Raw genomic sequence first — 55891 nt, 5'->3', positions numbered from 1 at the left:
ATGTGGCCCGCGCTGTCGCTGCCGCGGATGGACACCATTTCGGTGTCGTAGGGCTCGCCCAACTCTTCGAGCAGCCAGAGTATCCGGAACGACCGCGAGCGCGGCGCATGATAAAGCGTAAGCATGGTCGGTCTCCATGGAAGTCCGACCATTTTGCTCCGCTGGCTTTACGCCGCCAAGGCCAGCAACACCCCGTATCCCGCCATGCCCAGCAGCACCGCGACGCCGGCATTGCTGACCAGGCGCGCCGCCACGGCGGTCACGACCAGGCCGCCTACGTAGGGGCCGAGGTTCGCCGCCTGGTCGCCGGCGGCCAGCAGGTCGGGCACGATCACCGCTGCGGCGATCCCGGCCAGCAGCGACGGCCCCAGCGCGGCCAGCGCCGAGCCTTCGCGCGACAGATGGCGCAGCAGGCGGCTGCGCTCGGAAAGCATGAAGGGCAAGGCGCGGGTCAGATAGGTGATGGCCGCCATGGCGATCACCGCGCCCCAGAAACCCAGTCCGTCGGCATTCATGCGGACCTCCTCAGGCGATAGGCGGCACAGCCGATCACGGCGCCGGCCAGGATGGCCAGGCTGGTATGGCCCAGCGCGGCCACGGCAGCGGCGCCAGCCACCGCCACCACGATGGGCAGGCCCATGCCCCGCTTGGCGCTCTGGCACACCAGGGCCATGAACAGCGCGGGCAGCGCAAAGCGCATCACCTGGGACAGCATGGGGTAATGGCGCTCCAGTCCGTCACCCGCATAGACGCCGACGGCGGTGCCGGCGATCCAGGTCAGCCAGGCTCCCAGCCCCAGCGCAATCATCCAGCGCTGGCGGCCCGCGGGCTCCACGGCCTGCAGGCGGTTGAAAGCGGTGGCGAAGACTTCATCGGTAAGCAGGAACGCGACCTTCAGGCGGTCGCGCAGCGCTGCGGGCAGGAAACGCGACAACAGCGGGCCGTACAGCAGATGCCGGGCATTGAGCAGCGAACACAGCGCCACCACCCACAGCCACGGCGTACCGGCCTTGATCGAGGCAAGCAGCAGGAACTGGCTGGCGCCGGCGTAGACCAGCACGGAGATCAGCACCACTTGCAGGGGTGACAGGCCTGCCGCCACGCCGGCGATGCCAAACGTCACGGCCACTGGAAAGTAGCCGATCATGACGGGCAGGCAGGACTTCAGGCCATCGATACGGGCGCTGCCCGCAAGAGCGGGCGCGGAAGCGGAGGGAGTCTCCAAGGTATTTTCGCTTGTACGGTTCCACGACCAGCTAGTTTACCCATTGCCCCCTACTTCTCGTCGCCCCCCAGCGCACGCAGCTGCTTTTTCAGACGACGTACCTCTTGGCTCAGGTCCAGGATCAGCGCAGCCGCGTCCAAGCCGGCGCCGAAGTCCCGCACCAGGCGGCGGGCATCCAGCGCGCGTTGCAGGTCGGTGCTGTAGAAGCGCCATTCGGCGGGCCTGGGACCGCTGGCGTTGACGATGCCGACCTCGACCAGCCGGACGACCCATTCGACTTCCTCGCCGCAGGCGCGGGCCAGGTCGTCCGCGGACAGAGGCCGGGACTTGCCCACGATCGTGGCGGTGGTGACGACTATTTTTTTCATGGTCATACCCCCAGGTGGCGCCGCGGATTGAAGGGCAGGTTCTGCTGCAACTTGCGATAGGCCTCCTTGGCCGCCTCGCTGTCAGCGGGCGGCAACACCAGGTCCAGCACCAGGTAGAGATCTCCGGGAGGATCGCCCGGAATGCCGCGGCCGCGCAGGCGCAGCTTGCGGCCGTTGGCGGATCCCGGCGGAATCGAGACCTCGACCGTGCCGCCCGGGGTGGGCGCGTGCACGCTGGCGCCCAGCGCGGCTTCCCACGGCGCCACCGGCAGCGTCATGTAGAGATCGCGGCCGTCGGCGCGGTAGCGCGGATGCGGCTTGAAGCGGACTTCCAGATAGAGGTCGCCATTCTCGCCGCCGCCGTAACCGGGCATGCCCTGGCCGGCCAGCCGGATGTACTGGCCTTCGCGCACGCCTGGCGGAATGCGCACGCTGAGCGTGCGGGTCTGCATGTGGGGGCGGCCCTGATCGTCCATCTGCATGGAACGCAGGCTGATGTCGCGCGTGGCGCCCTTGAGCGCGTCTTCGAGGTCCACCTCGATCGCGGCGTGGTGGTCCTCGCCGCGCGCGCGGAACTCCTGTTGCTGCTGCGCGCCGCCGCGCCGGTTGCGGCCGCCGAACAGCGAAGAAAAGAATTCGCTGAACTGGGCCTCGTCGCCGGACGCGGCGCCGCGGTGGAACTCGAAGCCCTCGTCCCAGCCGGGCGGCGGCTGGAAGCTGCCCTCGGGCGATACGCCCGCGGCGAGATTGTCGTAGGCCAGGCGCTTTTCCTTGTCGCGCAGGACGTCATAGGCTTCATTGACGTCGCGCATGCGCGTTTCGGCGTCGCTTTCCTTGCTGACGTCGGGATGATATTTGCGGGCGAGCTTGCGGTAGGCGCGCCGGATGTCGTCTTCGGAGGCCTCCCGCTCCACCCCTAGAATGCTGTAGTAGTCCTTGAACTCCATGTGCAGCCCTTGGCAAAGCGTTGCGGCCGCCTCCGGTTGCGCCGGGTTCGGCCTGGGATATCAAGAAGATAGGGGTTATGGGACGATTTTTCAATGCGCCTTGTCAGGCTTTTGGCATCGCGCATAATGTCCGGTTGGCGCCCGCATGCGCCAGCCCCGACCACGGCAAGCCCACAGGAACAGATCGTGCTGGAAATCATCGACGTAGACTTCAACGACCCCGAACACGGCCGCCAGGTGCTGGCCATGCTGAACGAATACGCCAGCGGCCCCATGGGCGGCAATGCTCCCCTGCCCGCCTACGCGCAGCAGAACCTGATCGCCGAGCTGGCCCGCCGCCCCACCGCGCGCGCGCTGCTGGCCCGCATCGACAACGAAGCCGCCGGCGTCGCGGTCTACCTTGAAGGCTTCTCCACATTCTCCTGCCGCCCGCTGCTCAATCTGCACGACCTGGGGGTAGCGGAAAAATTCCAGGGCCGCGGGGTGGGCAAGGCGCTGCTGTCGGCGCTGGAAGAGCGGGCGCGTGATCTGGGCTGCTGCAAGATCACCCTGGAAGTGCTGGAAGGCAACGCGGTCGCCCAGGGGCTGTACCGCAAGCTCGGTTTCGAAGGCTATGCCCTGGACGAAACCACCGGCCGCGCCATGTTCTGGCATAAGAAGCTGCCCGCGCTGGCGTAGTATCCATTCCATGCCGGACGCCGTAGCGTCCGGACCACGACGCAGGAATCACCATGAAGATGAGCAACATCCCCTTCGGCACCACCGACTGGTCCGAGGTGGAACCCACCGAGCACGCCGGCGACACCGGCATGGCCTATTGGCGCACCCGGCAGTTCGGCGACCTGCGCGTGCGCATGGTCGAATACACGCCGGGCTACCTGGCCGACCACTGGTGCAGCAAGGGCCACATTCTGTTCTGCCTGGAAGGCGAACTGCACACGGAACTGGAAGACGGCCGGCAGTTCGTGCTGACGCCCGGCATGAGCTACCAGGTCGCCGACCAAGCCGAGCCGCACCGCTCGTCGACCGCCGTCGGCGCCAAGCTCTTCATCGTCGACTGAGGCCCCGGCGCGACACGCCGGCCGCAGTTGCGTTACGCTTTGAAGTATCCGCGGCCTGCTGCCGCGGCGCATGCCGTTACCCGTCTGACCGGAGACTAGATTTTGGGCGCCCCGCTTACGCTATTCGTCGATTCCCTGTTCCTCAGCCCTTATGCCATGTCGGCCTATGTGGCGCTGACTGAAAAACAGCTGCCGTTCGAGGTGCGCCCCATCGACCTGGAAGCGGGCGAGCAACGCATGCAGCCCTATCAGAGCCGCGCGCTGACCTCCCGCGTGCCGGCCTTGACGCATGCGGATTTCAGCCTGACCGAATCCAGCGCCATCGCCGAGTACCTGGAAGACGCCTTCCCCGCCCCCGCGCATGCCGCGCTGTATCCGCGCGACCTGCGCCAACGCGCCCGCGCCCGCCAGGTGCAGGCGTGGCTGCGCAGCGATCTGGGCGCGCTGCGCCAGGAACGGCCCACCGAAACCGTGTTCTACGGCGCCACCGGCCTGCCGCTGTCCGATGCCGCCCACGCCGCCGCGGCCAAGCTCATCCACGTCGCCGGCACCTTGGTGGGCGCGGACCGGACCTCGCTGTTCGACGACTGGTGCCTTGCCGACACGGACCTCGCCGTGATGCTCAAGCGCCTGTTCCAGGACGATCTGCCCGACGCCCTGCGCGCCTATGCCGACGCCCAGTGGCAGCGCCCCTCCGTCCAGAAATGGCTGGAGCACAACGCCGCCGCCCGCAACTGAGCCGCCACGGAGCCGCGATGCAATTGCTGGATCACGTCTCCATCGCCGTTTCCCGCCTGGACGCCGCCCGGCCCTTCTACGACGCCGTCATGCAGGCGCTGGGCGCCGCCAAGGTCTATGACCGCCCCGACGCGCTAGGCTATGGCGAACGCTGCCGCGCCGATAGCAGCCAGCACAGCTACCTCTCCGTGTTCGCCGACGACGATGCCGGCGCCCCTGCCGCTCGCCGCCACTGGTGCTTCAAGGCGTCCAGCCGCGCCGCCGTCGACGCCTTCCATGCCGCCGGCCTGGCCCACGGAGGGCGCGACGACGGCTCCCCGGGCTTGCGCGAGCACTACCACCCGCAGTATTACGCCGCGTTCCTGCTGGACCCTTCGGGCAACCGCATCGAAGCGGTCTGCCACGACGCGGTTTGAACCGCCGCCCGGCTGGCCTGTCCTAAAGGGGACAGGTAAATCGACCAGCGCTTGACTTGTATCAAAACCTTCGATGTTGCACCGCAACATCAGTTGCGGTGTAATGGAGAGGTCAACTCGGCCGGTTCCACTCGGAATCGGCGCGGCGGTCCGCCGCCGCAAGCAACCTACAGGAGATCGCCATGGCCGGATCCGGCAACGATCGCGTACCCGCCCCGCCCTTCAACCCCTGGACGGCCGCCTACGAATACGCAGTCGACGCTTGGCAGCGCGGCGTGCTTTACGCTGACGTAATGCGCCAACGCGGCAACCAGTACCACGAGCACATGGCCAAGCGCGCGCCCAATGTGCTGAGCATGGAATCCGAACTGGTGATGGACGGCCGCTGTCTGCCGCGCCCCGTCAACTACGGCCTGCTGCGCATCACGCCGCCGGAAGGCGTGGAAACGGATCCGATCAAGCGCCCCTTCCTGGTGGTCGACCCGCGCGCCGGACACGGTCCCGGCATCGGCGGCTTCAAACCCGAAAGCGAGATCGGCGTGGCGCTGCGCGCGGGCCACCCCTGCTACTTCGCCACCTTCCTGCCGCAGCCCATGCCCACCCAGACCGTCGAGGACGTGATGATGGCCGAGGCGCGCTTCCTGGAAGAAATCATCGCGCTGCACCCCAACGCCGAGGGTAAGCCGGTGGTGGTGGCCAATTGCCAGGCGGGCTGGCAGATCATGATGACCGCCGCGGTGCGTCCCGAACTGTTCGGCCCCATCATCGTGGCCGGCGCGCCGCTGTCGTACTGGGCCGGCTGGCGCGGCATGAACCCCATGCGCTACGCTGGCGGCCTCTTGGGCGGCAGTTGGCTCACCGCCATGACCAGCGACCTGGGCGACGGCAAATTCGACGGCGCCTGGCTGGTGCAGAACTTCGAGAACCTGAATCCGGCCAACACCCTGTGGTCCAAGCAGTACAACCTGTACTCCAACGTCGACACCGAGGCCAAGCGCTACCTGAGCTTCGAGAAATGGTGGGGCGGCCACGTCTTCCTGAACGGCCCGGAAATCCAGTACATCGTCGACAACCTGTTCGTCGGCAACCGCCTGGCCACCGCCGGCCTGGTGACCTCGGACGGCATCCGCATCGACCTGCGCAACATCCGTTCACCCATCGTGGTGTTCTGCTCCAAGGGCGACAACATCACGCCCCCGCCGCAGGCGCTGGGCTGGATCCCCGACCTGTACCAGAACGAATCCGAAGTGCTGGCGCATGGCCAGACCATCGTCTATGCGGTGCACGAAAGCATCGGCCACCTGGGCATCTTCGTGTCCGGCAGCGTGGCGCGCAAAGAGCACCAGGAATTCACGTCCAACATCGACATGATCGACGTGCTGCCGCCGGGCATCTATCAGGCCGAGATCGCCGACAAGACGCCGGACACGCTCAACGCCGACCTGGCCCAAGGCAACTACGTGCTGTCGTTCGAACAACGCAGCCTGGACGACGTGCGCGCCATCGTCGAGCGCAATGAAGAGGACGACCGCCGCTTCGCCGCCGTCGCCCGCATTTCCGACATCAACCTGGGCATGTACCGCAGCTTCGTGCAGCCCTGGCTGCGCGCCCTGGTGACGCCGCAGTCGGCGGAATGGTCGCAGCGCCTGCATCCGCTGCGCCTGCCCTACGAACTGATCTCCGACCGCAACCCGCTGATCGCGCCCATCGCGCAGGTCGCCGAGCAGGTGCGCGAGCAGCGCCAGCCGGCCTCGCCCGCAAACCCCTTCCTGATGGCCCAGGAAATGTTCTCGAACCTGATCGAGACCAGCCTGAACATCTGGCAGGAACTGCGCGATTCCGCCGACGAGCGCACCTTCATGGGCGTGTATGGCTCGCCGCTGGTGCAGGACCTGGCCGGCCTGGGCGCGCGTTCCGGCCCGCCGCGCAAGCATCCGGGCGTATCGCCCGAACACCGCCGCTTCATGGAAGAGCGCGCCGCCGAGCTGCGCTCATTGATGCTGGAAGGCGGCCTGCGCGTCGCCGCGATCCGCATGCTGCTGTATGTGTCGGGAGCCGAAGGCGGCCTGGACGAACGCAGCTACGCGCTGATCCGCAAGATGCGCGCCGAATCCGACACCGCGCTGTCGCTGCAGGAATTCAAGGACATCATCCGCGATCAGGCCTTGATGATGACCCTGGACGCGGCCGGCGCCATCCAGGCCATCCCGCACCTGCTGGACAACGCGCCCGCCCCCGCGATCCGTGAAACGCTGAACACCATGAAGCATGTGCTGGAAGCCGCCGAACCCTTGAGCGAGGCCGCCCGCATCAGCCTGGACGAGATGGAACGGATCTTCGAGTACGCCGAGCGCCGTGCGCAGAAGCGCGAAGAAGCGCTGCAACCGGCTCCCGCGCCCAAGAAGGCGCCGGCTGCGGCGCGCAAATCCGTGCGCGCTGCGGCTGAGGCTGCCGCTCCCAAGCTGGCCGCGCCCAAGCCGGCCGCGCCGCTGCGCGCCAAGCGCGGCGCCTCCGCCAAACCCGCCGCGCGTCCCGCGCGCAAATCCGCCAAGGCGAAATCCGCATGACGCTGCCCCCTTCGACCCATTACGACAAGCTCATCGCGCGCGCGCAGACGCTAGCGCCGGCGCATTGCGCCATCGCCCACCCCTGCGACGAACCCTCGCTGTCGGCCGCGCTCGAAGCGCGCGACCTGGGCCTGCTCAAGCCCATCCTGGTGGGCCCGGAGCAGAAGATCCGCGCCGTCGCCGCCGAGCACAAGCTGAACCTGGGCGATGCCCGCATCGTCGATGCGCCGCACAGCCACGCGGCGGCCGAATGCGCCGTCGCCCTGGTGCGCAGCGGCGAAGCCGAACTGCTGATGAAGGGCAGCCTGCACACGGACGAACTGATGCACGAAGTGGTGGCGCGCAGCACCGGGCTGCGCAGCAGCCGGCGCATCAGCCACGTCTTCATCATGGAAGTGCCGACCTACGCGGAGCCGCTCTTCATCACCGACGCCGCCATCAACATCTTCCCGGACCTGGAAACCAAGGCCGACATCATCCGCAACGTGATCGACCTGCACCACGGCCTGGGCCTGGGCGAGCCGCGCGTGGCGATCCTGTCGGCGGTCGAGCAGGTCAATCCCAGCATCCCCAGCACCATCGAGGCCGCCGCGCTGTGCAAGATGGCCGACCGCGGCCAGATCGCGGGCGGCCTGCTGGACGGCCCGCTGGCGCTGGACAACGCCATCAGCCCCGAGGCCGCCCGCATCAAGGGCATACGCTCGCCGGTGGCCGGCGTGGCCCAGGTGCTGGTGGTGCCCGACCTGGAGGCCGGCAACATGTTGGCCAAGAACCTGACCTTCCTGGCCAACGCCGAGGCGGCCGGCATCGTGCTGGGCGCGCGCGTGCCCATCATCCTGACCAGCCGCGCCGACAGCCCGCGCTCGCGCCTTGCGTCCTGCGCGGTCGCCGCCATCTACGCCCACCACCTGGCCCAGCAACAGGCCCGCCCGCTCGCCTGAAGCGCCCCTCAGAATCCGGAATCACAGCGCCATGACCGATACCATCCTCGTCATCAACGCCGGCAGTTCCAGCATCAAGTTCTACCTGTACGACATCGACGGCGCGCAGGAGCTGGCGCCGCGCCTGGGCGGCCAGCTCGAAGGCATAGGCACCTCGCACCCGAAGCTGAAGGTGCGCGACGCCGCCGGCCAGACCCTGGTCGAACGCGAGATCGCGCCCAGCCACGCGCCCGACGTGCCCAATGGCCAGGAGGTCGTCGGCACCTGGCTCAGCGGCCACCTGGGCGGCGCGCCGCTGGCGGTGGGCCACCGGGTGGTGCACGGCGGCCCCGAGTTGTCCGAACCGGTACTGATCGACGACGCCATCCTGGCCAAGCTCGACACGTTCACGCCGCTGGCGCCGCTGCACCAGCCGAACAACCTGGCGCCCATCCGCGTGATCCGCGAGCGCCGTCCCTGGATTCCGCAGGTCGCCTGCTTCGACACCGCGTTCCACCGCAGCCACTCCGACGTGGCCGACCGCTACGCCCTGCCGGAGCGGCTGTACCAGGAGGGCGTGCGCCGCTACGGCTTCCATGGCCTGTCCTACGAATACATCGCGCAGCGCCTGAAGAAGGCGTTGCCGGACATCGCCGGCGGCAAGATCATCGCGGCCCATCTGGGCTCGGGCGTTTCCGCCTGCGCCATGCATCACGGCAAGAGCGTGGACAGCACCATGGGCTTCACCGCGCTGGAAGGCCTGCCCATGGGCACCCGCCCCGGCCGCCTGGACCCGGGCGTGGTGCTGTGGATGATGGAACGCGGCATGACCCACGACGAGATCGAGCACCTGCTCTATCACGATTGCGGCATGAAGGGCCTCTCCGGCATCAGCAACGACATGCGCGAACTGCTGGCCAGCGACGCGCCCTCGGCCAAGTTGGCGCTGCAGTACTTCGCCTGGCGCGTGGCCGAAGGCATGATAGGCCTGGCCTGCGCCATGAACGGCGTGGACGGCATCGTGTTCACCGCGGGCGTGGGCGAGAACTCCGCCGAGATCCGCCAGGCGATCAGCGAGCACTGGGGCTGGCTGGGCATCAAGCTGGACCCGGAACGCAACGCCCGCCACGGCCCCCGCATTTCCACCGACGACAGCCGCATCGGCGTCTACGTGGTGCGCACCAACGAGGAACTGATCATCGCCCAGCACACACTTGCACTGGTGAAGCAGCGATGAGCGCGGCCTTGCCGCTGGCGGGCAAGCGCGGCCTGGTGACGGGCATTGCCAATGCCGACTCGATCGCCTGGGGCTGCGCCAAGGCCTTCCGCGCCCTGGGCGCGGAGCTGGCCGTGACCTACCTGAACGACAAGGCCCTGCGCCACGTGGAGCCGCTGGCCCGCCAGGTGGAGGCGCCGCTGCTGCTGCCGCTGGACCTGATGCGCGAAGGCCAGCTGGAGGCCGTGTTCGACAGCGTCGCCGCCGAATGGGGCCAGCTGGATTTCGTGCTGCACTCCATCGCCTTTGCCCCGCGCGACGATCTGCACGGCCGCGTGACCGATTGCTCGCGCGAGGGCTTCCTGCAGGCCATGGACGTGTCCTGCTGGTCCTTCATCCGCATGGCCAAGCTGGCCGAGCCGCTGATGCGCAACGGCGGCACGCTGTTCTGCATGAGCTACTACGGCTCGCAGATGGTGGTCGAGCACTACAACATGATGGGGCCGGTGAAGGCCGCGCTGGAATCCGCCACCCGCTACCTGGCGGCGGAACTGGGTCCGCAGGGCATACGCGTGCACGCGATATCGCCGGGACCTCTGAAGACGCGCGCCGCCTCGGGCATCGCCGAATTCGACGCCCTGCTGGACCGGGCCCAGGCCAAGGCCCCCACGCGCAGCCTGGTGTCCATCGACGACGTGGGCGAAGCCACCGCCTGGCTCGCCACCGATGCCGCCCGCCGCATGACCGGGCAGACGATATACATCGACGGCGGTTATCACATCATCGACTAGCAGGGGGGGCGCCTAGCCGGGGGCGCCTAGCCGGGGGCGCCTTAGCCGGGGGCGCCTTAGCCGGGGGCGCCCTAACCCAGCGCCGCGGGCGGCGCCTGGCGCCAGCGTTCGATCGCTTCCACCGCCTGCTCAGGGCTGCCGAAGATCTTTTCACGGCCGATCTTCTTGACCAGGCCCGAGCGTTCCAACGCGGTGCGGAACTGGCCGTGTCCGCCCGCGACCAGCAGCGTGATGCCGCGTTCGTCCAGCGCATGCTTCAGTTCGTACAAGGCTTCGACCGCGTCGGCGTCAGCCTGGGTCATGGCTTCGGCGTCCAGCACGAACCAGTGCACGTCGCCGGCCTGCTCGATGATCTCGCGCGCGCGCCGGCGGAAGGCATCGGCGTTGAAGAACCACACCGATGACTCGAACAGCCAGATCACCGTGCCCGGCACCGGCTGGGCCTCGGGATTCAAGTGCAGCTTGCCCAGCACCGTTTCTCCGGGCAGCCGGCCCAACAGGGCATCGCGCGGATTGCCCGACACGTACATCGCATACAGCAGCGTGGCGCCCACCGACACCGCCACGCCTTGCAGCACGCCAAAGCCCACCACGCCCACCGCGGCCAAAATGCCGAAGGCCAGCTCGATGCGCGAGATGCGCGCCAGGCGCATGAAGGCATGGCCGTCGAACAGACTGATGGCGGCCAGCAGCAGGATGGCCGACAGCACGGCCTGCGGCAGCCAGAACAGCGGTCCGCTCAAGAGCCCCACCACGACCGCCAACGCCGCCGCGGCCGTGACGCTGACCAGCGGCGAGGAACCGCCAGCCACCAGCCCCACCGCGGTGCGCGAGTCGGCGCCCGTCACCACGAAGCCCTGGAACAGGCCCGCCGCCATGTTGGCCGCGCCAAAGCCCACCAGTTCGCGGTTGGGATCCACGTGCTCCCCGGTGCGCGCGGCAAAGCTGCGCGCCGTCACGATGCCGCTGGAAAAGCTGACCACCAGCACCCCGGCAGCGCCCAGCAGAATGCCGTCCACGCCCTCCAGGCGCACCGGCAGGCTCAGGGCCGGCAAGCCGGCAGGCACCTCGCCCACGACGGCAATGCCCAGCCCCGGAAAATTGAACAGCCACGACAGCAGGCAGGCCAGCACCACCAGCAGGATGGGGCCGGGCCAGGTCGGCCGCCAGCGCTTGACCGCCACCAGCAGCGCGCAGGACGTCAGGCCCAGGATCAGGGTGGGGATCTGGATTTCGGGCAGGCGCCGCGACAGCTCCAGGAAGGGATGCACCAGGCCGCTGTTGCGCAGGCCGACGCCGGTCAGGCCGCTCAATTGCGACAGCGCCAGCGTGATCGCCACGCCCGCCATATAGCCGATCAGCACCGGCCGCGACAGCAGGTTGGCCAGCACGCCCAGCCGCAGGGCGCGCGCGATCAGGCAGCCCAAGCCGACCGTCAGGGCGATGCCGGTGGCGGCCACCAACCGGTCTTCCGGCGTGGTCAGCGCCATTCCGGTCAGCGTGGCGGCGATCAGGGTGCAGGTGGCCGTGTCCGGCCCGACGATCAAGGTGCGCGACGAGCCGAACAAGGCGTAGCCCAGCATCCCGGCGATGGCCGCCCACAGGCCGGCCACGGGCGGCACGCCCATCATGGCGGCGTAGGCCAGGCCCACCGGCAGCGCCACCGCCGCCACGCTCAGGCCGGCGGTGATGTCGCGCCGCGCCGATTCCCGGGTGATGCCGCGGAAATTGTTGAGGCCGGGAATGAAACGTAGGTTCATGGTGCTGCGGAGAAATCGGGGATGAAGCGAACGCGGAGAGCGTGCCAGTTTGCGCCAAGGCTACACCAAGGCAGCCGAAGCCGGGCGGCCACGATCAAGGCGCCGGCATAAAAAAGCCGCCCCATCGGGGCGGCTTCGGCCTTGCATGGCAAGACGTATTACTTGATATAGCGGGCTTCCAGCACGGCCACGGCGGGCAGCGTCTTGCCTTCCAGGAATTCCAGGAAAGCGCCGCCGCCGGTCGAGATGTAGCCGACCTGCTCGCCGATGCCGTACTTGGCGATGGCGGCCAGCGTGTCGCCGCCGCCGGCGATCGAAAAGCCTTCCGATTCGGCAATCGCGCGCGCCACCACTTCGGTGCCGTTGGCGAACTGGTCGAATTCGAACACGCCCACCGGGCCGTTCCAGACGATGGTGCCGGCCTGCTTCAGGATCTCGGCCAGCTGCGCCGCGGTCTTGGGACCGATGTCCAGGATCATGTCGTCGTCGGCCACGTCCCCAGCCGCCTTGACGGTGGCTTCGGCGTCAGCGCCAAACGCCTTGGCGCACACCACATCCACCGGGATCGGCACGGCCGCGCCGCGCTGCTTCATGATGTCGATCACGGCGCGCGCCTGGTCGACCTGGTCGGGTTCGGCCAGCGACTTGCCGATGGGCAGACCGGCGGCCAGCAGGAAGGTGTTGGCGATGCCGCCGCCCACGACCAATTGGTCGACCTTGTCGGCCAGCGATTGCAGGATCGACAACTTGGTCGACACCTTGGAGCCGCCCACGATGGCGACCAGCGGACGCTTGGGTTCATGCAGGGCGCGGCCCAGGGCATCCAGCTCAGCGGCCAGCAGCGGGCCGGCGCAGGCCACGGGCGCGAAGCGCGCGATGCCGTGGGTGGTGGCTTCGGCGCGGTGGGCGGTGCCGAACGCGTCGTTGACGTAGACGTCGCACAGCGCGGCCATCTTCTTGGCCAGCGTCTCGTCGTCTTTCTTTTCGCCGACGTTGACGCGGCAGTTTTCCAGCAGCACGACCTGGCCGTGATCGACCTGGACGCCGTCGACCCAGTCGCGCACCAGCTGCACGGGCATGCCCAACAGCTCGGACAGGCGCTGGCCGACCTTGGCCAGCGAATCGGCGTCGGTCAGCACGCCTTCCTTGGGACGGCCCAGGTGGGACGTGACCATGACGGCGGCGCCGGCGTCCAGCGCCATGCGGATGCCGGGCACCGAGGCGCGGATGCGGGTGTCTTCGCTGATGCGGCCGGCGTCGTCGAACGGCACGTTCAGATCGGCGCGGATGAACACGCGCTTGCCGGACAGGGCGCCGGACTTCGCCAGCGCGGACAGAGTGTTGACCTTGGACATATTTGGATTCCTACGATGGGCGTACAAAGGGGACGAACCCATTTTCCGCACTCGCGGAAAACAAATCCGTCCCCTCTATGGACTAGCCGTGCTGCTTACTTGGCCGACATCAGCGCGACGGTGGTGTCGAGCATGCGGTTCGAGAAGCCCCACTCGTTGTCGTACCAGGACGAGACCTTGACCAGGCGGCCCGAAACCTTGGTCAGCGACGCGTCAACGGTGCTGGAGGCCGGGTTGTGGTTGTAGTCCACCGAAACCAGGGGCTCGGTGTTGTAGTCCAGGATGCCCTTGAGCTCGCCTTCCGACGCGGCCTTCAGGATGCCGTTCACTTCTTCGGCGGTCGTGTCGCGGCTGGCCACGAACGACAGGTCGACCAGCGACACGTTGATGGTCGGGACGCGGATGGCGTAGCCGTCCAGCTTGCCGTTCAGTTCCGGCAGCACCAGGCCCACGGCGGCGGCAGCGCCGGTCTTCGTGGGGATCATGCTCATGGTGGCCGAACGCGCGCGGCGCAGGTCTTCGTGGTAGACGTCGGTCAGGACCTGGTCGTTGGTGTAGGCGTGGACCGTGGTCATCAGGCCGTTTTCCAGGCCCAGCTTGTCGTTCAGCGGCTTGACCAGCGGGGCCAGGCAGTTGGTGGTGCACGAAGCGTTGGAGATGACGGTGTCGGTAGCCTTCAGCACGCCGTGGTTCACGCCGTACACGATGGTGGCGTCGACATCCTTGCCGCCGGGGGCCGAGATGATGACTTTCTTGGCGCCGCCCTTGATGTGCGCGCCGGCCTTTTCCTTGGTCGTGAAGAAGCCCGTGCACTCCAGCACCACGTCGACCTTGAGCTCGCCCCAGGGCAGCTCGGCCGGGTTGCGGTTGGCCAGCACGCGGATCTTGTCGCCGTTGACGACCATGAAGTCGCCGTCGACTTCGACGGTGCCCGGGAACTTGCCGTGGGCGGTGTCGTAGCGCGTCAGGTGCGCGTTGGTCTTGGGATCGCCCAGGTCATTGATGGCGACGATTTCGATATCGTGCTTCTTGCCACCTTCGTAGTGGGCACGCAGGATGTTGCGGCCGATGCGACCGTAACCGTTGATGGCGACGCGAATAGTCATGACTGAGCTCCTTTTTACAAAACTTGCTTGACGGTCTCGGCCACCTTGTCGGCGGTCAGCCCGAAGAACTTGAACAATGCGCCAGCAGGCGCGGATTCACCGTAGCGGTCGATGCCGACGACGGCGCCTTCCAGGCCCACGTACTTGTGCCAGAAGGCGGTGATGCCGGCTTCGACGGCCACCCGCGGCAGGCCCTTGGGCAGCACGGATTGCTTCCAGGCGGCGTCCTGGCGGTCGAACACGTCGGTGCTGGGCATGGAGACCACGCGCACGGCGATGCCTTCCTTGGCCAGCTGCGCCTGCGCGTCCAGCGCGATGGCGACTTCCGAGCCGGTGGCGATGATGACGGCGCGGGCGCCTTCGGCATCTCGCAACACATAGCCGCCGCGGGCGATGGCCTCGACGGTGGCGGCATCGCGCGGCACGAACGGCAGGTTCTGGCGCGACAGCAACAGGGCCGTCGGGCCGCCGTCGTGCACGTCCATGCCGATGCTGGTCGGGCGCGTCACGGCCGCATTCCAGGCCACGGCGGTTTCAGCCGTATCGCAAGGACGCCACAGCGACAGGTTGGGGATCAGGCGCAGGCTGGAAGCGTGCTCGATCGACTGGTGGGTCGGGCCGTCTTCGCCCAGGCCGATGGAGTCGTGGGTGAACACGTGGATCACGCGCTGCTTCATCAGCGCGGCCATGCGGATGGCGTTGCGCGAGTAGTCGGAGAAGGTCAGGAAGGTGCCGCCGAACGGCAGGTAGCCGCCGTGCAGGGCCACGCCGTTCATGATGGCGGCCATGCCGAATTCGCGCACGCCGTAGTTGATGTGGCGGCCGAACTGAATGCCATGGTCACCAGCGCGGACGGCGCCGACGCCCTTCCAGTCGGTGAAGTTGGAACCGGTCAGGTCGGCCGAGCCGCCCAGCATTTCCGGCAGCAGCGGCGCCAGCGCGGTGATCGCGAACTGCGAAGCCTTGCGGGTGGCGACGGTTTCGGCCTTTTCCAGCGTGGCGTCCAGGAACGCCTTGAACTGTTCGGCGTAGCCGGCGGGCATTTCGCCCTTCATGCGGCGCTTGAATTCGGCGGCTTCGGCGGGGAATTCGGCGGCGTAGGCGTCAAACGCCGACTGCCATTCGGCCTGCGCGGCGGCGCCTTGCTTGCGGCCATCCCAGCCGTCGTAGATGTCTTGCGGAATCTGGAACGGTTCCGACGACCAGCCCAGCGCGGCGCGGGTGGCGGCGATCTCGTCCTTGCCCAGCGGCGCGCCGTGCACATTGTGCGTGCCGGCCATGTTGGGCGAACCCTTGCCGATGACGGTGCGGCAGACGATCAGCGTGGGCTTTTCCGATTGCTTGCGGGCAGCCTTGATGGCGGCGTCCACGGCGGCGACGTCATGGCCGTCGATGCCGCGGATCACGTTCCAGCCGTAGCCTTCGAAGCGCTTGGCGGTGTCGTCGGCGAACCAGTGCTCGACGTGGCCGTCGATGGAAATGCCGTTGTCGTCATACAGCACGACCAGCTTGCCCAGCTTGAGCGTGCCGGCCAGCGAGCAGACTTCGTGCGAGATGCCTTCCATCAGGCAGCCGTCGCCGGTGAAAGCGTAGGTGTGGTGGTCGACCAGCGTGTGGCCGGGCTTGTTGAACTCGGCGGCCAGCAGCGCTTCGGCCAGCGCCATGCCCACGGCATTGCCCAGCCCCTGGCCCAGCGGACCGGTGGTCGTTTCCACGCCCGGGGTGATGCCCACTTCGGGGTGGCCCGGCGTCTTGGAATGCAACTGGCGGAAATTCTTCAGCTCTTCGATCGGCAGGTCGTAGCCGGTCAGGTGCAGCAAGGCGTAGATCAGCATCGAGCCGTGGCCGTTGGACAGCACGAAGCGGTCGCGGTTGGCCCAGGCGGGATCCTTGGGATTGTGACGCAGGTTGCCGGCCCACAAGGCTTGGGCGATTTCCGCCATGCCCATGGGAGCACCCGGATGCCCGGAATTCGCTTGTTGCACGGCGTCCATCGCGAGGGCGCGGATGGCATCCGCCAAGGCAAGTTTAGGGGCGGTCGGATTGCTCATTCGGAAGGCTCTTTGAAGCTGGCGGGCCTACGGTCAAAATAGGGGCCAGTTGAGTAGGTTGCGAAGCATGGGATTTTAGCATCCAGGGGTTTCCCCCACGCCATCGGCCAGAAGGCGGCCCATGCTAGGCTAGCTTTCTGAATAAAAGAACCATAGATGTCCATGTCAGCCCCCCGCTTCTTCTGTGATATCCCCCTGAGCGCCGGCGCCCGCGTCGCGCTTCCCGAAGCCCTGGCGCACCATGCGCTGCGCGTGCTGCGCCTGCGCGCCGGCGAGGCCGTGGCGCTGTTCAACGGCCAGGGCGGCGAGTATCCCGCCACGCTCGAAGTGGAAGGCAAGGCCGGTTTTGCCCAACTGGGGGAATTCCTGCCGCGCGAGGCCGAACTGGGCGGACGCGTTACCCTGGTGCAGGGCCTGCCTTCCGGGGACAAGATGGACTGGGTGGTGGAAAAAGCCGTGGAGCTGGGCGCCGCGCGCGTCAGCCCCATCGCCGCCCAGCGCAGCGTGCTGCAGCTGTCAGGCGCCCGGCTCGACAAGCGCGTGGCGCATTGGCAGCGCATCGCGCAATCCGCCAGCGAACAATGCGGACGCAACCGGCTGATGGCGGTGGACGCGCCGCTCACCCTGGCCGAATGGCTGCAACAGCCCGCCGAGGGCCTGCGCCTGCTATGCCACCCGGAAGCGCGGGACGACCTTGGCGGCGCGCTGCGGACCGCGCCCGGCCTGCAGGCGCTGACCCTGCTGGTGGGACCGGAAGGAGGATGGTCGGACAAGGAATTGGCGCAGGCCCGCGAGGCCGGCGTGCAGGCCGTGCGCTTCGGCCCCCGGGTGCTGCGCACCGAGACCGCGGGACTGGCATTGCTGTCGGCGGCCAGCGCGCTGCTGGCCTGGTAGTACCGCCGGATCAGTGGTCTTCGCCGTAGGGCGCTGCCGCCACCCCGGGCTCGGGGTCCGGATGGCGTCCGGCGTGTTCGATGACATACGCAAAGACGCGACCGTTTTCGCGGGCGAAATCCGCCGCGTCGGAACAAACGGTTTCGATGCGGCCAGCGTCTTCTTCCAGCGCCGGGTCGCCCGAATGCAGCTTGTACAGCCACAGCACCACGCCGGTCTTGTGGTCCAGCACGGTGTCGCACAGGCAGTCGTAAAGAGCGTCCAGGTTGCCACCGAAGTACTCGGGGAAATCGACTGCCTTGACGATGGCGCGCAGCACCGCGGAACGGCTGCGGGCAGGATCGCAATTGGCGACAAACAAGGCCAGGCCAAGCTCATGGGCGGCGTCCACCACGGCCTTCTTGTCCAGCCCGTCATGGGCCAGCGCACCGCCGCGCAGCAGCTGCCGCTGCAGAGTAGATTGGCCATTGCGCGTCATGCCTGAGCCCCCTTGAAAAAGGCGATCACTTCGTCGTTACGCTGCATCGTATCGGCATAACCCAGTTCAATCAATCGCTTGGTGTAGCTGGATTCAAATAAGAGATAGGACATCAGCGACCCGCCGCCGGGACGGTCTGGATCGGACGATACACCGAGTACGCGGAAAAGGGCACGGGCCTGGGCCGGCATATCCTGCAAATGTTCCAGCGCCATGACGTCCAGCGACTGGCTGGGCGTGATCGTCAGGACGTCGATGCGGCGCGCATGGCCATGCGTGCCCTCCCCGCCGGACTGGTCCATCAGGAAGTTGATGCGTTCCAGGCGTTCGACGTCGGCCGACAGGCCATCCAGGAAGATGCTGGCCAGCGCATGCCCGCCGACCTGGGCCAGCGAGGGATAAGGCGGCGAGTCCTCGCGGTTTTCAGGGTGGGTTTCGTCGCGGAACCCCGTGCCGATCACCAGCACGCGGTGCGCGCCCAAGTGGATGGCCGGGCTGATAGGCGCGAGCTGGCGCATCGAGCCGTCGCCGCACCACTCCCCCTTGCCGTGCACCTGCACCTGGCGGGCGGGAAAGACGAAGGGAATGGCGGACGAGGCCATCAGGTGGTCGATGCCGATGGGCGTGGGCAGCGCCAGGCGCAGATAGCGGTGCCAAGGCTCGATGGGCGTGTGTGCCTGGTAGAAGGTCAGGTGCTCGCCGCTGGTGTAGCCCGAAGCCGTGATCGCCAACGCCGACAGCGCGCCGGTTTCCAGATTGGTGCGCAGGTGCTGGAAGTCCAGCACCCGGCCCAACAGGGCCTGCATGGGGCTGTTGTCCAGCAGCGAATGGGGCCGCTTGCGCGTCAGGCCCGAGTACATCCACCCCAGCGACAGCAAGCCCAGCCAGCGCACGCCGGTGCGTATCAGGCCGGGCGCGTCGGCCCGGTAGATCATGTCGGTATTCAGGGAGGACCACAGCCGGCGGATACGGCGCACGCCCAGATGGGGCCGATCGGCGCGGCAGGCCAGCGCGGCGGCGTTGATGGCGCCGGCGGACGTGCCGCAGATGATGTGGAAGGGATTCTGGAAACGCGAATGCCAGTCCGGATCCAGCAGTTCCATGATGGCGCTGAGCACGCCCACCTGATAGGCGGCGCGAGCGCCGCCTCCTGTCAGGACCAGGCCGGTCGGCGTGCGCGGGCACGCCGGACCGGGTGGCGTCACATCAACGCGGTGTATTGACATCGACCACCGTCATCGCGGTCATGTTGACGATGCGGCGCACGGTGGAGCTGGAGGTCAGGATATGCACCGGTGCGTTGGCGCCCAGCAGGAACGGCCCCACCGCCACGTTGCCGCCGGCGGCCGTCTTCAACAGGTTGTAGGCGATGTTGCCCGAGTCCACGTTCGGGCACACCAGCAGATTGGCCTGGCCCTTGAGCGTGGACGACGGCAGGATGCGCATGCGCAAGGCTTCGTCCAGCGCGCAGTCGCCATGCATTTCGCCGTCGATCTCCAGGTCCGGCGCGGCCTGGCGCACCAGCTCCAGCGCGCGGCGCATCTTCGCGCCCGACGCCGAACTGCCCGAACCGAAGTTCGAACGCGACAGCAGCGCGACCTTGGGCGCCAGATACATGCGGCGCATCTCGTTGGCGGCGGCGATGGTGAATTCGGCGATCTGCTCGGCCGAAGGCTCATCGTTGACGTGCGTGTCCACCAACACCACCGTGCGCTCGTTGAGCAGCAGGATGTTCATGGCGGCGTACACGTTGTGGCCGGGACGGCGGCCGATGACTTCGTCCACGAAGCGCAGGTGATCGTGGTATGCGCCCACCGAACCGCAGACCATGCCGTCGGCATCGCCCAGACGCACCATCATCGCGCCGATCAGAGTCATGCGGCGGCGCATTTCCACGCGCGCCATTTCCTTGGTGATGCCGCGGCGGCACATCAGTTCCCAGTACGTGGTCCAGTACTGGTGGAAGCGCTCGTCGTATTCGGGGTTGGTGACTTCGACGTCCTCGCCCAGGCGCAGCCGCAGGCCCAGCTTTTCGATGCGGGTCAGCAGCACCGACGGACGGCCCACCAGGATGGGGCGGGCCAGGCCTTCGTCGACGATCACCTGCACCGCGCGCAACACGCGCTCGTCTTCGCCTTCGGCGAACACGATGCGGGCCGGGCCGCCCTCGCGCACGATGCGCTTGGACGCCGAGAACAGCGGCTTCATGAAGGCGCCCGAGTGGTACACGAACTGCTGCAGCTGCTCTTCGTAGGCTTCCAGGTCGGCCAGCGGACGCGTGGCCACGCCGCCTTCCATCGCGGCCTTGGCCACCGCCGGCGCAATGCGCACGATCAGGCGCGGGTCGAAGGGCTTGGGGATCAGGTATTCGGGGCCGAACGAAATATCAAAGGTGCCATAGGCCGCGGCCACGACTTCGTTCTGTTCCTCTTCGGCCAGCTCGGCGATGGCGTACACCGCCGCCTTTTCCATTTCGCGGGTGATCGTGGTCGCGCCCACATCCAGCGCGCCGCGGAAGATATAGGGGAAGCACAGCACGTTGTTGACCTGGTTCGGATAGTCCGAACGGCCCGTGGCCATGACCACGTCGTCGCGCACCGATTGCGCCAGCTCCGGCAGGATCTCGGGCGTGGGGTTGGCCAGCGCCAGGATCAGCGGACGCGGGCCCATCGCCGCGACCATCTCGGGCTTGAGCACGCCGCCGGCCGACAGGCCCAGGAACACGTCGGCGTCCGGGATCACCTCGGCCAGCTTGCGGGCATCGGTCTTCTGCGCGAAACGCGCCTTGTCCGGGTCCATCAGCGCAGTACGGCCTTCGTAGACCACGCCTTCGATGTCGGTGACCCAGATGTTTTCCAGCGGCAGGCCCAGATCCACCATCAGGTCCAGGCAGGCCAGCGCGGCCGCGCCGGCGCCCGAGGTCACCACCTTGACCTGCTTGATGTCCTTGCCCACGACCTTCAGGCCGTTGATGAAGGCGGCGGACACGCAGATCGCGGTGCCGTGCTGGTCGTCATGGAAGACGGGGATCTTCATGCGCTCGCGCAGCTTGCGCTCGACGGTGAAGCACTCCGGCGCCTTGATGTCTTCGAGGTTGATGCCGCCGAAGGTGGCTTCCAGGCCGGCGATGATCTCGACCAGCTTGTCCGGATCCGTCTCGTTGATCTCGATGTCGAAGACGTCCAGGCCGGCGAACTTCTTGAACAATACCGCCTTGCCTTCCATCACCGGCTTGGAAGCCAGCGCGCCGATGTTGCCCAGGCCCAGCACCGCGGTGCCGTTGGTGATCACGCCCACCAGGTTGCCGCGCGCGGTGTAGCGGTACACATTGGCCGGATCGGCCACGATCTCTTCACAGGCCGCCGCCACGCCGGGCGAGTACGCCAGGGCCAGGTCGCGCTGGTTGGTGAGCTGCTTGGTCGGCGTGACCGAGATTTTGCCGGGGCGTCCAAGCTCATGGTATTCAAGGGCGGCTTTGCGGAGATTGGCATCCATAGGGGCGGCTACTGGCTAGAGTGTGTGACACGAAAGGGGGGAATTCTATTCCGATGGCGGGCGCCGCGATACCTCGGCAATGCCCGCCTGCCCCTTGGATAAGCAGGCACATCCCATGTTAGCGCTGGCTTACAAATTGTCGCTATTCCGCAATGTGGAATAAGGGAAAACGTCCATCGGGATCGAACAGCGCCTTCACCCGGGAATCCAGGCGCGTGGTGGCGAGCCCCGGCGGCTCGCCCTGGCTTGCCGCAGGCCGTGGCGCGGGCGCGGCGTCGGCCACCGTCACCGACTGCACCCAGGCCAGCGTGCCGCCATGGCCCAGCAGCAGATGCGCCAGGTTGACGGTGGCGGGCGCGTCGGGCTTGAGCGCGTCCAGCCGGTAGCGGCCCAGCCAGCGCTCGCCGTCACGGGTGGCGAAGGCATCGCCGCCCGTAGCCAGCTGGAACAGCGCCGGAACCAGGCGCTGCACGGTGGCCGAACGCAGGGGCTGGACGTCCGATTCGCCGAACGGCCCCAGCGTTTCCTCTATGCCGTCCGCCAGCATCACGTCCAGCGCCAGCACCCCGGATTCGGCGCAGCGCCCGGCGGGCCAGTTGGCCTTGGCCGCCAGCCACGCGGCCAGCGTCAAATCCCCAGGCAGGCCGGCGAACTGCCGCAGCCCGGCCTGGGCCAGCGCCGCCACCGGCGTGCCGGGCTGTGCGCGCCAGCGCCCGGTATCGCCGGACAGGCGCACCAGGCCGGTCAGGGCGGACGAATCCACCCTGAGGAGCGGCCCATGAGCCGTCTCGAAAGGCCCTTCCGCCCCCTCCAGCGCCAGCGTCACGCGATATTCGGCACACAGCGTGCGCGCATGCGCCACGTCCGCGTCGCGCACCGGCGCCAGCAAACCCCGGGGACCGCCCTCTCCTGTCTCGCCCAGATCTCGGACGGATCCCTGGCAGAGCAGGCTCAGCCGCTCGATGAAGGCCGACCACGGGCTGCGGACCGGACGACGGCCCAGGAGGAAAGCGCGCCGGGATGGCTGCATGACTACAATTCCTTTTTCGCTACAAAACGCCTTCGAGAATCCGATGCCCCGCCTTGCCCATCGCACCCACGACTTCCTGACCTTCCAGGTAATGGAACTATTCAAGCAGGCGCAAGCGCTGCAGGCAGCGGGCAAGGACATTATCAGCCTGGGCATCGGCGAACCGGACTTTACCGCGCCCCCCCAGGTCGTGGAAGCGCTGGAACGCGCGGCGCGCGCCGGTCTCAGCGGCTACAGCCCCTCGGCCGGCCTGACGCCGCTGCGCGAGGCCATCGCCCAGTTCTACCACGAGCAGTTCGGCGCCCGGATCAATCCGTCCCGCGTCATCGTCACCGCGGGCGCCTCCGGCGCCCTGACGCTGGCCTGCGCGGCGCTGGTCAACCAGGGTGGCGAAGTGCTGATGCCGGACCCGTCCTACCCCGCCAACAGCAATTTCGTGCTGGCCGCCGGCGGCGTGCCGCGCCTGATCCCGAGCACGGCGGCCAAGCGCTTCCAGTTGTCGGCGCAGGACGTGGCCAGCCACTGGACGCCCGCCACCCAGGGCGTGCTGGTCGCCTCGCCCAGCAACCCCACCGGCACCTCGATCGACCACGGCGAGCTGGCCGAGCTGCTGGCGCAGGTCCGCGCCCGCGACGGCTTCGCCATCGTCGATGAAATCTACCTGGGCCTGTCCTATGAAGGCCAGCCGCGCTCGGCCCTGACCCTGGATGACGACGTCATCGTCATCAACAGCTTCTCGAAGTACTTCCACATGACGGGCTGGCGCCTGGGCTGGATGATCGTGCCCGAGGACATGGTGGCCCCAGTGGAGAAAATCGCCGCCAGCCTGGCGATCTGCGCGCCCACGCTGGCGCAGCATGCCGCGCTGGCCTGCTTCGAGCCCGGCGCGATGAAGACCTTCGAGCACCGCCGCGAGGCCTTCAAGCAGCGCCGCGACTACCTGCTGCCGGAATTCGAGCGCATGGGCATCCAGGTGCCGGTCAAGCCGGACGGCGCCTTCTATATCTATGCCGACATCGCCAACCTGGGCATGGACAGCGCCGCGTTCTCGCAGCGCCTGCTGCTGGAAGCCGGCGTGGCCGCGGTGCCGGGCCTGGACTTCGGACCGGCCCATGGCAGCCACACCATGCGCTTTTCCTACGCCACCGGCCTGGACCGCCTGGAAGAGGCCGTCGCCCGGATCGGCCGGCTGCTGCAGGGCTGATCCCAAAAACAAGACCCAAAAACAAAGCGCGTCCCAAGGGACGCGCTTTGCATTCAAGCCAGTACGGCGATCAGTCGCGCGCCAGCGCGATCCCGGAGGCCAGCGCCAGGCGGCGGCGTTCCGCCTGCACCTTGGCGCCATAGCCGTTGTCGTCCGGTCCCGTGGCGCCGACGTAGCATGCCAGGCCGCCATCGACCGAGCCGCGGCGGTTGATGCAATCGCGCAGGATCGTGGCTCCGACCCCGATATTTGCGGCCGGGTCCAGCGCGGTCTTGCCGACCGCGTCGAATTTTTCCTGGTGCACGCTGGTCATCACCTGCATCAGCCCCTGGGCGCCCACATGGCTTTCGGCCAGAGGGTTGTAGCGGGACTCGATGGCGATCACGGCCAGCACCAGCAGCGGATCCAGTTTCTTTTCGCGGCTGACCTTGTACACGACGTTCAACAGCGGGCCGGTGGCGTCATACGCGACCTTGTACTTGCGCGAAATATAGTTGCGCAAGGCTTCCGCCTGCGGGCCCGTGGCGCTCATCGCGACAGGCTTGGGCGCCGCGGGGGCGACACGGGCGGGCCCCAACATGCCTGTGGCATTGCTGGCGGGAGCAGTGGGAACGGCCATGGCAATTGCCGACGCACTGTCGGAACCCAGTTCGGAGCCGGCATCGAATTCGGTGCTGGCTTGCATGGATGTAGGCGCTAGGGCGGTCAACAAGGCTTTGTGCACTTGCAATGCCTGGTCGCGCAAACCAGGCAGGGCGAATCCCATGCTTACCGTCACAATGACCGCAATGCCCAGATAAACGGAGCAGATGCGCAGGGACTCGGCAAGATATTGGTGCACTCCTTGGGCCAGGCTCCTGAACAGGCTGGCCACTGACGCATCGGGCATAAAACCTCCTGCGTTAAAAAAGAGGGAGTCAATGTTAACCTCTCTGTCTACCCAATATGTAACCAAATAGCTGGGATCTGTAGTGAAATACCGCGACCTTAGAGACTTCATCGCCCAACTTGAACGCATGGGCGACCTCAGACGCATCGCCGCGCCGGTGTCCACCCGGCTGGAAATGACTGAAATATCCGACCGTGTCCTGCGCGCGGAAGGGCCCGCCCTGCTGTTCGAAAATGCGCGGCACAACGGTCAGCCGGCGCAAATGCCGGTGCTGACCAATCTCTTCGGCACCCCGGCCCGGGTGGCCCGCGGCATGGGCGCCGACGACGTCAGCGCGCTGCGCGACATCGGCGAGCTGCTCGCCTCGCTGCGCGAACCCGAAGCGCCCAAGGGCCTGCGCGACGCGCTGGCCAAGGTCTCGATGCTGAAGTCCGCGCTGTGGGACATGAGCCCCAAGAACGTCAAGAGCCCCGCCTGCCAGGAGATCGTCTGGGAAGGCAAGGACGTCGACCTGACCCGCCTGCCGATCCAGACCTGCTGGCCCGGCGACGTGGCGCCGCTCTTGACCTGGGGCCTGGTGATCACGCGCGGCCCCAATGCCCGCCGTCAGAATCTGGGCATCTACCGCCAGCAGCTGCTGGGACCGAACAAGCTGATCATGCGCTGGCTGTCGCACCGCGGCGGCGCGCTGGATTTCCGCGACCACGCCCTGGCGCACCCCGGCACCCCCTTCCCCATCGCCGTCGCCCTGGGCGCCGACCCGGCCACCACGCTGGGCGCGGTCACGCCGGTGCCCGACAGCCTGTCCGAATACCAGTTCGCCGGCCTCTTGCGCGGTTCCCGCACCGAGGTCGCGAAAGCGCTGGGCAGCGACCTGTCCGTGCCGGCCTGGGCCGAGATCGTGCTGGAAGGCCACCTGCTGCCGTCCTCCGACCCGCGCGCCCTCGCGCCCGTCGTGCCCGAGGGCGTCAACCCGCCGCCGAACACCGATTACGAAATGGCGCTGGAAGGCCCCTACGGCGACCACACCGGTTACTACAACGAGCAGGACTGGTTCCCCGTCTTCACGGTGGAGCGGATCACGATGCGGCGCAATCCCATCTACCACTCCACCTACACCGGCAAACCGCCCGACGAACCCGCCGTGCTGGGCGTGGCGCTCAACGAGGTCTTCGTGCCGCTGCTGCGCCGCCAGTTGCCCGAAATCGTGGACTTCTACCTGCCGCCGGAAGGCTGCAGCTACCGCCTGGCGGTGGTGTCGATTCGCAAGCAGTATGCCGGCCACGCCAAGCGCGTCATGTTCGGCCTGTGGAGCATCCTGCGCCAGTTCATGTACACCAAGTTCATCGTGGTGGTGGACGAGGACATCGATCCGCGCGACTGGAAGGAAGTGGTGTGGGCGATGACTACCCGCATGGATCCGGTACGCGACACCTTGCTGGTGGAGAACACCCCCATCGACTACCTGGACTTCGCCTCGCCAGTGTCCGGCCTGGGCGGCAAGATGGGCATGGACGCCACCAACAAGTGGCCCGGCGAAACCCACCGCGAATGGGGCACCCCCATCACCATGGACGCGGACGTCAAGAAGCGGGTGGATGAGATGTGGGGTCAGCTGGGCTTGTAATCCTGACCGTTCTCTCGCATCGAGACCGGCGCTATCGCGGCAGGATCAGGAAGCGCTGATCCTGCCCGTGATGTATCCGGGCGACCAAGGCGCTGTTCTCCTGGGCGCTGCGCGTAACCAACTCAGTCAACGTGTTCAACGAGTTGATCCGATGCGTCTGTGCCAGGTGCTGAAAACGTCTGATCTCCGACGCCGTGCAAGCCCGTCTTGCGTCTCGCAACAAGCCATTGGTTTGCAACAATCGCAAATTTTCGGGATGTATCAGCATCAGCAGGCTTTCCGCCTTGGCGGTCTTTTCCTGCAGGTGCTGCAAGGCGTCCGCTTCGGTCTGCACGCCATACCGCTTCCATGCCGGTTCATGATGAAACAGGCGATTGCGGAAGGCGCGCAGCGTGGCGACCAGATCCTGCACATGGGCCAGCATCCCACCCGCCTGGCGCATCGGCCACACCCCGCGAAACACGGCGGACAGATGCTTGGGCCAGATCAATCCGCGCCCCATCAACTCGGTATCCAGCAGGAATTCCCAGGTCGAGAATTCAGTCTTGGCGATGACACCATGATGCTGCGGCATCACATTGCCGCGCACCGCATGGCGGCGGCGCTGTTCGGAAGCATGGTTGCGGGTCGCCTTGGCGAAGTTGTTCCGCACCGCCTGCACCGGATGCGGCGCATCCGTGCCCGGCGCGTAGGAACGGTAGCGCAGCTTGCCGCCCGCCCACCAGAACCTCCCCAGATCCGCGACAAGCGCCCGGTCGATGGAGTTTCGCAAGCTGATTTCCACCGCGCCCATGAGCGGGTACAACGCACCGCAGGCGTGCGCATTCCATAGATAGGCCCCCATCAGTTCCACGTCGTTCGCGGGGTTGAATACGCTCTGGTAGCTGTTTATGCGCTCGTTACTGATGAGCGCGTCGATCAATAGCGGACGATACTGCAATGTGTGAGGCATCGTGCCGACCTGGGAGAAGGAACAGGCCATCGCCGTTGACGGCGGCGGGTTGACCTACATACAATCCCCTTAAGGTTGGTGATGGCTTCCAATGGGTGCAAGCCTACGACCCATCATGTAAGACCTGATTCCCACCCCGGCCTCGAGCCGGGGCTTTTGTTTTCTGGCTGGCCCGAATCCGAAGACGAAACGTAGCGCTCCGCCGGGCATAAAAAAACCCGCCTAAATGGCGGGTTTCTAATTGGGCAAAGCCGCAGCGTCAGCGTTGACCACCTGATGGATCATCATCACGGCGCGAGTTCTGCCAGGCCTTGAACAATTGCCAGCCGACAAACGCGCCGCCGGCGATCTTCAAGAGCTTGGAGCGCTTGCCGCCGCGCATGATCATGGCGGACAGCGATGAGCTGACGATGGGATAGCGCCGCGCCAGGCTGATTGCCTGCAAGGCCCAGCGCGATGCGCCGCCCGAGACCAGGCCGGGCAACAGCCCCTTGAGGAGCGCGGCCGGTTCCAGCTTGCGTCCGGTCGACGCGATGCTTTGCGCCAGCGATTCGCGTTCGATGGCGGCGCGGGCGCGCAGCAGTTCGATGCGCACGGCGCGATCGACGGTGGGAGACCTTTTTGTCATGCTTCAGCCCTCCTCGCGCCGGCGCGCCTGCGCCTCGTCGTCGTCCTGCGCGTCGCGCACCCGCTCCAGCAGTTCGGCGTCACGCCCGAGTTCTTCAAGCGTGGCGGCGAACGGCGGCGCGCCGTAGACCAGCCCGTGGCGCACCGCCACCAGCAAGGCCACGCCGACCAGTCCATAGAAGCCCGCCAACAGGCCCAGGGCCAGATAGCGGTCTTCAGTAGGCCAGAACGCCACCGCAACCGTGACGGTGAAGACCAGCACCGCCAACGTCAGGAACAGCAGCGCAGCAAACGCCATGCCCAAGAGCTTGAGCAGGCGCGCTTTTTCGTCCGCCGCTTCCAGCGCCAGCAATTCCAGGCGCGTGCGCAACAGCCCGACCACGCTGGAGGCAACGCCGAAAACAGATTTTCGTAGACCCATGGCTGAAAAGGACGCCGGGCGGGAAGCACGGCCTCGCGCCCGCGCCGCCCGCCCGGATGTCCTGCCCTATCAGCGGCGGCTGATCAGCAAGCCGAGCAGCAGGCCGGTCACGCCTGCGATGCCGATGGCTTGCCAGGGATTGTCGTGCACGTAGTCGTCGGTCGCGCGGGCAGCCTTGCGGCCGCGTTCCAGCACGGCGTCCTGCGCTTCGTACAGCGCTTCACGCGTGCGCTTGAGCGACGTCAGCGCGCGGTCGCGCAATTCGTTGGCCTTGTCGCCCGTGCTGCTGGCGGCTTCGCGCAGCAGGCTCTCGGCGTCATTCAGGCTGGACTTGACACTGTCGATCAGTTTTTCTTTTGCGACTTCTTCGGATTTTCTCGTGGCCATTATTTGAGCTCCTGTTGTGTGTCAATGACGGAACCATCATACCAGCCGCCATGCGGGAGACACGGCGCGCTTGCTACGGGGTGCTACTTGATTTGCGTAATCTCAACGGCGGATTTGACGCCGCCCTGATCGATGTCCTGCTTCATCACCAGATTGATCGCCGGACAGTACCAGTCCGTCACCGTGGTGTTCATGCCCGGGATGGGAATGGTCAGGCCCTGGAACGTGGCCATGGTGGGATCGGAATTGCGGGTGTATGTGATCGGGTGGCAGGACTGCGCCCCCAGCGCGGTGGTCACCGAGGTCTTCTGCCCCACGGTTTTCTCGCCGATGCGCACCGTGGTGCTGGGCTGGCCGCCGACAGGCGCCTCCTTGCCGATCTTCAGGCGGAACGACGAGCCGGGCAGCTTCTGGCCGGCGCTGAGTTTGCCGTCATACGCGAACAGGCCCAGCATGCGCAGGTCGAATTGGCCTTCGGAAGGCTTGGGCGCTTCGCCCGCGCTGGCATAGCGCAGGAAGGTGGCCTGGCCGCCCTTGACCGTCATCAGGTAATCCAGCTTGGACTTGCCTGGAGGCAGGCCCGCGTAGCTGAACGTGGCCACGCCCTGCACGCGCGCGCGGCAGTTGTCGCCATTGCTTTTTGTAACCTCGGCGAAAGTCAGGTCGGCGCCCAGCGCCAGGTTCCCGGTACCGGTCAGTTGCACCGCGCCGCCGTCATGCATGAATTGCGCGTCGCACACGCCGGCCTGCGCCGCAGCGGCCGCACCCAGCGCGCCCGCCGTAAAAATCAGGGATGCCATTTTTCGCATCGTCACAAGCCACTCCATGAATCTGGATAAGAACCGCCCGCGCCTGGCGCAAGGCTGGCTTGATACTACACCGGTTGCGAGGGCCGGCGCGTGTCGGAACGTGTCGGCCGCGGCCACGCCTGCAGCGGCTACGCGGGAACGGCGGCGCGCGCGGCGCGGCCGATCAGGGCCTGGATCTCCGGCACGCAGGAACCGCAACCCGTGCCGCAGCCCAGCGTCGATTTCAGGGCCGCCAGATCGCAGCCCCGGACTATGCCGGCCAGGATCGCAGCCTCGCTCACGCCATTGCAGACGCAGACCGTGCGCGAGCGGACCGCGCCCGCGATCTGTCCCGTCAGCAGCGCCGCCACGCTGACCGGCGCCTCGCCGCCGCCGGCCCAGGACAACAGCGCATCCTGCGCCCGCGGATCGCCGGCCAGGAGAAAGCCGTGCAGCACGCCCTGCTCCAGCCGCACCCTGCGCATCTGGCCGCGCGCGGGGTCGTCGAAGGCCACGTCGGGGCCGAGCAGGCCCAGCGCATCCGCCATCGCTTCCAGCATCTCCGCCGGCGGCGCGGCGGGGGCCGCCAGACGCATCCGCACCCCGCCCGCGCCCACCGGCAGGACGACCGCGTAGTCAAAGCGACGCAACCACGGCGCCAGGCGCGCGCGCAGCGCCGCGCCGTCGCCCTGCAGCCAGCCCGCGGCCTGCCATGGCAGGCCAGCCGGTTCGGCGGACACGGCGCTGTGCTTGAGTTCCGGCTGGCGAGAAATGGGATCGGCGGCCGGGTTGGTCAGCGCGTTCACCCCCAGCCCCGCCATGTAGGCGCTGCCCCAATGCATGGGCAGGAACGCCTGTCCCTCTGCCAGCGAGCCGTCCGCCTGCACGGGTAGCACCACACTACCCCGGCGCGATGCCAGCCTCGCCAGCGCGCCGGGTTCCAGCTTGAGCCGGCGCATGTCCTCGGGATGCATGGACACCCAGGGTTCCTCGACATGCTGCGTCAGCACGCGGGCCAGCGAAGTGCGCGCCATGGTGTGCCAATGGTCGCGCAGGCGGCCGGTGGTGAGCCGCAGCGGGTACTCCGGCGTAACGGCCTCCGCGACCGGACGGTAATCCACGTCGCAGAAGCGGGCGCGCCCACTGGCGGTGGGAAACATGCCATCGGCATACAGGCGCGCCGTGCCCTGCCCTTGCCGGTACGGCCATTGCTGCGGTCCGTGCGCGTGCAGCGTCGCGTAATCCAGGCCGCTGTAGTCCAGGTCCCGGCCCGCCGTCGTGCGGGCGTGCTCGGCAAAGACCTCGCTTTCATCCCGGTAGGCGAACAGCGCCGCCTTGTGCGGGGCCATGCGGGCGGCCAGGCGCAGCGCGACCGCCTGCGCCAGACGCCAGTCCGGCTGCGCGTCGCCGGGCGGATCGATTGCCGCGCGCACCCGGCTGATGCGGCGTTCCGAATTGGTCACGGTGCCGGATTTCTCGGGCCAGGTCGCGGCCGGCAGCACCAGGTCGGCGTAGGCCAACGTTTCGGTGCCCGCGTACGCCTCCTGCACGATGACGAACTCGGCGCGCTCCAGCGCCGCCCGCACCCGGGCCTGATCCGGCAAGGACTGCGCCGGGTTGGTGGCCGCGATCCACAGCACCTTGATGCACCCTTCCCGCGCCGCGTCGAACATCTCCAGCGCGGTGAGGCCCGGCGCCTGCGGCAAGGCGTCCACGCCCCACAGCGCGGCGGTTTCCTTGCGATCCATTTCCGACGCGGGATCGCGGTGGCCCGGCAGCAGCGTGGCCATGCCGCCGGCCTCCCGCCCGCCCATGGCATTGGGCTGGCCCGTCAGCGAGAACGGCCCGGCGCCCGGCTTGCCGATCTGTCCGGTCGCCAGATGCAGGTGTATCAGCGCGGTGTTCTTGTCGGTGCCGCTGGCCGACTGGTTCAAGCCCATGGTGTAGAGCGACAACGCCGCGCCCGCCTTGCCGAACCAGCGCGCCGCCTGGACGATGGCGGCTGCCGGCACGCCGCAGATTTCCTCTGCGGCGCGCGGCGTGTACTGCCGCGCGCGCGCCAGCAAGGTCTCGAAGCCCTCGGTATGGCGCTGGATGTAGCCGCGATCCAGCAGGCCCTCCTGCTCCATGACGTTGAGCATGGCGTGGAACAGGACCACGTCGGTGCCCGGCGCCAGCGGCAGGTGCAGATCGGCGAACGCCGCGGTGTCGGTGCGCCGCGGATCCGCGACGATCACCTTCATGCCCGGACGCCGCGCCCGCGCGGCCTCCAGCCGCCGGAACAGCACGGGATGCGCATACGCCATGTTGGAGCCGGCGATCAACACCGTGTCCGCCAGGTCCAGGTCCTCGTAGCAGGCCGGCGGCGCATCCGCGCCCAGCGTGCGCTTGTAGCCCGAGACCGCGCTGGACATGCACAGGCGCGAATTGGTGTCGATGTTGTTGGTGCCGGCCAGCGCGCGGGCCAGCTTGTTGAAGACCGCGTAGTCCTCGGTCAGCAACTGTCCCGACAGGTAGAAACCCACGGCGTCCGGGCCATGCCGCGCAATGGTGTCGGCCAGCCTGGCCGACGCGATGTCCAGCGCCTGGTCCAGCGCGATGGCGCGCAGCGGCTGGGCGCGCGTCTCGCGCCATTGCGCCGACAGCACGCGCGCGCCGTCGCGCCGCACCGTGTCCGCAAGCGCCAGGCCCTTGCTGCAGAGCCTGCCATCGTTGGCCGGGTGCTGCTCGTCGCCGCGCACGCGCAGCACGGCGCCATCGCGCGTTGCCACCCGCACGCCGCAGCCGGTGCCGCAATAGCAGCACACCGAGGCCACTTCGCGCACGCCTTGCGTCGCCGCGTCCACGATATCGATCCGCCTAGCCATGGGCGCGTCCATTTCTCAATCCCCCCCCGTCGCTTCGCCGTGCATGAGCCGCTCGCGCAAAGCGCCGATGCGCCGGCCTTCGCGGATCAGCCGCACATACCAGGCGCTGTCCGCCGTGTCGCCATACAGGCAGGCGCCCACCAGTTTGTCGTCGCGGATCACCAGCTTCTTGTAGACGCCGCCCGGCGTATCGGCCAGCGTGATCGACTCGGTCTGCTGGCCTCCGGCGAAATCGCCGGCGGAAAACAGGTCGATGCCAGTGACTTTGAGCCGGGTCGAGGTCACACTGCCTTCGTAGCGGCCGATGCCATGCAGCGCCAGGTGGTTGGCCGCCACCTTCGCCTGTTCGTACAAGGGCGCGACCAGCCCATAGGCGGTGCCGCGATGGCTCACGCACTCGCCCACCGCGTAGATGCGCGGGTCATAGGTCTGCAAGGTGTCGCTGACCACCACGCCGCGGTTCACATGCAGGCCGCAACGCTCGGCCAGTTCGGTGTTGGGCCTGACGCCCACCGCCATCACCACCAGGTCCGCCGGAATCTCTACACCGTCCGCGAAGCGCAGCGCGCGCACCCGCCCGTCGGCCCCGCCCAGGATCTCGCGGGTCTGGCGCCCCAGCAGGAACTTCAGGCCGCGCGCCTCCAGGCCGCGGCGCAGCATGGCTGCGGCGCCGCCGTCCAGCTGCCTGTCCAGCAGCGATTCCCCCAGATGCACCACCGACACATCCATGCCGCGCGCGGCCAGGCCGTTGGCGGCCTCCAGGCCCAGCAGGCCGCCGCCTATGACCACCGCGTGCCGGTAGCGCGCCGACGCCTCTATCATGCGGTTCACGTCGCCGATATCGCGAAAGGCAACCACCCCGTCCAGAGCGCTGCCCGGCACCGGCAGGATGAACGGATTGGAGCCGGTGGCCAGCAGCAGCCGGTCATAAGGCGTCTCGGAACCATCGTCCGCCAGCACGGTGCGCCGGGCGCGGTTCACGCCCACGACCTTGTGGTTGAGCAGCAGGCGGATGCCGTGGCGGGCGTACCAGTCCTCGTCATTGAGCATGATGTCCCGCAAGCTCTGCTCGCCCGTCAGCACCGGCGACAGCAGGATGCGGTTGTAGTTGGGGTACGGCTCGGCGCCGAACACCGTGATCTCGTACAGATCGGGCGCCAGCTTCAGCAGTTCCTCCAGCGTGCGTATGCCCGCCATGCCATTGCCGACCACCACCAGCCTCTGCTTCGCATCCATGGCTGCCTCTAGGCGGCTGCGCGCGACGCACCGGCCTCGGCCAGCGGCTGCGGCTCCGCATCCAGCACGGCGTTTGCCTGGATTGCCGCTTGCGAGCGTTCGGGGTTGCCATGGCGGCGATGCAGGAAGTCCACCACTGCCGCGCGGCACGCCAGATAGGTGGCGTCATTGGCCAGGCGCACGCGGTCGCGCGGACGCGACAGGGGCACGGCCAGGATCTCGCCTATGGTCGCGGCCGGGCCGTTGGTCAACATCACGATGCGGTCGGACAGCAGCACTGCCTCGTCGACGTCGTGCGTGACCATGACGGTGGTGGTGCGCGTCTTGGCGACGATCTTCAGCAGCTCGTCCTGCAGGTGGGCGCGGGTCAGCGCATCCAGCGCGCCGAAGGGTTCGTCCATCAGCAGCACGCCTGGCTCGATCGCCAGCGCCCGCGCAATGCCCACGCGCTGCTTCATGCCGCCGGAGATCTCGCGCGGCAGCTTGTGTTGCGCCGGCAAGAGACCCACCAGGTCCAGCGCGGCGCGCGTGCGCTCGGCCAGCTGCGCCCGTTTCTCGGTAGCGCCGAACACTCGCTCCACCGCCAGGTACACGTTCTGGAAGCAGCTCAGCCAGGGCAGCAGCGAGTGGTTCTGGAATACGACGGCGCGGTCGGGGCCGGGGCCTGTGATCTCGCGCTCGGCGCACAGCAGCACGCCGCTGGTGGGACGGGTCAGGCCCGCGATGAGATTGAGCAAGGTCGACTTGCCGCAGCCGGAATGGCCGATCAGCGTGATGAACTCGCCTTGCTCCACGGTAAGGTCGATATCGCGCAGCGCCACGAATGCGCCCTTGCGGGTGTTGAACGTCTGGCCCACGCGCTCGATGCGTACATGCTTCTTCATGGCGCTATTCCTCGGTGTAGGTGTAGCGGCGGGCCAGGGCAACCAATAGGGATTCCAGCAGCAGCCCGACGATGCCGATTACGAAAATGGCGATGACGATGTGCTCCACTTTCAGGTTGTTCCATTCGTCCCAGAGCCAGAAACCGATGCCCGTGCCGCCGGTCAACATTTCCGCCGCCACGATCACCAGCCATGCGGTGCCGATGGACAGGCGCACGCCGGTCAGCATGTAGGGCAACACGGCGGGCAGCAGCACCTGGGTGGTCACCTTCCATTCAGACAGGTTCAGCACCCGCGCCACGTTCAGGTAGTCCTGCGGCACGCGCGCCACGCCAACCGCGGTGTTGATGATCATCGGCCAGATCGAACAGATGAAGATGGCCCAGATGGCGGCGGGGTTGGCCGCCTTGAACAGCAGCAGCCCCAGCGGCAGCCAGGCCAGCGGCGACACCGGCCGCAGCAGGCTGACGATGGGCGAGAACATCGCGCGCACCGCCGCATAGCGGCCGATGGCAAAGCCTGCGGGTATGCCGATCAGCGCGGCCAGGCCGAAACCGATAGCCACGCGTTCCAGCGACGCCAGCAGATTCCAGCCTATGCCCTTGTCATTGGGGCCGTTGTCGTAGAACGGGTCCGAAAATAGTTCGACGGCGGCGCGCCAGGTGACGCCCGGCGTGGGAATTTCCGGTATCCGCAGCGCCACCACCTGCCATACCAGCACAAACAGCGCGAAGCCCGCCACGGGCCCCACCACGGCCCGCAGCGCGGACTCCAGGCGTTCGCGCCAGAGGGCGATGAATTCATCGCCGCGGCTCATACTCGTTACGCTAGACATCGCATGCCCCTTTTCGTATCGGCGCTCAGGCCTTGACCTTGAATCCGTCGGCGTAGGCGGCAGGGTTGCTGCCATCCCAGACCACGCCGTCGATGAGTTTCGAAGTGCGCATCTCGCTGGCCGGCAGCGCCACGCCGGCAGCCTGCGCGGCCTGCTTGTAGAGGTCGATCCGGTTGATCTGTTTTGCCATCGCCAGATAATCGGGATGCTCCTTCAGTAGTCCCCAGCGCTTGTGCTGCGTCAGGAACCACATGCCGTCGCTCAGGTACGGGAAATTCGCGGCGCCATCGGCGTAAAAGCGCATGGCATGCTCGTCCGTCCAGCTTTTTCCCAGCCCATCGTCGTAGCGGCCCAGCATGCGGTCGATGATGCCGCTGGCGTCCGTGTTGACGTAGGACTTGGCCGCGATGGTCTCGGCGGTCTTCTGGCGATTGGCGGGCGAGGCGTCGATCCACTTGCCGGCTTCGAGTATGGCGGCCGTGACCGCGCGCGCCGTGTTCGGATGACGCGACACGAAGTCCGCGCTCGTGCCCAGCACCTTCTCGGGATGATCCGTCCAGATGCCTTGCGAGGTGACGGCGGTGTAGCCGATCTTGTCCAGGATGGCGCGCGCTCCCCAGGGCTCGCCCACGCAATAGCCGTCCATATTGCCCACGCGCATGTTGGCCACCATCTGCGGCGGCGGCACGGTGATGACCTTGGCGTCCTTCATGGGATGGATGCCGTAGGACGCCAGCCAGTAATACAGCCACATCGCATGCGTGCCGGTGGGGAAGGTCTGGGCAAAGGTGTACTCGCGCTTGTCGGACGCCATCAGCCTGGCCAGCGATTCGCCATCGCGCACGCCCGCCGCCAGCAGCTTGTTCGAGAGCGTGATGGCCTGGCCGTTCTGGTTCAGGCTCATCAGCACGGCCATGTCCTTCTTCGGTCCGCCTATGCCCAGGTGCACGCCGTAGACCATGCCGTAAAGCACGTGCGCCATGTCCAGCTCGCCGTTCATGAGCTTGTCGCGCACGGCGGCCCAGGACGCTTCCTTGGAAGGCGTGATCGTCACGCCGTGCTTCTTGTCCAGGCCCAGTACCGAGGCCATCACGACCGAAGCGCAATCGGTCAGCGGAATGAAGCCGATCTTGACCTCGGTCTTCTCGGGCGCGTCGGTGCCGGCGGCCCAGGCGCCGGCCCGCACCAGCGGATCGACCAGCGACAGCAGGCTGGCGCCGGCCACCGCGCGCGCCGTGCCGCAGAGCCATTTGCGGCGTCCGGCGTTGGCGCTGAGGTCGCCGCTTGCGGCGGCGTCGGCGGAGGGGCTACGGGTCGATGGCGTCATGCATGGCTCCTGGCAAAAAAAAACGTCCCGCGCGCCCTGGACTCCCATCCGGTGGCGCTGCGGAACGTCGTTGTCCCTTGCCGCAGGTCGCGGCGCGTTGCGTCGGGCAACCTTCGTTGGCCGCCCGATTCCACTGAAGCAAACGCCGTGCCAGCAAGAAAAAAGCATGGCCTGAAGGGCCGCCAGGCCGCGCCTGCGCTGGCGCTGCCCCGCCAACCGGCGCGCGGTCCGGAATGCTGGAAAACAGGGCGCGAACCAACTTGGTGCGCAGCCGGTTGCGGCAGTGCACCATCCGCGTGCGGTCTGCGCTCCGCGGCTGTGCGCGCCTGGCGGCCCGCGCCGCGCAACGCGATGGCATGGAACTTGCGTGGCTGGAAGCATCAGAGGGGAATCTCATGCTCAAGGTCATGCTGCTCAACGATGGCGAAGGACGCGCGGCGTCGCTGCGGCAGACGCTGGCCGCCGCGGGCGTGCACGTCGTGGCGGAAATGGCGCCGGGCATGGACCTGGCCGCCGCCATCGCGCAGGCCGCGCCCGACGTGGTGTTGATAGACAGCGACGCGCCCGGCCGCGACACGCTGGAAAACGTCTGCGTGGCCAGCGAGCACAGCGATCGCCCGGTGGTGATGTTCACCGACAACGGCAATCGCGAAACCATACGCAGCGCCTTGCGCGCCGGGGTCGCGGCCTACGTCGTGGGCGACGTGCCCGCCGGGCGCATCGAGCCGCTGCTGACGGTGGCGATCGAGCGCTTCGCCATGGAGAAGTCGCGGCGCGAGGAATTGCGCGAAGCGCAATTGCGCCTGGCCGACCGCCAATGGGTGGAAAAGGCCAAGGGCATCCTGATGAAGGCGCGGTCGATTTCCGAGGACGAGGCCCACGGCCTGTTGCGCCAGCGCGCCATGCAAAGCCAGAAACGGCTGGGCGAGGTCGCCCGCGAAGTCGTGGAGATGAGCGCCTGGCTGGGCAAATCCACTTAATAAGCTTTAGTTATATGAAACAAAGAAATCAAAAGTTGTGGGGATGAAGCCCCCTTCCTATGATCCAACGACACTGTGCCGGGTACGCCCGAGGCTGGCATTCATGAAGCTTTTCCCGATTTTTGCCGATCTGAAAGACAGGCTGGTCCTGGTGGTAGGCGGCGGCGCCGTCGCCGAGCGCAAGACGCTGTCGCTGCTGGAAGCCTCGGCCGACGTGCTGCTGGGCGCGCCTGAACTGACGCCCGCCCTGGCCGCGCTGGCCGCCGAAGGACGCATCCGCCATCTGGCCGGCCGTTTCGATCCCGCCTGGCTCGACGAGGTCTGGCTGGTGGTCGCCGCCACCGATGACCGCGACACCAACGCTGCCGTATCCGAAGCAGCCCACGCCCGCCGCATTTTCAGCAATGTGGTGGACGATCCTGAGCTGTCGTCCTTCCAGGTGCCATCCATCGTCGACCGCTCGCCCGTGATCGTCGCGATTTCCTCGTCCGGCGTGGCGCCGGTGCTGGCGCGGCGTATCCGGGAACGCATCGAATCGCTGTTCGACCACACCCTGGGCCAGTTGGCCGGACTGGCCGCCAGCTACCGCAAGCGGATCCGCGCCAGCCATCCCGACCTGGGCGCGCGCCGCCGCTTCTATGACTGGCTGCTGGACGGCCCGGTGGCCGGCTTCCTGCGCCAGCAGCAGCCGGCCCAGGCCGAGGCTGCGCTGGCGGCGGCTTTGGCCGCGCCGCGGGCGCCCGACGCCGGCAGCGTGGTGCTGGTGGGCGCAGGACCGGGCGACCCTGGCCTCTTGACGCTGAAGGCGCTGCGCGCGCTGAACGAGGCCGACGTAATTCTGCACGACCGCCTGGTCAGCGGCGAGGTCATGTCGCTGGCTCGCCGCGACGCCGAGCGCACATCGGTCGGCAAGCTGCCCGGCGAGGACCACAACGCCACCCAGGCCCGCATCCACAGGCTGATGGTCGAGCATGCGCACGCCGGCCGCCGCGTGGTGCGGCTCAAGGGCGGCGACGCCTTCATCTTCGGCCGGGGCGGCGAAGAGCTGGAGTACCTGCGCGCGCACGGCGTGCGCTATGAAGTGGTGCCCGGCATCACTGCCGCGCTGGCCTGTGCGGCCTACGCCGGCATTCCGCTGACGCATCGTGAACACGCCCAGTCCGTCCGCCTGGTCACCGCCCATTGCCGCGAAGACGAAGACAATCTGGACTGGCCCGCGCTGGCCCGTGAAAAACAGACCTTGGCCTTCTATATGGGGGTAGGTCAGCTGGATCTGCTGACCGGCCGCCTGCTGGCCCACGGCCGTTCGCCGGACACGCCCTTCGCGTTGATCGAAAACGGCAGCCGGCCCGAACAGCGCGTGCTCTCGGGCACGCTGGAACAGCTGCCGGCCCTGGCCGCCGAGCACGCCATCCGCTCGCCCGCGCTCTTGATCGTGGGTGAGGTGGCGGGATTGGCTTCGCAATTGCAGTGGTTCGGCCAGCACCTGGACGGACGCCTGGAGCGTCTGGCGGCCTGAGGGGCCGTGGGCAGTAAGGCGTCGCCGGGCCCAATGCAAAACGCCAGCCTGCAGGCTGGCGTTTTTGCTCGTGGCCGTACTCCGGCCGCTATTCCGTCTTCTGCGTGGTGCCGAAAATGCGGTCGCCGGCGTCGCCCAGGCCAGGCATGATGTAGCCGTGTTCATTCAGGCCGTCATCGATGGACGCGGTGTAGATGTGCACGTCGGGGTGCTTGGCCAGCACGGCATCGATGCCGACGGGCGCGGCGACCAGCACCAGGGCGCGGATTTCCTTGCAGCCCGCGCGCTTGAGCAGGTCGATTGCGGCGACCATGGAGCCGCCGGTCGCCAGCATCGGATCGACGATCAGCGCCAGGCGCTGGTCCAGTTCGCCCACCAGGCGCTCCAGATAGGTATGCGCTTCCAGCGTTTCTTCGTTGCGGGCCACCCCCACCACGCTGACCTTGGCGCCCGGAATCAGGCTGAGCACGCCGTCCAGCATGCCGATGCCGGCGCGCAGGATGGGCACCACGGTGACTTTCTTGCCGGCGATCTTCTCGACCTGCACCGAGCCGCACCAGCCCTCGACGGTGGCGGGCGCCAGCGGCAGGTCCTTGGACGCTTCGTAAGTGAGCAGCGCGCCCACTTCCTGCGACAGCTCACGGAAGCTCTTGGTGCTGAGGTCGGCGCGGCGCATGATCCCGAGCTTGTGGCGGATCAGCGGATGGCGGATTTCGTGCACGGGCATGTGCGTAACTCTCCAGAATATTGATAGACAGGGTATTCGCCTCAGGCGGAACCATGACGGCGCGGCGCGCTTGGCGTCGCCCGTCGTCGAGCCACATCCGAGGATCGTAATCGGTTTGGAAGGGAATTGTTATTGACCGCCGGCAGGATCAGCCAAAGATTCTTGCCGGCGCGAAGCATGCATGTTTATTGTTCGGCCAGCCAGGCGATCAGGGCGTCATCGAAGGCGCGCACGGCGCCCGCCTGTTCGTGGTTGACGATGCTGACCACCACATAGCGCTTGCCGCTGGCGCCCAGCACGTAACCCGCGATGGAACGCACGTCGCGCAACGACCCGGTCTTCAGGTGGGCCATGCCCAGGGTGCCATCGCCCTTGAGGCGGCGGCGCACCGTGCCGTCCACCCCCGCGATCGCAAAAGAAGAAATGTACTCGGGCATGACCGGCGAATTCCAGGCCACGGTCAGCATCGACGCCAGGCTGTCGGCCGACACCCGGGCGTCGCGCGACAGGCCGGCGCCGTTGTCGATGACCAGCTCGGGCATGTCCAGGCCCTGCTTGGCCAACAGCCCCTTGGCCACGGCCTCGCTGCTGGCGACGGTGGAGGGCCGGCGGCCGCGTTCGGCGCCCAGGGTCAACAGCAAGGTGCGCGCCATGACGTTGTTGCTGCGCTTGTTGATCTGGCGGATCGCCTCGGCCAGCGTGGGCGAATCATGCGAGGCCAGCACCACCGCGTCGGGCGGCACCATGCCGGAACGGACCTGGCCCTTGAAGGTACCGCCCAGTTCCTTCCACAGCATGCGGAACACTTCGGTGGCGTACTCGGGCTGCGACAGCGCCAGGCGGTACAGGCTGAATTCGCCGCAGGAGCCGGCGACCTTGCCATTCACGCGGATGGTGACGCCCTGCTGGGTGATCAACGGTTCGGTCGTCACCACCGGGGGACCCGGGCAGCGGGCGTCGCTCCATTCGACGCGGCCCTCGATCTTCAGGCCCGGCAGCGGCGGGTCGATCAGCGGCACCCACTTGTTGGCGGCGGGATCGGGCGTGAACAGCAGCCGCATTGCGCCAAAACCCACCATCAGGGCGTCCGGACTGGCGTTGTAGGCCCGGTCCGGGGCGCCGTCGAAGGCGCCCGGGTCGGTCGCGACCTGGCCGAAGATGCTGCGGTCGATGACCAGATCATTGATCTGCTTGACGCCGCGCAGGCGCAGTTCGCGCAGCAGCGCCCACAGGTCTTGCAGCAGGAATTGCGGATCGCCGCCAGCCCGCAGGTACAGCGGGCCACTGAGCACGCCCTTGGCGTCGGGCCGCGCGCCCGGCGCCGTCATGAACTCGGTGCGCCAGACGTAGTTGGGCCCCAGCTCGGACAGCGCGGCCCAGGTCGTGACCAGCTTCATCACCGAGGCGGGATTGCGCGACTCCTTGGCGTTCAGCGCCACCAGGCGCGGCCCGCCCACTTCCTGCACCACCAGGGACAAGGAACTGTCGGGCAGCTTGCTGGCTTTCCAGGCGTTCACCACGTTGGGCGGCAGGCCGGGCACCTGCGCCCAGGCCACGCCCGCCACCGCGGCCAGCAGCCCGCCAGCCAGCCACCGCTTCAGCCCGCCCATACGCATATTCGCTCGTCCCGTCATGCCACGCCCACCCGGTTGCTCGTCCAGCAAAACCGAGAGCATACAAAACCTGGGACGCTTGCGGCGCGGGGGGCCCTCCCCCGTCTGCCCCAAACAAGCAAAAAAGGCCCTTTGAGGACGCAGCAGATACATATTGCATGCGCGACGTCGGGGCCTTTCTCCTTATTTCTGCAGCCTCCACTTGCCGGAAGCCACGGTCGCCATCACCAGCGCCCGCTCATCCAGCCCGTTGTGGTCGGTGGGGCTCATGTTGACCACCCCGGTCGCGGTGGGCAGGTTCTTGACGTTCTCCAGCGCGTCGCGCAGCGCCGCCCGGAATTCGGGCGTGCCGGGCTTGGCCGTCTTCAGCGCCACCGGGATGGCCTGCTGCAGCAAGAGGCCGACGTCCCAGGTGTAGGCGGCGAACAGGGACACGCTGCCCGCGCCGTTGGCCGCCTCGTACTTCTTGGCGAAGGCCTGGGCGGTGGACTTGACCGGGTTGGTATCCGGCAGCAGGTCGGCCACCATCACCGGCCCCACCGGCACCCAGGCGCCCTCGCAGGCATCGCCACAGACCCGCAGGAAGTCGTTGTTGGCCACGCCGTGGTTGAAATAGATCTTGCCCTTGTAGCCGCGCTCGCGCAGCGCCCGGGCCGGCATCGCGGCGGGCGTGCCGGAGGCGCCGACCACCACGGCGTCGGGCGCCGCGCCGATCACCTTCAGGCTCTGAGCCACGGCGGACGTGTCCGTGGGCGCGAAGGCTTCCTTGCCCACCACCTCGATGCCGTGCTTTTTAGCCGCCTTCTCGATTTCCACCCAGAAGGTCTCGCCCAGCGCGTTGTTGAAACCGATGAAGGCCAGCTTCTTGACGCCATTGGCCGCCGCATGGCGCGCAATGCCCTCGGCCATCAGCGAATCGGAGTGCGGCGTCTTGAACACCCAGCGGCGCTTGTCGTCGACCGGCTCGATCAGCCGCGCCGAAGAGGCCAGCGTGATCACCGGCGTGGCGCCGCTGGCCACCGTGTCCAGCATGGCCATGGTGTTGGGGGTGGTGCTGGACCCGACGATCAGGTCCACTTTGTTCTCCGAGATCAGCTTATGCGAGTTGCTGACCGCGCGGGTGGTGTCGGAAGCGTCGTCCAGCACCACGTACTCGACCTTGACGCCGCCGATCTCGGTGGGCAGCAAGCTGATGGTGTTGCGTTCGGGGATGCCCAGCGAGGCCTGGGGCCCGGTGGTGGACAGGGTGGCGCCGATTTTCACTTGGGCCAGCGCGGGCGCGGCGGCCGCTGCCAGCAGGGCGGCCAGCGCAGCGGCCATGAGGGTACGACGAGGGGTCATGCGGAGTCTCCTTGGATACGCGGATGTCTTATGCTTGGCGCCGATCCGCTACGGCGTGGAACTCTGTTTATACGGCGGGGAGCCCGGCGGGCGGGCACCTCGGGGGCCCGCTGCGGGTTTGTCCGCACGGGCTCGCAGCGCGGTGCGGCTGCGTCGTTGCTGGTCTCCACGTTGCCAGTGACTGGCAAGCGCTGTATTTTTTAGTGATACACGTATTCTAATAAGAGACAACCTCATGTCAACAGATAGCAGCACGGGGATCCAATCCGCCGAAATCGCCCTGGACGTGCTGACCCGGCTGGCCGAACTGGGCGGCGCCCTGTCCGTGTCCGAGCTGGGCCGCAGCCTGGACATGCCGCGCGCCAAGGTGCACCGCTATCTGGTGTCGCTGGAACGGCGCGGCTATGTGGAACAGGACGCGGCCAGCGCCCGCTACCGCCTCGGCCCGCAAGCGCTGCACACCGGGCTGGCGGCGCTGGCTGAAGTGGATTTCGTGAAACTGGCGGCCGGCGGCCTGGACGGCCTGAGCGCCGCCATCGGCCAGACCGTGTTCATCTCGGTCTGGGGCCAGCACGGTCCCACCATCGTGCAATGGCGCGACGCGCGGCTGCCGGTGACCGTCAACGTGCGGGTAGGCTCGGTGCTGCCGCTGCTCAACAGCGCCACCGGCCGCGTCTTCGCCGCCTGGCTGCCCGAATCCCTGGCCCTGCCCAGGGCGCTGTCCGAATGGGAAGCGCTGCGCGCCCATGACCCCGCTGCCGCCCTGGTGCTGGATGCGGACGAACCGCCCGCCGATCCCGCCGCCGCCCTGCGCCGGCAATGGCAGGCGACCCGCCAGCGTGGCTACGCCAGCGTCAGCGGCCACCTGCTGCACGGCATAAATTCGGCCGCGGTGCCGGTGCGGGATGCACAGGGCCATCTGGCCGGCGCCATCACCAGCCTGGGGCTGCTCGGGGGGTTCGACCTGTTGCCCGACGGCGAACCGGTGCGGGCGCTGACTGCGGCCGCGGCGGATTGCTCGCGCCGTCTGGGCTGGAACCCGGCGCGCTGAATGCAGCCGGGACGGCCATCCGTCCCCGGGCCGGCCGCCCCGATCTTGCGGCCGCTTTACAATACAGGGTTGCCCCGGGCCCGCCTGGCCCGTTTTCGCCCTCTTTTTGCCGCCCTTGCCGGACGGATAGCCGCGTGACCCAGCCCCTCACCGTTGCCGATTTCAATTACGAACTGCCGCCCGAGCTCATCGCCCAGGCGCCCGCCGCCGAACGCACGGGCAGCCGCCTGCTGCACCTGGACGGCGCCGGCCAGCTCCATGACCGGCAATTCGCCGACCTGGCCACGCTGTTGCGGCCGCAAGACCTGCTGGTCTTCAACGACACCCGCGTCATCAAGGCGCGCCTGAACGGCCACAAGATCACCGGTGGCAAGATCGAGGTGCTGGTCGAACGCATCACCGAGCCAGACCGGGTCCTGGCCCACGTGCGCGCCAGCAAGTCGCCCGGCCCGGGCATGGTGCTGCGCCTGGCCGACGCCTTTGACGCCACCGTGCTGGGCCGCGAAGGCGAACTCTTCGACATCCGCTTCCCCGGCCCGGTGCTGGACCTGCTGGATGCCCACGGCGCGACGCCGCTGCCGCCCTACATCACGCACGAAGCCGACACTGGCGACGACGAGCGCTACCAGACGGTCTACGCCCGCGAACCCGGCGCCGTGGCCGCGCCCACCGCCGGCCTGCACTTCGACCAGGCCACGCTGGACCGCCTGGCCGCGATGGGCGTCGAACGCGCCTTTGTCACGCTGCACGTGGGCGCGGGCACCTTCCAGCCGGTGCGCGTGGACAATCTGGCCGACCACGTCATGCACGCCGAATGGTTCACCGTGCCGCAAGCCACGGTCGACGCGATCGCCGCCGCCCGCAACCGCGGCGGCCGCGTCATCGCCATCGGCACCACCAGCGTGCGCGCCCTGGAATCCGCCGCCGCCCAGACCGAAGGGCGCACCGCCCCCGGCCTGCCGCTGGCCGCCGCCCAGGGCGACACCCGCCTCTTCATCACCCCTGGTTACCGGTACCGCGTCATCGACGCCCTGGTCACCAACTTCCACCTGCCCCAGTCGACCCTGCTGATGCTGGTGTCGGCGCTGGCCGGCGTAGAACCGATACGCCGCGCCTACGCCCACGCCGTCGCCGAGCGCTACCGCTTCTTCAGCTATGGCGACGCCATGTTTATCGAGTCCCCTGCCCCATGACCGGACTGAATTTCGAACTGCTCGCCACCGACGGCGGCGCCCGCCGCGGCCGCATCACGCTGAACCACGGCGTGGTCGAGACGCCCATCTTCATGCCTGTGGGCACCTATGGCAGCGTCAAGGCCATGCTGCCGCACGAACTGAAGGAGATCGGCTCGCAGATCGTGCTGGGCAACACCTTCCACCTGTGGCTGCGCCCGGGCACCGAAATCATGGAAAAGCATGGCGGCCTGCATGGCTTCATGCAGTGGGACAAGCCCATCCTGACCGACTCAGGCGGCTTCCAGGTGTTCAGCCTGCAAGGCATGCGCAAGATCACCGAGGAAGGCGTGAAGTTCGCCTCCCCGATCGACGGCGCGCGGCTGTTCCTGACGCCGGAAGAATCCATGCGCATCCAGCGCTCGCTGAATTCCGACATCGTCATGGTGTTCGACGAGTGCACGCCCTATGAGATCGACGGCCGCCCCGCCACCGTCGAAGAGGCCGCCCGCTCCATGCGCATGTCGCTGCGCTGGGCGCGCCGCTCGCGCGAAGAGTTCGACCGCCTGCAAAACCCCAATGCCCTGTTCGGCATCGTCCAGGGCGGCATGTACGAAGCCCTGCGCGACGAATCCCTGGCCGGGCTGCAGGAGATCGGCTTCCATGGCTACGCCATCGGCGGCCTGTCGGTCGGCGAGCCCAAGGAAGACATGATGCGCATCCTGGCGCACGTCACGCCCAAGCTGCCGGCCCAGGCGCCACGCTACCTGATGGGCGTGGGCACGCCGGAAGACCTGGTCGAAGGCGTGAGCCGGGGCGTCGACATGTTCGACTGCGTCATGCCCACCCGCAACGCCCGCAACGGCTGGCTGTTCACCCGGTTTGGCGACGTCAAGATCCGCAACGCCAAGCACCGCGACGACACCCGCCCGCTGGATCCGAGCTGCGGCTGCCATACCTGCGCGAATTTCTCCCGCGCCTACCTGCATCACCTGCAACGCGCCAACGAAATCACCGGCGCGCGCCTGAACACCCTGCACAACCTGCATTTCTATCTGACCATCATGAAGGAAATGCGCGAAGCCATCGCCGAAGGCCGCTTCGACGCCTGGCGCGCGCAATTCGCGGCGGACCGGGCGCGGGGGGTGGATTAGAATTTCAAAAATCGGCAACCCATGCACAACAGCCCCTGCCGGACAGTCCGCCCGCGCTGCGGGCGTACCGTGGGGCCGCAGAACCTATATACAATAGTCGGCTTGCCCTATCCATGGCTCGCGCGGGGATGGGCGCATAAAAACACAGACATAAACACCCAAACAGACTAACCGCAGGAGAATTCAATGTCCGTTATCGATACCGCCAGCCTCGTCGTGGCCCAGGCCGCCCCTGAGGGCAACGCGCTGATGGGCATGCTGCCCATCATCCTGATGTTCGTGATCCTCTACTTCCTGATGATCCGTCCCCAGATGAAGCGCCAGAAGGAACACCGTAATCTGATCGCCGCCCTGGCCAAGGGCGACGAAGTGGTCACCTCCGGCGGCATGCTGGGCAAGGTCACCAAGGTCAACGACAGCTACGTTACCGTCGAAGTCTCCGAACTGGCCGACAAGCCCGTCGAAGTGATCATGCAGAAGTCCTCGGTCTCGACCGTGCTGCCCAAGGGAACCATCAAGGCCCTGTAAGCGTCCCACAGGAGCCCCATCGGGCTCTTGTTGCTTGATGGCCCTGCCGCCGCCCGCCGCGCTCGCCGCCCGGGCGGCCCTTTCATCACTTTTACATGAAGTAGCCGGCAATGAACCGCTATCCCCTTTGGAAGTACATTACGGTCCTGGTCGCGGTCATCATCGGCCTGCTGTACACGCTTCCCAATTTCTACGGCGAGTCCCCGGCCGTCCAGGTTTCCAGCGCCAAGGCCACGATCAAGGTCGATCCCGCCATGCTGAACCGGGTCGATCAGATCCTGACCGATGCCAAGATCCCCAATGAAGGGGTCTATTACGAACAGAACGGCACGCTCGGCACCGTGCGCGCCCGCTTCACGTCGACCGACCTGCAACTGCAGGCGCGCGACCTGATCGACAAATCCCTCAACACCGTCGCCGGCGACCCTCACTACACGGTCGCGCTGAACCTGCTGCCCGCCTCGCCCCCCTGGATGCGCTCGCTGGGCTGGTTCGCGCCCAAACCCATGTACCTGGGCCTGGACCTGCGCGGCGGCGTGCACTTCCTGCTGCAAGTGGACATGCAGGGCGCCCTGACCGCCCGCTATGACTCGCTGGCCGCCGACGTGCGCTCGGTGCTGCGCGACCAGAAGGTCAACGTGGCCGGCGTCGAACGCTCGGGCATGGCCGTTGCCGCCACCTTCGCCGACACCGACGACCGCGACCGCGCCATTTCCACCCTGCGCAGCCGCCTGCCCGACCTGGAGTTCACCGAGCGCATGGAAAACGGCAAGCCGTTGCTGATGGCTGCGCTGAACCCGGCCGCCGTCACCCGCGTGCAGGATTCCGCGCTCAAGCAGAACATCAACACGCTGCACAACCGGATCAACGAACTGGGCGTGGCCGAACCGGTCATCCAGCAGCAAGGCGCCGACCGCATCGTGGTCCAGTTGCCCGGCGTGCAGGACGTGGCCAAGGCCAAGGAACTGCTGGGCCGCACCGCCACGCTGGAAATCCGCATGGTCGACGACTCCCCCACCGCGCAAGCCGCGCTGCTGGGCGGCAGCGTGCCCTTCGGCCTCGAACGCTACAACGACCGCGACGGCCGTCCCATCCTGGTGCGCCGCCAGGTCATCCTGACCGGCGAAAACCTGCAGGACGCCCAGCCCGGCCGCGACTCGCAGACCCAGCAGGCCGCCGTCCATCTGACGCTGGACTCCAAGGGCGCCCGCATCTTCCGCGACGTCACCCGCGACAACATCGGCAAGCGCATGGCCATCCTGCTGTTTGAAAACGGCAAGGGCGAAGTGGTCACGGCCCCGGTCATCCGCGGCGAAATCGGCGGCGGCCAGGTGCAGATCTCGGGCAGCATGAGCTCCGAGGAAGCCGCCGACACCGCGCTGCTGCTGCGCGCTGGCGCCCTGGCTGCGCCCATGTCCATCATCGAAGAACGCACCATCGGCCCGAGCCTGGGCGCGGACAACATCGCCAAGGGCTTCTACTCGACGCTGTACGGCTTCCTGGCCATCGCCGTCTTCATCATCCTGTACTACCACCTGTTCGGCGTGTTCTCCACCATCGGCCTGACCATGAACGTGCTGCTGCTGCTGGCGCTGCTGTCCATGCTGCAGGCCACGCTGACCCTGCCGGGCATCGCGGCCATTGCGCTGACACTGGGCATGGCCATCGACTCGAACGTGCTGATCAACGAGCGGATACGAGAAGAATTACGCGCCGGCGCCACGCCGCAGCAGGCCATCCATCACGGCTTCGAACGCGCCTGGGGCACCATTCTCGACTCGAACCTGACCACGCTGATCGTGGGCCTGGCGCTGCTGGCCTTCGGCTCGGGTCCGATCCGGGGCTTCGCCGTGGTGCACGTGCTGGGCATCCTGACCTCGATGTTCACGTCGGTGGTGGGCGTGCGCGCGCTGGCCAACCTCTGGTATGGCCGCAAGAAGAAGCTCACGACCATCTCCATCGGTGAAGTCTGGAAACCGAAGACCAACTGAACATGAGCGCGGGCGGCCCGGCCGCCCGCCACAGATAAAGCCGAAGGCGAAAAATGGAATTTTTCCGTATTCACCGCACCATCCCGTTCATGCGCCACGCGCTGGTGCTGAACATCATCAGTCTCGTCACTTTCCTGGCGGCTGTTTTCTTCATCCTCACGCGCGGCTTCCACCTGTCGATCGAATTCACCGGCGGCACGGTCATGGAAGTCAACTACGCCCAGACGGCGCAGCTTGAAAACGTGCGCGGCGTGGTCTCCAAGCTGGGCTACACCGACTTCCAGGTGCAGAACTTCGGCACCTCGCACGACGTCATGATCCGCCTGCCGCTGCAGGAAGGCCAAACCTCGGCCACCCAGAGCGAAACCGTCATGGCCGCGCTGAAGACCGCCGATTCCGGCGTCGAGCTGCGCCGCGTCGAATTCGTCGGCCCGCAGGTGGGCCAGGAACTGCTGCACAACGGCCTGATGGCCCTGCTGGTCGTGGTCATCGGCATCATGGTCTACCTGGGCTTCCGCTTCGAATGGAAGTTCGCCGTGGCCGGCGTGATCGCCAACCTGCACGACGTGGTGATCATCCTGGGCTTCTTCGCCTTCTTCCAGTGGGAATTCTCGCTGTCGGTGCTGGCGGGCGTACTGGCGGTGCTGGGCTACTCCGTGAACGAATCCGTGGTCATCATGGACCGGATCCGCGAGAACTTCCGCAAGTACCGCAAGGCGGACGTGCACGAAGTCATCAACAGCGCCATCACGCAGACCATCTCGCGGACCATCATCACCCACGGTTCCACCCAAATGATGGTGCTGGCCATGCTGTTCTTCGGCGGCCCCACCCTGCACTACTTCGCCATGGCCCTGACCATCGGCATCTGGTTCGGCATCTACTCGTCGGTGTTCGTGGCCGCGGCCCTGGCCATGTGGCTGGGCGTCAAGCGCGAAGACCTGGTCAAGCCGGTCAAGAAGGAAGGCGAGGAAGGCGAAGCCGCCTGATCGTATCCACGCTGACAAGACCCGCCGCATTGCGGCGGGTTTTTTTATTCCGCGGCGCCTGCCGGCTTCCGCCTGCCCAGGAACCTCAGCCCCGCCCGCAAGCCGAACCCGCAGGGTATGACGGCGAACTGGAGCAAGCCCGCGTAGATCCAGGCCCAGCCCCAGCGGAAACGCCACGGAATGAATTCCGGCACCCCGTTGTCATCGAAGTACGGGTCATGACTGATAAGCGCCAGGCCGATCAGGTATGAAAACAGTACGCACCCCATGACGAAAAGCCAAAGCCGGGTTCCGTTGGCCTTCAGACCGAAACGCAGCCAACACACCGCGCTGGCCGCCAGCGCAACCAGCAGACTGACTGCGAACAGCGCTGCGAAAAGATAGAAAACCATATAGTCGATGTCCGCTGCCAGGGCCTGTTGGGCCGATGCGCCGGCGCGCACGGCCGGGCGCGAGCACTGTACCGCAGGCCGCCGTCACAGTGTACGGATACGGATCGTCGCGGATTCGCTACCATAGCCGCACCATGAAACTCGTCATCGATCACCTCGTCATCGCCGCCGCAGACCTGGACAGCGGCACCGAATATGTCGCCGGCCTGCTGGGCATCGCGCCCTCGGGCGGCGGCGCGCATCCCCGCATGGGCACCCACAACCGGGTACTGGGCATGGCCCACGGCATCTACCTGGAAGTCATCGCCATCGATCCGCAGGCTCCCGCGCCCTCGCGGCCGCGCTGGTTCGGACTGGATCAGGGCGCGGTCCGCGCCCGGCTCGCGCAAGGCCCCTACCTCGCGCATTGGGCCGCGCGGGTCGAAGCGCCGCTGGACCTGACCCGCATGCAGGCCGAGCATCCCATGCGCATTCCTCCCGCCATTCCCATGGAACGCGGGCAATTGCGCTGGCGGCTGACGGTGCCGGACGACGGCAGCCTGCCCGCCTGGCGCGAGGCCGGCCATGCCGCCGGCGACGGCCTGCTGCCCACGCTGATCCAGTGGGACGTGGCGGATTTTCCCGGCGTCAGCCTGCCGCGCCAGGACCTCGTCCTCAAGCAATTGTCCGGCAGCCATCCCCAGGCGGGGCTGCTGCGCCAGGGCTTGGCCTGGCTGGGCGCCGACCATCTGATCCAGGTCGACCAGGCCGATGGTCCGCCGCGCCTGAGCGCACAGATAGAAACGGCCGATGGCGTGAAGATCCTGGCCTGAGTCCGCCCCTCATCAAAATACCCAGAACATCCGGAGACCTGTACATGCCTTCCACTCGCAAGCGTTTCGACGAAGACCCTTATCTGGACCGGTGCGACGCCACGGTGATCGCAGTCGGCCCCGAAGGCGTCGAACTGGACGAGACCGTCTGCTACGCGCGCAGCGGCGGCCAGGCGGGCGACAGCGGCACGCTGACGCTGGCGGACGGCCGCGCGCTGGCGCTGACCGACACCGTCTACGCCGAGGACCGCAAGCGCATCCTGCACGTGCTGGAAGGGGATATCGTGCCGCAGCTGGGCGAGCGCGTTTCGGTGGCCATCGACTGGCCGCGGCGCCATCGCCTCATGCGCCTGCATACCTGTCTGCATCTGCTGGGCGCGTTGGTGCCCGCGCCCGTGACCGGCTGCAGCATTTCGCCCGACTCCGCGCGCGTCGACTTCGACCTGCCCGAATCCACGCTGGACAAGGCCGACCTGACCGAACGCCTGAACGCCCTGATCGACGCCCGCACCGGCGTCAGCATCAACTGCATCACGCCCGAGGAACTGGCGGCCGAACCCGACCTGGTGCGCACCGTGGGAGCAGCGCCTCCGGCAGGCACCGCCAGCATACGCATCGTCGAGATCCCCGGCGTGGACCGCCAGCCCTGTGGCGGCACGCACGTGGCCAACACGGGCGAGATCGGCGCGGTAATCGTTACGAAGATCGAGAAAAAGAGCCGCACCAACCGGCGCGTGGTGGTGAACTTCGCGTAAGGCGTAGCCTGGAGCCGGCCCCTGGCCGGCTTCCTGGACAGTGGCTTATTTTTGCTTCTTCGTGGATTGCGGGTTTGCAGGCAAAGGCCGTGTCGCTTCGTAGGCCGCACGTCGTCGCGGACGGCTGGGTGGCGAGCGCCCACGATTGCGGTCCGGAGCCTTCGCTCCGGACTACCCCGTCCTCATCCTCGTGGCCGCCTGCGGCGGCTGCCTTCGGATTCCGTCGGGCGCATCAAGGTTGCTCGCCACCCAGCCGTCCGCGCCGACGGGCTACCTACGAAGCACAAGCCAACGCCAGCAACAGCAAACCTTACTTTTTCCACCAGCGCCACGGCGCGCGCAAGGGCCATTGGTATCTGGCGCCCAGCACGCGGGGCGCCAGCACATGCCCGACCAGCACCGCGATGCCCGCGGCCGTCATCACGTCGGACAGATAATGGTCCAGGTTGACCAGCCGGCTCATGGCCACCAGCGCGGCCAGCAGCAGGAAGACCCAGCGCCAGCGCGGCGCCAGGATGCCGAGCGTCACCGCCACGGCAAAAGCCGCATAGGTGTGGCTGGACGGGAAGGAGTTGTAGAGCTGCACGCGCGAAAACGACTCGCCCAGCCCGTAGATACCCTTCTCGAAGAACAGCTCGGGACGCGCCCGTGCCACCGAACGCTTGAGCACCAGCACCACCAGGCCGCCCACCGCCAGGGTCGACAGCATCAGCAGGCTGCCGCGCGCCATGCTGGCGTAGCTCATGCGTACCGGATTGCGCCAGCCGCGCGCCAGGCCGACCAGGCCGATCACGTAGAAGGCCAGCGCCACGCCGATATAGGGGCCGCTTTCGCCGAGTTCGCCGATCCATTCGAAGGATTCGTTCACGCCCTCGGAGACCGACTGCTTGATCCACACGGCCAGCGGCAGGTCCACCCACAGCGCGCAGGCGCCGGCGGCCAGCGCCAGGGCGCAGCCCAGCAGCACCCAGGTCAGCGCGGAAAACGGGTTGCGGAACTGCGCGGAATCGGACTGGTCCGCCGCGGCGTCAGTCACGGGAGCGGCCGCCGAAGGCGTCAGGGGATTGGTGTTCATCGGTACCGCTGCAGGGAAATGAGAAATGTTCCTGGGCTCCAAAATCGGCCCAGCACGCTATCGTAACGGCCTGGACGCGCCAGACCAAGAAGCAAATTCGGGCAAGGGTTAAAATCCCCGGTTTCCTACCTTTCTGCCCCCGGGATCTACACCCGTCACGGCGACCATCATGCAAGAAACCACCCTCAAGCGCGCCGACGCCGCGCACGACGGCGCCAGCGCCGCCCTCCCCGCCGCCGACGCCGGCTCCCCCCGCAAGCTCTACATCCGCACCTTCGGCTGCCAGATGAACGAGTACGACTCGGACAAGATGGCCGACGTGCTGCGCGGCGACCAGGGCCTGGAGCTGACCGACAACCCGGAAGACGCCGACGTCATCCTGTTCAACACCTGTTCGGTGCGCGAGAAGGCGCAGGAAAAAGTCTTCTCGGACCTGGGCCGCGTGCAGCACCTGAAGAAGACCAATCCCAACCTGGTGATCGGCGTGGGCGGCTGCGTGGCCAGCCAGGAAGGCGAGGCCATCGTCAAGCGCGCGCCCTACGTGGACGTGGTGTTCGGCCCGCAGACGCTGCACCGCCTGCCAGACCTGATCAAGCGCCGCCGCGACGAAGGCCGTTCGCAGGTGGACATCAGCTTCCCCGAGATCGAAAAGTTCGACAACATGCCGCCGCCCCGCGTGGACGGCGCCACGGCGTTCGTCTCCATCATGGAAGGCTGTAGCAAGTATTGCAGCTTCTGCGTCGTGCCCTACACGCGCGGCGAGGAAGTCTCGCGCCCCTTCGACGACGTGCTGATCGAAGTGGCCGACCTGGCCGACCAGGGCGTGAAGGAAGTGACGCTGCTGGGCCAGAACGTCAACGCCTACCGCGGCCGCATGACGGACAGCGACGAGATCGCCGACTTCGCCATGCTGCTGGAATACGTGCACGAAATCCCGGGCATCGAGCGCATCCGCTACACCACCTCGCACCCCAAGGAAATGACCCAGCGCATGGTGGACGCCTACGCCCGCCTGCCCAAGCTGGTCTCCTTCCTGCACCTGCCGGTGCAGGCCGGCAGCGACCGCGTGCTGGCCGGCATGAAGCGCGGCTACACCACCCTGGAATTCAAGTCGGTGGTGCGCCGCCTGCGCGCTGCCCGCCCCGACCTGACGCTGTCCTCGGACTTCATCGTCGGTTTCCCCGGCGAAACCGAGGAAGACTTCGAAAAGACCATGAAGCTGATCGAGGACGTCGGCTTCGATACCTCGTTCTCGTTCGTGTATTCGCGCCGTCCGGGCACGCCCGCCGCCGACCTGCACGACGACACGCCGCAGGACGTGAAGCTGCGCCGCCTGCAACGCCTGCAGGCGCTGATCAACGAGCAGGCGGCCACGATCGCCCGCAACATGGTCGGCACCCGCCAGCGCCTGCTGGTGGAAGGCCCCTCGCGCCGCGACCCGAACGAACTGATGGGCCGCACCGAGAACAACCGTATCGTGAACTTCGCCGCGCCCGCGCGGCTCATCGGACAAATGGTCGACGTCATCATCACCGAAGCGCACACCAATTCGCTGCGCGCCCGGGTCGCCGACGTGGACCGTGTTTCCCAAGAGGCCGAATGACCACTCCCCGCTCCCGCGCCCGTCGCAGCATGCCCGCCGTCGTCACCCTGGACGGCGACAACACCCACCTGGCCAATCTCTGCGGCCCGCTGGACGAGAACCTGCGGCAGCTGGCCGACGGCATGAACGTCAAGCTGTCGCGCCGCGGCAGCCGCGTCACCATCGAAGGCGAACTGGCGGAACTGGCGGGGCGGGTACTGCGCCGCTTCCATGAACAGGCCGTGCACCGCGCCCTGTCGGTCGACGACATCCAGCTGGGACTGGTCGAGATCGGCGTCGGACGGCAGGAAGAAAAACTCAAGGAAGAGCAGGCCCGCGAAGCGGACCCGCTGCCCGACCTGGACGACGAAAGCGACAGCATCGCCCTGCGCACCAAGCGCAGCGACCTGCGTCCGCGCACCCCGCGCCAGCGCGACTACCTGAACAACATCCTCAAGCACGACATCACCTTCGGCGTCGGTCCCGCCGGCACCGGCAAGACCTGGCTGGCCGTGGCCTGCGCCATCGACGCAATGGAGCGCGACACCGTGCAGCGCCTGGTGCTGACGCGCCCGGCGGTCGAGGCCGGCGAACGACTGGGCTTTCTGCCCGGCGACCTGGCGCAGAAGGTCGACCCGTATCTGCGCCCGCTGTACGACGCGCTGTACGACCTGATGGGTTTCGAAAAGGTGCAACGCCTGTTCGAGAAGCAGACCATCGAGATCGCGCCGCTGGCCTACATGCGCGGGCGCACGCTCAACCACGCCTTCGTCATCCTGGACGAAGCGCAGAACACCACGCCGGAACAGATGAAGATGTTCCTGACGCGGATCGGCTTCGGCAGCAAGGCCGTCATCACCGGCGACCCGTCCCAGGTCGACCTGCCGCGCGGCCAGGACAGCGGCCTGGCGCATGCGGTGAAGGTGCTGCACGACGTGCAGGGCATCGCCACCACCCGATTCACCAGCCGAGACGTGGTGCGCCATCCCCTGGTCGCGCGCATCGTCGACGCCTACGACCGCGCCTCCGAAGATGAAGCCTGAACTGTCCCTGTCCGTGCAGTACGGCGTCGAGGAAGCCCGCCTGCCCCGCTGGCGCCTGCGCCGCTGGGCCGAGCGCGCGCTGGCGGGTGCCGCCGAGGACGGCCTGGTGGCGTTCTCTGCCGCGGAACTCAGCCTGCGCCTGGTCGGCGCGGCCGAAGGCCGGCGCCTGAACCGCGACTTCCGCGGCCGCGACTACGCCACCAATGTGCTGACCTTCGAGTACGGCGTGGATCCGCTGGGCGTGGCGCGCGGCGACATCGTCATGTGCGTGCCGGTGCTGGTGCGCGAGGCCCGCGAACAGCGCAAGGCGCTGCTGGACCACGCCGCCCACCTCACCATCCACGGGGTGCTGCACGCGCTGGGCTACGACCACATCAAGGCGCGCGACGCCAAGCGCATGGAAGCCCTGGAAACCGCCACGCTGGCCGCCATGCGCATCGCCGACCCCTACGTGGCCGCCTGAATCCGCGCGCGCCCTCGGGTCAACCCTGAGAAATTGCCGGAAAATGGCGTACAGCAAGGCGCAGATGGCGGCGGTTCCCCTCATTTTGGGGGCCGCCGTTACAATTTGCAGGCCAGTATCGGTTATGCTGGCCCCTCCATAACTTGTCCTCCCGGACGATGTCTGACCCTTACCCTGCTCCCGAAGCGACTCCTGCTCGCTCAGCCAAACCCGCCACCAAATCCCTTCTAGACCGCCTGCTT

General features: G+C 67.3%; 53 protein-coding genes and 1 pseudogene (2 of these 54 cut by a window edge). 25 read left to right on the top strand and 29 right to left on the bottom strand.

Translation table 11 applies throughout. From position 1 onward, the window contains the following. The 5 genes in view from FOC84_RS20480 to FOC84_RS20460 are tightly spaced (at most 50 nt apart) and all read right to left on the bottom strand, a layout consistent with a single transcriptional unit that may run on beyond the window. Positions 1–125: the 5' portion of a glutathione S-transferase family protein gene (locus FOC84_RS20480; RefSeq protein ID WP_173146041.1), read on the bottom strand. Its footprint begins 490 nt before the window's first position; only the first 125 of its 615 coding nucleotides appear in the window; the start codon lies at positions 123–125; the stop codon falls past the left edge of the window. A 42-nt stretch (positions 126–167) separates the two neighbouring features. Beyond that, complete coding sequence (locus FOC84_RS20475) at positions 168–515, bottom strand: AzlD domain-containing protein (protein WP_173146040.1); 348 nt, start codon at positions 513–515, stop codon at positions 168–170. Continuing rightward, positions 512–1225, bottom strand: coding sequence for an AzlC family ABC transporter permease (locus FOC84_RS20470; RefSeq protein ID WP_173146039.1), 714 nt, complete (start codon positions 1223–1225; stop codon positions 512–514). Before FOC84_RS20470 ends, FOC84_RS20475 begins: the two co-directional genes overlap by 4 nt. 50 nt (positions 1226–1275) lie before the next feature. Continuing rightward, positions 1276–1593, bottom strand: coding sequence for a chaperone modulator CbpM (locus tag FOC84_RS20465; protein WP_173146038.1), 318 nt, complete (start codon positions 1591–1593; stop codon positions 1276–1278). Positions 1594–1595: 2 nt separating this feature from the next. Beyond that, positions 1596–2540, bottom strand: coding sequence for a DnaJ C-terminal domain-containing protein (locus FOC84_RS20460; RefSeq protein WP_173146037.1), 945 nt, complete (start codon positions 2538–2540; stop codon positions 1596–1598). 186 nt (positions 2541–2726) lie between these two features. On the opposite strand from FOC84_RS20460, the gene FOC84_RS20455 reads away from it, so the two are divergent. From FOC84_RS20455 to fabI, 8 genes are all read left to right on the top strand, one after another. Next, positions 2727–3218: a GNAT family N-acetyltransferase gene (locus FOC84_RS20455; RefSeq protein WP_173146036.1), complete on the top strand. Its 492-nt coding sequence runs from the start codon at positions 2727–2729 to the stop codon at positions 3216–3218. 53 nt (positions 3219–3271) lie between these two features. Beyond that, a complete protein-coding gene (locus FOC84_RS20450; RefSeq protein WP_173146035.1) occupies positions 3272–3601 on the top strand; it encodes a DHCW motif cupin fold protein in 330 nt (109 codons plus the stop codon). A gap of 102 nt (positions 3602–3703) precedes the next feature. Beyond that, entirely contained in the window at positions 3704–4339 is a 636-nt protein-coding gene (gene yfcF / locus FOC84_RS20445) for a glutathione transferase (protein WP_173146034.1), read from the top strand. A 17-nt stretch (positions 4340–4356) separates the two neighbouring features. After that, positions 4357–4755, top strand: a complete 399-nt coding sequence (locus FOC84_RS20440) for a VOC family protein (RefSeq protein WP_173146033.1) — start codon at positions 4357–4359, stop codon at positions 4753–4755. A 182-nt stretch (positions 4756–4937) separates the two neighbouring features. Then, positions 4938–7322: a DUF3141 domain-containing protein gene (locus FOC84_RS20435; protein ID WP_173146032.1), complete on the top strand. Its 2385-nt coding sequence runs from the start codon at positions 4938–4940 to the stop codon at positions 7320–7322. Then, complete coding sequence (locus FOC84_RS20430; protein ID WP_173146031.1) at positions 7319–8263, top strand: phosphate acetyltransferase; 945 nt, start codon at positions 7319–7321, stop codon at positions 8261–8263. Before FOC84_RS20435 ends, FOC84_RS20430 begins: the two co-directional genes overlap by 4 nt. 31 nt (positions 8264–8294) lie before the next feature. Continuing rightward, entirely contained in the window at positions 8295–9479 is a 1185-nt protein-coding gene (locus tag FOC84_RS20425) for an acetate/propionate family kinase (protein WP_173146030.1), read from the top strand. Further along, positions 9476–10249: an enoyl-ACP reductase FabI gene (gene fabI, locus FOC84_RS20420; RefSeq protein WP_173146029.1), complete on the top strand. Its 774-nt coding sequence runs from the start codon at positions 9476–9478 to the stop codon at positions 10247–10249. Before FOC84_RS20425 ends, fabI begins: the two co-directional genes overlap by 4 nt. A gap of 71 nt (positions 10250–10320) precedes the next feature. Here fabI and FOC84_RS20415 read toward each other — a convergent pair whose 3' ends face one another. The 4 genes from FOC84_RS20415 to tkt all read right to left on the bottom strand — a co-directional run bounded on the left by FOC84_RS20415 (position 10321) and on the right by tkt (position 16521). Further along, entirely contained in the window at positions 10321–12009 is a 1689-nt protein-coding gene (locus FOC84_RS20415) for a SulP family inorganic anion transporter (RefSeq protein ID WP_173146028.1), read from the bottom strand. A 158-nt stretch (positions 12010–12167) separates the two neighbouring features. After that, entirely contained in the window at positions 12168–13364 is a 1197-nt protein-coding gene (locus FOC84_RS20410) for a phosphoglycerate kinase (protein ID WP_173146027.1), read from the bottom strand. A gap of 95 nt (positions 13365–13459) precedes the next feature. Continuing rightward, entirely contained in the window at positions 13460–14470 is a 1011-nt protein-coding gene (gene gap / locus FOC84_RS20405; protein WP_013395726.1) for a type I glyceraldehyde-3-phosphate dehydrogenase, read from the bottom strand. A 14-nt stretch (positions 14471–14484) separates the two neighbouring features. After that, on the bottom strand, positions 14485–16521 hold the full coding sequence (tkt, locus tag FOC84_RS20400; RefSeq protein ID WP_173146026.1) for a transketolase: 2037 nt from the start codon (positions 16519–16521) through the stop codon (positions 14485–14487). 162 nt (positions 16522–16683) lie between these two features. Between tkt and FOC84_RS20395 the strand changes: the two genes are divergently transcribed. Then, entirely contained in the window at positions 16684–17415 is a 732-nt protein-coding gene (locus FOC84_RS20395; protein ID WP_173150300.1) for a 16S rRNA (uracil(1498)-N(3))-methyltransferase, read from the top strand. A 10-nt stretch (positions 17416–17425) separates the two neighbouring features. Here the strand turns inward: FOC84_RS20395 and FOC84_RS20390 are convergent, their stop codons facing one another. From FOC84_RS20390 to FOC84_RS20375, 4 genes are all read right to left on the bottom strand, one after another. Then, a complete protein-coding gene (locus tag FOC84_RS20390; protein WP_173146025.1) occupies positions 17426–17893 on the bottom strand; it encodes a barstar family protein in 468 nt (155 codons plus the stop codon). Next, the gene (locus FOC84_RS20385; RefSeq protein ID WP_254241718.1) at positions 17890–19119 is read right to left on the bottom strand and encodes a patatin-like phospholipase family protein; all 1230 of its coding nucleotides are present in this window, start codon (positions 19117–19119) and stop codon (positions 17890–17892) included. The genes FOC84_RS20390 and FOC84_RS20385 overlap by 4 nt, the downstream gene beginning before the upstream one ends. Further along, complete coding sequence (locus FOC84_RS20380) at positions 19100–21388, bottom strand: NADP-dependent malic enzyme (protein WP_173146024.1); 2289 nt, start codon at positions 21386–21388, stop codon at positions 19100–19102. The genes FOC84_RS20385 and FOC84_RS20380 overlap by 20 nt, the downstream gene beginning before the upstream one ends. Positions 21389–21530: 142 nt before the next feature. Continuing rightward, the gene (locus FOC84_RS20375; RefSeq protein ID WP_173146023.1) at positions 21531–22418 is read right to left on the bottom strand and encodes an FAD-binding protein; all 888 of its coding nucleotides are present in this window, start codon (positions 22416–22418) and stop codon (positions 21531–21533) included. A 43-nt stretch (positions 22419–22461) separates the two neighbouring features. Here FOC84_RS20375 and FOC84_RS20370 point away from each other — a divergent pair, with 43 nt between their 5' ends. Beyond that, on the top strand, positions 22462–23622 hold the full coding sequence (locus FOC84_RS20370) for a pyridoxal phosphate-dependent aminotransferase (RefSeq protein WP_173146022.1): 1161 nt from the start codon (positions 22462–22464) through the stop codon (positions 23620–23622). 70 nt (positions 23623–23692) lie between these two features. On the opposite strand, the gene FOC84_RS20365 is transcribed toward FOC84_RS20370, so the two are convergent. Further along, positions 23693–24511 carry a lytic transglycosylase domain-containing protein gene (locus FOC84_RS20365; protein WP_173146021.1) on the bottom strand — a complete coding sequence of 273 codons (819 nt, stop codon included), beginning with the start codon at positions 24509–24511 and terminating at the stop codon, positions 23693–23695. An 82-nt stretch (positions 24512–24593) separates the two neighbouring features. On the opposite strand from FOC84_RS20365, the gene ubiD reads away from it, so the two are divergent. Continuing rightward, the gene (gene ubiD, locus FOC84_RS20360; RefSeq protein ID WP_173146020.1) at positions 24594–26138 is read left to right on the top strand and encodes a 4-hydroxy-3-polyprenylbenzoate decarboxylase; all 1545 of its coding nucleotides are present in this window, start codon (positions 24594–24596) and stop codon (positions 26136–26138) included. A gap of 31 nt (positions 26139–26169) precedes the next feature. Here ubiD and FOC84_RS20355 read toward each other — a convergent pair whose 3' ends face one another. From FOC84_RS20355 to FOC84_RS20310, 10 genes and pseudogenes are all read right to left on the bottom strand, one after another. Further along, positions 26170–27060 carry a CAAX protease gene (locus FOC84_RS20355; protein ID WP_254241717.1) on the bottom strand — a complete coding sequence of 297 codons (891 nt, stop codon included), beginning with the start codon at positions 27058–27060 and terminating at the stop codon, positions 26170–26172. Between the two features lie 289 nt (positions 27061–27349). Next, positions 27350–27718 carry a hypothetical protein gene (locus FOC84_RS20350; RefSeq protein WP_173146018.1) on the bottom strand — a complete coding sequence of 123 codons (369 nt, stop codon included), beginning with the start codon at positions 27716–27718 and terminating at the stop codon, positions 27350–27352. Positions 27719–27721: 3 nt separating this feature from the next. Beyond that, positions 27722–28138, bottom strand: a complete 417-nt coding sequence (locus tag FOC84_RS20345; protein ID WP_043544378.1) for a phage holin family protein — start codon at positions 28136–28138, stop codon at positions 27722–27724. 69 nt (positions 28139–28207) lie between these two features. Beyond that, entirely contained in the window at positions 28208–28525 is a 318-nt protein-coding gene (locus FOC84_RS20340; protein WP_013395739.1) for a DUF883 family protein, read from the bottom strand. 83 nt (positions 28526–28608) lie between these two features. Beyond that, positions 28609–29334: a hypothetical protein gene (locus FOC84_RS20335; protein ID WP_373557794.1), complete on the bottom strand. Its 726-nt coding sequence runs from the start codon at positions 29332–29334 to the stop codon at positions 28609–28611. A gap of 128 nt (positions 29335–29462) precedes the next feature. After that, on the bottom strand, positions 29463–32180 hold the full coding sequence (locus FOC84_RS20330) for a nitrate reductase (RefSeq protein ID WP_254241716.1): 2718 nt from the start codon (positions 32178–32180) through the stop codon (positions 29463–29465). A gap of 18 nt (positions 32181–32198) precedes the next feature. Further along, positions 32199–33416: pseudogene (locus FOC84_RS20325) on the bottom strand (NAD(P)/FAD-dependent oxidoreductase); the annotation flags it as partial. A gap of 8 nt (positions 33417–33424) precedes the next feature. Next, on the bottom strand, positions 33425–34300 hold the full coding sequence (locus FOC84_RS20320) for an ABC transporter ATP-binding protein (protein ID WP_173146015.1): 876 nt from the start codon (positions 34298–34300) through the stop codon (positions 33425–33427). A gap of 4 nt (positions 34301–34304) precedes the next feature. Continuing rightward, positions 34305–35135, bottom strand: coding sequence for a nitrate ABC transporter permease (gene ntrB / locus FOC84_RS20315; RefSeq protein WP_173146014.1), 831 nt, complete (start codon positions 35133–35135; stop codon positions 34305–34307). A 25-nt stretch (positions 35136–35160) separates the two neighbouring features. Further along, on the bottom strand, positions 35161–36462 hold the full coding sequence (locus FOC84_RS20310) for a CmpA/NrtA family ABC transporter substrate-binding protein (protein ID WP_173146013.1): 1302 nt from the start codon (positions 36460–36462) through the stop codon (positions 35161–35163). Between the two features lie 395 nt (positions 36463–36857). Here FOC84_RS20310 and FOC84_RS20305 point away from each other — a divergent pair, with 395 nt between their 5' ends. Next, positions 36858–37442: an ANTAR domain-containing response regulator gene (locus FOC84_RS20305; RefSeq protein WP_173146012.1), complete on the top strand. Its 585-nt coding sequence runs from the start codon at positions 36858–36860 to the stop codon at positions 37440–37442. A gap of 103 nt (positions 37443–37545) precedes the next feature. Further along, positions 37546–38961 (top strand): siroheme synthase CysG, encoded by a 1416-nt coding sequence (gene cysG / locus FOC84_RS20300; protein WP_173146011.1) that lies wholly within the window; start codon positions 37546–37548, stop codon positions 38959–38961. A gap of 88 nt (positions 38962–39049) precedes the next feature. Here the strand turns inward: cysG and upp are convergent, their stop codons facing one another. From upp to FOC84_RS20285, 3 genes are all read right to left on the bottom strand, one after another. Continuing rightward, the gene (upp, locus tag FOC84_RS20295; RefSeq protein WP_013395748.1) at positions 39050–39688 is read right to left on the bottom strand and encodes a uracil phosphoribosyltransferase; all 639 of its coding nucleotides are present in this window, start codon (positions 39686–39688) and stop codon (positions 39050–39052) included. Positions 39689–39873: 185 nt separating this feature from the next. After that, entirely contained in the window at positions 39874–41322 is a 1449-nt protein-coding gene (gene dacB, locus FOC84_RS20290; protein ID WP_173146010.1) for a D-alanyl-D-alanine carboxypeptidase/D-alanyl-D-alanine endopeptidase, read from the bottom strand. Between the two features lie 162 nt (positions 41323–41484). Then, positions 41485–42642, bottom strand: a complete 1158-nt coding sequence (locus FOC84_RS20285; RefSeq protein ID WP_173146009.1) for an ABC transporter substrate-binding protein — start codon at positions 42640–42642, stop codon at positions 41485–41487. A gap of 235 nt (positions 42643–42877) precedes the next feature. Between FOC84_RS20285 and FOC84_RS20280 the strand changes: the two genes are divergently transcribed. From FOC84_RS20280 to secF, 6 genes are all read left to right on the top strand, one after another. After that, the gene (locus FOC84_RS20280) at positions 42878–43693 is read left to right on the top strand and encodes an IclR family transcriptional regulator (protein WP_173146008.1); all 816 of its coding nucleotides are present in this window, start codon (positions 42878–42880) and stop codon (positions 43691–43693) included. 134 nt (positions 43694–43827) lie between these two features. Continuing rightward, a complete protein-coding gene (queA, locus tag FOC84_RS20275; RefSeq protein WP_173146007.1) occupies positions 43828–44886 on the top strand; it encodes a tRNA preQ1(34) S-adenosylmethionine ribosyltransferase-isomerase QueA in 1059 nt (352 codons plus the stop codon). Next, the gene (tgt, locus tag FOC84_RS20270; RefSeq protein WP_173146006.1) at positions 44883–46019 is read left to right on the top strand and encodes a tRNA guanosine(34) transglycosylase Tgt; all 1137 of its coding nucleotides are present in this window, start codon (positions 44883–44885) and stop codon (positions 46017–46019) included. The genes queA and tgt overlap by 4 nt, the downstream gene beginning before the upstream one ends. A gap of 186 nt (positions 46020–46205) precedes the next feature. After that, positions 46206–46547 carry a preprotein translocase subunit YajC gene (gene yajC / locus FOC84_RS20265; RefSeq protein WP_173146005.1) on the top strand — a complete coding sequence of 114 codons (342 nt, stop codon included), beginning with the start codon at positions 46206–46208 and terminating at the stop codon, positions 46545–46547. Between the two features lie 110 nt (positions 46548–46657). Then, positions 46658–48538 carry a protein translocase subunit SecD gene (gene secD, locus FOC84_RS20260; protein WP_173146004.1) on the top strand — a complete coding sequence of 627 codons (1881 nt, stop codon included), beginning with the start codon at positions 46658–46660 and terminating at the stop codon, positions 48536–48538. Positions 48539–48591: 53 nt separating this feature from the next. Beyond that, positions 48592–49527 (top strand): protein translocase subunit SecF, encoded by a 936-nt coding sequence (secF, locus tag FOC84_RS20255; RefSeq protein ID WP_088142272.1) that lies wholly within the window; start codon positions 48592–48594, stop codon positions 49525–49527. Positions 49528–49571: 44 nt separating this feature from the next. On the opposite strand, the gene FOC84_RS20250 is transcribed toward secF, so the two are convergent. Beyond that, the gene (locus tag FOC84_RS20250) at positions 49572–49970 is read right to left on the bottom strand and encodes a hypothetical protein (RefSeq protein WP_173146003.1); all 399 of its coding nucleotides are present in this window, start codon (positions 49968–49970) and stop codon (positions 49572–49574) included. A gap of 83 nt (positions 49971–50053) precedes the next feature. On the opposite strand from FOC84_RS20250, the gene FOC84_RS20245 reads away from it, so the two are divergent. Next, complete coding sequence (locus FOC84_RS20245) at positions 50054–50731, top strand: VOC family protein (RefSeq protein WP_173146002.1); 678 nt, start codon at positions 50054–50056, stop codon at positions 50729–50731. A gap of 44 nt (positions 50732–50775) precedes the next feature. After that, a complete protein-coding gene (locus tag FOC84_RS20240; protein WP_173146001.1) occupies positions 50776–51486 on the top strand; it encodes an alanyl-tRNA editing protein in 711 nt (236 codons plus the stop codon). A gap of 310 nt (positions 51487–51796) precedes the next feature. Here the strand turns inward: FOC84_RS20240 and FOC84_RS20235 are convergent, their stop codons facing one another. Beyond that, positions 51797–52561 carry a phosphatase PAP2 family protein gene (locus FOC84_RS20235; protein WP_173146000.1) on the bottom strand — a complete coding sequence of 255 codons (765 nt, stop codon included), beginning with the start codon at positions 52559–52561 and terminating at the stop codon, positions 51797–51799. A gap of 169 nt (positions 52562–52730) precedes the next feature. On the opposite strand from FOC84_RS20235, the gene miaB reads away from it, so the two are divergent. From miaB to FOC84_RS20215, 4 genes are all read left to right on the top strand, one after another. Continuing rightward, entirely contained in the window at positions 52731–54164 is a 1434-nt protein-coding gene (gene miaB, locus FOC84_RS20230) for a tRNA (N6-isopentenyl adenosine(37)-C2)-methylthiotransferase MiaB (protein WP_173145999.1), read from the top strand. Continuing rightward, positions 54161–55186, top strand: coding sequence for a PhoH family protein (locus tag FOC84_RS20225; protein WP_173145998.1), 1026 nt, complete (start codon positions 54161–54163; stop codon positions 55184–55186). The genes miaB and FOC84_RS20225 overlap by 4 nt, the downstream gene beginning before the upstream one ends. Further along, the gene (gene ybeY / locus FOC84_RS20220; protein WP_088142296.1) at positions 55176–55649 is read left to right on the top strand and encodes an rRNA maturation RNase YbeY; all 474 of its coding nucleotides are present in this window, start codon (positions 55176–55178) and stop codon (positions 55647–55649) included. The genes FOC84_RS20225 and ybeY overlap by 11 nt, the downstream gene beginning before the upstream one ends. Before the next feature lie 158 nt (positions 55650–55807). Next, positions 55808–55891, top strand: the 5' end (the start) of a protein-coding gene (locus FOC84_RS20215; RefSeq protein WP_173145997.1) for an HlyC/CorC family transporter. The gene runs 807 nt beyond the window's last position; 84 of the gene's 891 nt are visible here — the first part of the coding sequence; its start codon is at positions 55808–55810; the stop codon falls past the right edge of the window.

Source organism: Achromobacter pestifer, assembly GCF_013267355.1.
GTDB classification, from domain to species: domain Bacteria; phylum Pseudomonadota; class Gammaproteobacteria; order Burkholderiales; family Burkholderiaceae_B; genus Achromobacter; species Achromobacter pestifer_A.
The sequence above is the reverse complement of the archived record's forward strand: the minus strand, read 5'-3'. Positions and strand labels throughout refer to the sequence as shown.

Bases quoted from the DNA above. Each gene is read 5' to 3' on its own strand.
- FOC84_RS20235 (WP_173146000.1), bottom strand. From the start codon at position 52,561: ATGAACACCAATCCCCTGACGCCTTCGGCGGCCGCTCCCGTGACTGAC.
- FOC84_RS20475 (WP_173146040.1), bottom strand. From the start codon at position 515: ATGAATGCCGACGGACTGGGTTTCTGGGGCGCGGTGATCGCCATGGCG.
- FOC84_RS20305 (WP_173146012.1), top strand. From the start codon at position 36,858: ATGCTCAAGGTCATGCTGCTCAACGATGGCGAAGGACGCGCGGCGTCG.
- FOC84_RS20245 (WP_173146002.1), top strand. From the start codon at position 50,054: ATGAAACTCGTCATCGATCACCTCGTCATCGCCGCCGCAGACCTGGAC.
- FOC84_RS20425 (WP_173146030.1), top strand. From the start codon at position 8,295: ATGACCGATACCATCCTCGTCATCAACGCCGGCAGTTCCAGCATCAAG.
- FOC84_RS20450 (WP_173146035.1), top strand. From the start codon at position 3,272: ATGAAGATGAGCAACATCCCCTTCGGCACCACCGACTGGTCCGAGGTG.
- FOC84_RS20310 (WP_173146013.1), bottom strand. From the start codon at position 36,462: ATGACGCCATCGACCCGTAGCCCCTCCGCCGACGCCGCCGCAAGCGGC.
- tkt (WP_173146026.1), bottom strand. From the start codon at position 16,521: ATGAGCAATCCGACCGCCCCTAAACTTGCCTTGGCGGATGCCATCCGC.
- FOC84_RS20380 (WP_173146024.1), bottom strand. From the start codon at position 21,388: ATGGATGCCAATCTCCGCAAAGCCGCCCTTGAATACCATGAGCTTGGA.
- FOC84_RS20385 (WP_254241718.1), bottom strand. From the start codon at position 19,119: ATGTCAATACACCGCGTTGATGTGACGCCACCCGGTCCGGCGTGCCCG.
- tgt (WP_173146006.1), top strand. From the start codon at position 44,883: ATGACCGGACTGAATTTCGAACTGCTCGCCACCGACGGCGGCGCCCGC.
- FOC84_RS20240 (WP_173146001.1), top strand. From the start codon at position 50,776: ATGCCTTCCACTCGCAAGCGTTTCGACGAAGACCCTTATCTGGACCGG.
- miaB (WP_173145999.1), top strand. From the start codon at position 52,731: ATGCAAGAAACCACCCTCAAGCGCGCCGACGCCGCGCACGACGGCGCC.
- FOC84_RS20225 (WP_173145998.1), top strand. From the start codon at position 54,161: ATGACCACTCCCCGCTCCCGCGCCCGTCGCAGCATGCCCGCCGTCGTC.
- fabI (WP_173146029.1), top strand. From the start codon at position 9,476: ATGAGCGCGGCCTTGCCGCTGGCGGGCAAGCGCGGCCTGGTGACGGGC.
- FOC84_RS20320 (WP_173146015.1), bottom strand. From the start codon at position 34,300: ATGAAGAAGCATGTACGCATCGAGCGCGTGGGCCAGACGTTCAACACC.
- ntrB (WP_173146014.1), bottom strand. From the start codon at position 35,135: ATGTCTAGCGTAACGAGTATGAGCCGCGGCGATGAATTCATCGCCCTC.
- yajC (WP_173146005.1), top strand. From the start codon at position 46,206: ATGTCCGTTATCGATACCGCCAGCCTCGTCGTGGCCCAGGCCGCCCCT.
- FOC84_RS20330 (WP_254241716.1), bottom strand. From the start codon at position 32,180: ATGGCTAGGCGGATCGATATCGTGGACGCGGCGACGCAAGGCGTGCGC.
- FOC84_RS20340 (WP_013395739.1), bottom strand. From the start codon at position 28,525: ATGGCCACGAGAAAATCCGAAGAAGTCGCAAAAGAAAAACTGATCGAC.
- FOC84_RS20280 (WP_173146008.1), top strand. From the start codon at position 42,878: ATGTCAACAGATAGCAGCACGGGGATCCAATCCGCCGAAATCGCCCTG.
- FOC84_RS20415 (WP_173146028.1), bottom strand. From the start codon at position 12,009: ATGAACCTACGTTTCATTCCCGGCCTCAACAATTTCCGCGGCATCACC.
- FOC84_RS20350 (WP_173146018.1), bottom strand. From the start codon at position 27,718: ATGACAAAAAGGTCTCCCACCGTCGATCGCGCCGTGCGCATCGAACTG.
- FOC84_RS20430 (WP_173146031.1), top strand. From the start codon at position 7,319: ATGACGCTGCCCCCTTCGACCCATTACGACAAGCTCATCGCGCGCGCG.
- upp (WP_013395748.1), bottom strand. From the start codon at position 39,688: ATGCCCGTGCACGAAATCCGCCATCCGCTGATCCGCCACAAGCTCGGG.
- FOC84_RS20390 (WP_173146025.1), bottom strand. From the start codon at position 17,893: ATGACGCGCAATGGCCAATCTACTCTGCAGCGGCAGCTGCTGCGCGGC.
- FOC84_RS20345 (WP_043544378.1), bottom strand. From the start codon at position 28,138: ATGGGTCTACGAAAATCTGTTTTCGGCGTTGCCTCCAGCGTGGTCGGG.
- gap (WP_013395726.1), bottom strand. From the start codon at position 14,470: ATGACTATTCGCGTCGCCATCAACGGTTACGGTCGCATCGGCCGCAAC.
- FOC84_RS20440 (WP_173146033.1), top strand. From the start codon at position 4,357: ATGCAATTGCTGGATCACGTCTCCATCGCCGTTTCCCGCCTGGACGCC.
- secF (WP_088142272.1), top strand. From the start codon at position 48,592: ATGGAATTTTTCCGTATTCACCGCACCATCCCGTTCATGCGCCACGCG.
- FOC84_RS20410 (WP_173146027.1), bottom strand. From the start codon at position 13,364: ATGTCCAAGGTCAACACTCTGTCCGCGCTGGCGAAGTCCGGCGCCCTG.
- FOC84_RS20365 (WP_173146021.1), bottom strand. From the start codon at position 24,511: ATGCCCGATGCGTCAGTGGCCAGCCTGTTCAGGAGCCTGGCCCAAGGA.
- FOC84_RS20395 (WP_173150300.1), top strand. From the start codon at position 16,684: ATGTCAGCCCCCCGCTTCTTCTGTGATATCCCCCTGAGCGCCGGCGCC.
- ybeY (WP_088142296.1), top strand. From the start codon at position 55,176: ATGAAGCCTGAACTGTCCCTGTCCGTGCAGTACGGCGTCGAGGAAGCC.
- FOC84_RS20370 (WP_173146022.1), top strand. From the start codon at position 22,462: ATGCCCCGCCTTGCCCATCGCACCCACGACTTCCTGACCTTCCAGGTA.
- FOC84_RS20335 (WP_373557794.1), bottom strand. From the start codon at position 29,334: ATGCGAAAAATGGCATCCCTGATTTTTACGGCGGGCGCGCTGGGTGCG.
- FOC84_RS20375 (WP_173146023.1), bottom strand. From the start codon at position 22,418: ATGCAGCCATCCCGGCGCGCTTTCCTCCTGGGCCGTCGTCCGGTCCGC.
- secD (WP_173146004.1), top strand. From the start codon at position 46,658: ATGAACCGCTATCCCCTTTGGAAGTACATTACGGTCCTGGTCGCGGTC.
- FOC84_RS20285 (WP_173146009.1), bottom strand. From the start codon at position 42,642: ATGACCCCTCGTCGTACCCTCATGGCCGCTGCGCTGGCCGCCCTGCTG.
- dacB (WP_173146010.1), bottom strand. From the start codon at position 41,322: ATGACGGGACGAGCGAATATGCGTATGGGCGGGCTGAAGCGGTGGCTG.
- cysG (WP_173146011.1), top strand. From the start codon at position 37,546: ATGAAGCTTTTCCCGATTTTTGCCGATCTGAAAGACAGGCTGGTCCTG.
- FOC84_RS20435 (WP_173146032.1), top strand. From the start codon at position 4,938: ATGGCCGGATCCGGCAACGATCGCGTACCCGCCCCGCCCTTCAACCCC.
- FOC84_RS20460 (WP_173146037.1), bottom strand. From the start codon at position 2,540: ATGGAGTTCAAGGACTACTACAGCATTCTAGGGGTGGAGCGGGAGGCC.
- FOC84_RS20465 (WP_173146038.1), bottom strand. From the start codon at position 1,593: ATGAAAAAAATAGTCGTCACCACCGCCACGATCGTGGGCAAGTCCCGG.